Raw genomic sequence first — 42,580 nt, 5'->3', positions numbered from 1 at the left:
ATTATGATTTAGCCACAGCCTACCAGTCTGTGCACGTCAACTATTGAAAGCGCCGTATACCGAACGGTACGTACGGTGCTGCGAGAGGACGGCGGTTAGTCACCGCCTCCTACTCGATTGAAATATTATCCCCACACTTCTTCAGCGATCTCTTTGATTAGGGCTAATTTTTTCCACTGATCTTCATCTGTCAGGATGTTTCCTTCTTCGGTAGAAGAAAATCCGCATTGTGGGCTTAAGCAAAGCTGATCCAATGGAACATACTGGCTTGCTTCTTGGATACGAACTTTGATTTCTTCTTTATCTTCCAGCTGTGGATCTTTGGAAGTGACAAGACCTAAAACAACTTTCTGGTCTTTTATGAAACGTAATGGTTTGAAGTCTCCGGCACGGTCACTATCATATTCTAAGAAGAAACCATCAATCTTACATCCGCCAAATAATGTTTCAGCAACTGGTTCATAACCACCAGAAGAGAACCAGGTAGAACGGAAGTTTCCGCGACAGATGTGCATGGTAATTGTCATATCATCTGGTTTTGCTTCGAGAGCTTCATTGATCATCTTTACATAATTTTTTGCAATCTGATTGAGATCAAGTCCGCGGCTTGCGTAGTCATCGCGCTTGCTCTGATCACAAAATTCGCCCCATGATGTATCATCAAATTGTAAATAGCGACATCCACGAGCATAGAAAGCTTTGATCGCTTTTTGATAAGCAAGTGCGATTTCATGATAAAGATCATCTTCATTTTTGTAACGATCGATAGGCTGATAGCTTTCGCTTCCACGAACGCAGCAGATTAAGTGAAGCATCGTAGGAGAAGGAATCGTCATTTTACAATCAATGTCTCCTGCAACTTCTTTTAGATAAGAAAAATGATCGAGAAAAGCATCATTTTCGTCAAAATCAATTTTATCAATAATTTCAAGAGTGGCGGCTTTAGGTTGATGTCCTTTAAACGCAACAGACCAGTGATCTGCTTTGATTTCTTTTACACCAACAAGAGAGGCAAGAAAATCTAGATGCCAGTAGCGTCTTCTTAATTCACCATCGGTGACAGCTCTTAATCCAACCGCTTTTTCTTTCTCTACCAATTCTTTGATGGCTTTATTTTCTACTTCGCGTAATTGAGCATCATTTATTTTTCCTTCCAGATGTTGTGCTCTTGCCTCTTTTAAGTATTCTGGTCTTAAAAAACTTCCGACAATATCATATCGATAAGGTCTCATAAAAATTGTACCTCCTAATTTTTTGAAAAAATAACTACAAATTATAATAATTATAACAACTATCAAAAGGAAAGAGAAATATATATAAAGCAGTGTTTGATATAGAAAAAAACTATAGTAAATCTAAGAGGTGAGATCGAGATGTAAGAGCAACTTCTTTTGAAAGGAATAAAAATGGTAGGACCTATCAGAATAATGTCTTTCCTTTAACAAACATTGTATGCAAAGTACAGACAAGATTTATGTTAAGAAGATGTTAATTGTACAAAATTAAAAAAAATGCATGTTTTATGTATTTTTATTTAAGCATTGTAGAGAGAAATGAAAATTTTTGTTATAATACAGATAGATAAAAAAATAACAATATGAGGGTATTGTAGTTAAGTGTTTTTTAAAGGAAGGGTAAGCAAGTATGTACGATGTAACAAGTATCAACAGTTTAAAAAAGGATTTACTGTATCTGGTAGCAAGAGCAGCTTTTGATGGAACTTTGGAACAAGATAGAGATCTCATTCCAGAACAGATGATTCCTGGTCCAACTCCAACATTTCGTTGTTGTATTTACAAGGAAAGAGAAATCATTCGTCAGAGAATCCGTTTGGCAGAGGGAAAGGCTCCTGGAGCAGAAGATGATGGAAATATCGTTCAGGTGATCAAATCTGCGTGTGCAGACTGTCCAATTTCCAGCTATGTTGTAACAAATAACTGCCAGAATTGTCTTGGAAAAGATTGTATTAAAGCTTGTCGTTTTGGTGCAATTGAACCAGGTAATACAAGATCGAAAATTGATTCGGCTAAATGTAAAGAATGTGGAATGTGTGCGAAAGCCTGTCCATACAATGCAATCGCACATGTATCTAGACCATGTAAGGAAAGTTGTCCAGTGAACGCAATTTCTTATGATGAATATGGAATTTCTGTAATCGATGAGGAAAAATGTATCCGTTGTGGACAGTGTGCAGCAAAATGTCCATTTGGGGCAATTGGAACAAAGACATGGGTTGTTGATACAGTGAATGCATTAAAATCAGATAAGAAAGTATATGTAATTCTTGCACCAGCTACAGAAGGTCAGTTTGGAAAAGACATTACTATGGAAAGCTGGAGAGAAGCGGTAAAGAAAGCCGGTTTTGAAGATCTTGTAGAAGCAGGTCTTGGTGGAGATATGACAACTTGCAGTGAAGCAGAAGAGTGGATTGAAGCTTATAAAAATGGAGAAAAGAAAACAACTTCTTGCTGTCCTGGATTTGTAAATATGATTCGTAAACATTATCCAGATCTTGCAGATATGATTTCCACAACAGTATCTCCAATGTGTGCAGTATCAAGAATGATCAAGGCAAAAGATCCAGATGCAGTTACAGTATTCGTTGGACCATGTGTTGCAAAGAAATCAGAAGTTGCCGATCAGAAGATCGAAGGAAATGCAGATTATGCATTAAACTACAATGAAATTCTTGCTATTTTACGTGCAAGAGGCGTTGAATTACAGCCTGCAGAAAATACATATCAGGATTCTACAATCTTTGGTAAATTCTATGGAAACTCTGGTGGAGTTACAAATTCTGTCCTGGAATATATGAAAGAAACAGATCAGGATCTGGACATTAAGGTATGTAAGGCAAATGGAGCTGCTGAATGTAAGAAAGCATTGATGTTCTTACAGAGAGGAAGACTACCGGAAGACTTTATTGAAGGTATGGCATGTGAAGGCGGATGTGTCGGAGGACCAAGCCGTAATGAAGAAGTTATGAAGGCAAGAAAAGTTAGAGAAAATCTGATTAAATCTGCAGATGATCGTAAGATCACAGATAATTTAAAACGTTATGATATGGATAGTTTTTCTATGCATCGTTAGAAAGCAGGCGTGTGGGATTTTTCCTACACGCTTTTCTTTGTTTATAAAAAGAGAAAGATATGATACAAGCTTATTAAAAATAGGTAGGATTGTATTAAAAACAGTAATGATTCCTACTAGCATTTTCTCAAAAAGTATGTTATAGTATTGTCAAACAAAAGAAGTAAACAAGTCTGATTTGGAGGTTATATTTAATGAAAGATATTACAATTACAGATTCTATCAAATATATTGGAGCAAATGACCATGACATCGATTTATTTGAAAGTCAGTACGTTGTACCAAACGGAGTTTCTTATAATTCCTATGTCATTTTAGATGAAAAAGTAGCCGTTATGGATACAATTGATAAGAGAAGAACAGATGAATGGTTGGACAACCTTGCAGAAGAATTAAATGGAAAAGATGTTGATTACATTGTTGTATCCCATCTGGAACCAGATCATGCTGCAAGTCTTCAAGTATTAGCAGAGAAATATCCAGAAGCAAAAATTGTTGCCAATGCAAAAACATTTAATATGATTCCACAGTTCTTTACATTTGATTTGACAGATCGTAAAGTGGAAGTAAAAGAAGGAGATACACTTTCTCTTGGAAAACATGTTCTTCAGTTCTTTATGGCACCAATGGTTCATTGGCCAGAAGTTATGGTAGAATATGAACAGACAGAAAAAGTTTTATTCTCAGCAGATGGATTTGGAAAATTTGGAGCGCTTGATGTAGAAGAAAGCTGGGCATGTGAAGCAAGACGTTATTATTTTAATATTTGTGGAAAATATGGAGCACAGGTACAGGCTCTGTTAAAGAAAGCTGCAACTTTGGATATTCAGATGATTTGTCCATTACATGGTCCAATCTTAAAAGAAAATCTTGGATATTATATTGGACTTTATGATACATGGAGCAAATATGAACCAGAAGACGAAGGAATTGTTGTTGCATATGGTTCTATTCATGGAAATACAGCAGAAGCTGCAAAGAAATTTGCTTCCATCTTGGAAGAAAAAGGTGCAAAGAAAGTAGTTGTCGCTGATTTGTCCAGAGATGATATGGCAGAAGTAATTGAAGATGCTTTCCGTTATGATAAACTGGTTCTTGCAGCAGCAACTTATGATGGTGGAATTTTCCCATGTATGGAAGATTTCTTACATCATTTAAGTGCAAAGAATTACCAGAAACGTACCGTTGCATTTATTGAAAATGGTTCCTGGGCGCCAATGGCTGCAAAGAAAATGAAAGCAATTGTTGACACATATAAGAATATGAATGTTGTAGAACCTGTTGTAACAATTCGTTCTACGATGAAAGAAGATACAGTAAAGGCAATGGAAGAACTTGCTGATCATCTGTTAAACGCATAAGAAGAAAAAATAAAAAAAGAAAGGCATGTCTTTAAAAGAAGAGACATGCCTTTCTTTTTTCTGTTATAATGAGAAAAAACAAAGGAAAGGATAAGAAAATGGGAGAATTTCAATATGTCTTTGGTCCAATTCCATCAAGAAGACTAGGAAGGTCTCTTGGGATTAGTCCATTGCCTAAAAAAACATGCAACTATTCTTGTATCTACTGTCAGCTTGGCAGAACAGACAAAATGACCAATACAAGACAGGAGTTTTATAAGACAGAGGATATTTTAGAAGAATTTAAAGCTTATTTAAAAGATTCTGATAAATTTGATATTGTAACGGTGGTAGGAGAAGGAGAACCGACGTTATGTAGTAATCTTGGAGAATTGATTTGTGGATTGCAGGAACTTACCGATAAGCCAGTAGCAGTTATTACAAATGGAGCTTTGCTTTCAGATCCTCAGGTAAGAGAGGAACTTTGTCATGCAGACATGGTCCTTCCTTCTTTAGATGCTTATAATCAGGAAATTGCGAAAAAAATTGATCGTCCATATGGAAAAATTAAATTTGAAGAAGAATTTGAAGGACTCGTTACCTTTACAAAGATGTATCAAGGAGAATTGTGGCTTGAAATCATGCTGATTGATGGAATCAATGATGATAAAGAGTCTATCAACGCATTCAAAGAATTGCTTTTGAAACTTCGTTACGACCGTTTGTATTTAAATACTCCAGTACGCCCGCCGGCAGAAGAGGGAGTGAACGTTGTATCAGAAGAACATATGAAATATGCGGTTGAAACGCTCGGTGGAATTTCTATTGAAATGGTAAGCTCTGGAAGCTTTTTTAGTGAGATTGAGGATGACTATGAGGCAGTCAAGTCAATCATTGGGCGCCATCCGATGAATCAATTTGAAGTTTCTGGCTTTCTTGAAAGCAGACAGGTAGAAAATAAAGAAGAAATTATGGAGCAAATGAAGCGGGATCCAGAAATTGCAGTGATTGACTACAAAGGAATTCTTACTTTTCGGCTTTGTTAATTTGGAGGAGAAAATGAAACATAGTGTAAAAAAAGTAGCAGCAATTCATGATTTGTCCGGATTTGGAAGGGCATCTTTAACGGCCATTATACCGATCTTATCATCAATGGGAGTACAGGTATGTCCGCTTCCAACCGCTATTTTATCAAATCATACCGGAGGATTTGAAAATTTCAGTTTTGTGGATTTCACGGATCATATGCAGGAATATATTGATCAGTGGAAAGCATTAAATTTAGATTTTGATTGTATTTATTCTGGATTTTTAGGTTCTGAACGTCAAATTCAAATTGTTTCTGATTTTATTGATGATTTTAGTACACCGGATAATATGGTTGTTGTAGATCCAGTGCTTGGGGATAATGGAGCATTATATTCAACAATGACAGATGAACTTGTATCTGGAATGAGAAAACTAGTTGCAAAAGCGGATATTATTACGCCAAATTTCACTGAAGTTGGTCTTTTGCTTGGGGAGCTATATGAAGAAAAGACAACGGATGAAAAAATGAAAAAGTGGTTGAAGAGACTTTCAGATATGGGACCTGAAATTGTTGTGGCAACAAGTGTTCCCGATCAGGGAGAAGGAAAAGATACAAATGTTGTTGCCTATGATAGAAGTTGTGATACATACTGGAAAATCCAATGTCGTTATATTCCGGCTTCTTATCCGGGAACGGGTGATGCTTACACTTCTGTCATGATTGGAAGTCTTCTGGATGGCGATAGCCTGCCAATTGCATTGGATAAAGGAGTGCAGTTTATTACGCAGGCAATTAAAGCAAGCTATGGATTTGATTATCCAAATAGAGAAGGGGTACTTCTTGAAAAAGTCCTGGAAATTTTAAAGATGCCAGTCGTATTAGGTGGTTATGAGATGTTAAAATAAAAAGAAAGAAGGATGTTTATGTTTCAGTTAATTGATCAGGAGCATTGGGAGCGGAAAAAGCACTTTGAATATTATATGGAAATGATTCCATGTGGCTATACTGTGACGGTACGCTTGGATGTGGAAAATCTGTATCAACAAGTAAAAAAACAGGGATTAAAATTTTATCCGGCATTTATTTATTGTGCAGGAAAAGTTATTAATGAAAAGAAAGAGTTTAAAATGGGTCTTGATGCGCAGGGAAATCCAGGTTACTGGGATGTAATGCATCCTAATTTTACGATTTTTCATAAAGATGATCATACATTTTCTGATATTTGGTCCGAATATAACGATGATTTTAAAACTTGTTATGAGAATATTGTAAATGATATGGAAACTTATAAAGATGTCAAAGGACCAAAAGGAAAAGAAAATCAGCCGCCGAATTTTTTCTGTATTTCCTGTGTTCCATGGATGGATTTTACGGGGTACAGTACTTGGGTTCCGGGAGGAACGCCTAATTTATTTCCAATTGTTACTTTTGGAAAATATGTACTAGAGGATGGAAGGCGAAAATTATCTACGGCCCTGACGATTGCGCATGCATCGGCGGATGGTTATCATACAAGCATGTTTTTTAAACGGCTCCAGGAAGTATTATCAGAAATTACGCTTTAGAAAACCATTAAATGTGATTTTAGAAAATTCCTCAACTAAATGATAAATTTCTTCTTCAGGCTGTTTGAAATCTTCATGTACCCAATTTTGGATGAGACCGATGCAACCGTTTGCAATATAGGTATGCAATGCTGCAAAAAGATCTTTAGAAATAGAAGGATATTGAGCATTCCAGCTTGCAATCGTTTTAGCCTGTGAAATCTTTGTAATCTTATTTAAAAAACCAGGATCTCCATTGTTGGAAAATACAAGGCGGACAAGATCTTTATGTTCACTGACATAAACAACAACAGCTCCTGGTAACAAAGCGATGGATCCTTCTAGTTTTTGTTCCAATGTCTCGATGATTTCATCTTCGATTGAGTGGAGAAGATCTTGTGGATTGGAATAATAAGTATAAAAAGTACTTCGATTAATACTCGATAATTCACAAATTTTTGATACAGTAATTTTTTGAATGGATTGTGTTTTCAGCAAGGTGAGAAAACTTTCTCGTAATGCCTGTTTTGTCCGTAAAATTCTCCGATCTGTTTTTTTGTGGTTCATAAAAAGTCCTTTCTAAAATGCTGAAATTTATGGAAAAATGTTGGATAAACAGCATATTTTTATTGTTTGATGGTTGTTCCATATTCATATATTGATTATAATATACATATGAATGAAAAACAACACTTGTAGGATAAGGGGGCATTGAAATGAATCGACAGGACTTTTACGATGGGAAAATATTTGATGCATATAAATATATGGGTGCGCATAAAGAAGGAGATGGAATCCGTTTTATCACCTATGCTCCAAGAGCAGAAAAAATTTCGATTATTGGGGAGTTTAATCAATGGCAAGAAGAGTTCCTCACAAAAGAAGATCAGAGTGGTTTCTTTTCCTTTTATTCGAATCAGGCACAGGTTGGACAAATGTATAAATATTGTATTTATGGTCCTGGAGGACATATGCAGCAACATTGTGATCCATATGGGTTTGAGATGGAGTTAAGACCGGGAGATTGCTCAATTATTTGTGATCTTTCGGAATATGAATTTCATGACCAGGAATGGATGGAAGGTCGTAATGATGGCATGGAAGAGGCTGTTAATATTTATGAGATGCATATGGGATCATGGAAAATGAATCCAGAAGATAAAAATGGATGGTACTCTTATGATGAAATTGCAAAAATGCTAGTTCCTTATTTGAAAAGTAATCATTATACGCATGTGGAGCTGATGCCGCTTTCAGAGCATCCGTTTGACGGTTCATGGGGATATCAGAATACTGGATTTTTTGCTCCAACAAAAAGATATGGAAAGCCAGCGCAGCTAATGAAATTTGTTGATCTTTTGCATCAGGCAGGAATTGGTGTAATCATGGATTTTGTTCCGGTGCATTTTGCGGTTGATACTTATGGACTGAGATTATACGATGGAACTCCATTTTATGAGTATGACAATCGAGATACTGGAGAAAGTGAATGGGGAAGCTGTAATTTTATTCATTCTAGAAGAGAAGTTCAATGTTTTTTGCAGTCTGCTGCAAATTATTGGTTGTCAGAGTATCATTTTGATGGAATTCGTATGGATGCAGTGAGTCGATTGATTTATTGGCAGGGAGATGAGAGACGAGGAATTAATGATACAGCGATCAAATTTTTAAAAGATTTCAATCTTGGATTGAAACAGCGCCATCCAACAGCGATGCTTATTGCGGAAGATTCTACTTCCTATCAGGGAGTAACAACTCCAGTATGGAAAGGCGGACTTGGTTTTGATTACAAATGGGATCTAGGTTGGATGCATGATACGCTGGAATATTTCCAAACAGGTCCACAGTATCGAACAAGGGATTATCATAAACTGACATTTTCTATGATGTATTATTGGAATGAACATTATATGTTGGAATTTTGTCACGATGAAGTTGTTCATGGAAAAGCAACGATTCTGCAGAAGATGTATGGAGATTATGATGATAAATTTCCACAGGCGCGGGCGATGTATTTATACATGATGATGCATCCTGGGAAAAAACTGAACTTTATGGGAAATGAGTTTGGTCAGTTAAGAGAGTGGGATGAAAAACAAGAACAGGACTGGTGTATATTAGAATACCCAATTCATAAGGCATTTCATCGTTATATGATTGAATTAAATAAAATTTACCAGAAGGAGGATGCATTGCATAAAGATTATCATCCATATAATTTTCAATGGCTTGACTGCCATCAGGAAGAGCGATGCATCTATTCGATTGGAAGAATGAAAGAGGATACGATGTTAGTTGCTGTTTTAAATTTTTCAGATCAGGAGCAAGAGGATTATAAGTTTCAGATTTCAGGAAGGTGGAGAAAGAAGATTTTACTTCATACGGATTGGGAAATTTATGGTGGAACGATAAAGAAACGGAAGGAAAATTGTCACCTAAAGGGAAAAGAACAAGAGAGTGAACTTACGATAACATTGCCACGATATAGTGGAATTCTTTTGGAGTTAAAAAAGAAGCCAATTTCATAAGAAAATAACATCTGCCGCTATTGATTTTTCAATAACGGCAGATGTTATTTATTCTTTTTTATATACATAATAGGAATAGACATAAGGAACTAAAACCATAACACTAAGAATGGTAACAAAGAGAATGGTCTGTATTGAATTTGGAAGAAAAATGGACAATGCCATCAAGATGCCTCCGATAAACCATATTTTTCCTGCAATGCGATGTGTTTTAAACCAGACAGTTTCGTTAGCAATAGACCATGGGGTTTTAATTCCCATAAAATAGTTCGGTTTTAATTTTGGAAGCAAATTTCCAATAAAGGAAAGAAGAATTCCAACGATAAATATAACAAGTTTTCCAACGGGAAGTTGTATACCAAAGGCTGGACCAAGAGAAAAAATTTGTATGGCCAGGATAAAAAGAGCGATGGCAGTCATAAATAAATCGTATTCTCTATGAAAAATATGATAGGAATTTTTCTTTGGATCAATTTTTCGAACAAAATCCATGAAAAACCTAAAAATCAGGATTAGCGCAGGCTCTAGGAAAATCCAGTATCGACTCCCATATCCATCAATTTTTCCATCAAAGCCCCAATGAATAGGAATCTGTTCTTTCAGAGACGGAAAAGCAATGATTGAAATTAGCAAAGATATCATAAAAATAAATAAAATAGTTTTATTTCTTATTTTCAATTGTTCTTATCCTCCTTAAAACTTTGAAACCAATAAATAATTTCCTCAAAGACCGATAAATTTAATTCATAGTAGATAAATTTTCCATGTCTTGTCACCGTCACTAGGTTTGCTTCTTTTAAAAGGTTGAAATGATGAGATAAAGTAGCTCCCGTCATTTCAAAATGTTCTCCGATTTCTCCTGCAGAAAGAGCTCCATCTTTTAAAAGGTTTAAAATTTCTCTTCTAGTAGGGTCGGATAGTGCTTTAAATGTTTGCTGAAACCCCAAGAAATCATCTCCTTTATATAATTAGAAGTTTATCTAAATGTAGCATGAAAATACACAGATGTCAATTGATATTTAGAAAGTTATCTAAATATTATTTGAGAAAACTTTTTCTCATAATATGTGGACAAACTGGTATAATATAGAAGAAAAAGTACAAAATATCTATAAAGGAGAAAGAAAAATGAAAGTTTACGATCTTGTGATCATTGGATCTGGACCGGCAGGAATGTCAGCAGCAATTTATGCAAAAAGAGCTATGTTGAACTGTATTGTTCTTGAAAAAGAATATCTTCCTGGTGGACAGGTGGTTCAGACTTATGAAGTTGATAACTATCCAGGAATGCCAAAAACCAATGGAATGGATCTTGGAGATAAATTTGCAGAACATGCAAAAGAACTTGGTGTTGAAATAAAGACAGCAGAGGTAACGGATATCTGTGTGGATGATCTGATCAGGGAAATTTATTTAAAAAGTGGAGAAGTTTTAAAGGCAAAGACGATCATTCTTGCAACAGGTGCACAGCATCGGCTTCTTGGTGTTGAAGGAGAAGAACGTCTTGGCGGTATGGGAGTTTCCTATTGTGCAACATGTGATGGAGCATTTTTCCGTAATAAGACAGCAGCTGTTGTCGGTGGTGGAGATGTTGCCCTGGAAGATGCTATTTTCTTGAGTAGAATTTGCAAAAAAGTGTATTTGATTCATCGAAGAGATGCGTTCCGCGGGGCAAAAATTCTGCAAGATCAGGTAGAAAAAAATGAAATAATTGAAGTGTTATGGAATACGATTGTGACAAAAATCGACGGTGAAAATCAGGTGGAAAGCATAACGATTGAAAATGTGGATAACCATGTGGATAAGTCACTTTTGGTTGATGGAATCTTTATTGCTGTCGGTACACAGCCTGCTGCGAATTTCCTTGCTGGAAAGCTTCAAACAGATGAGCAGGGATACATTGTTGCAGGAGAAGATGGAGTGACAAATTTACCTGGAATTTTTGTCGCTGGAGATGGAAGAACGAAAAATTTAAGACAGGTGGTAACCGCCGCAGCTGACGGGGCAAATTGCGTTTTATCAGTAGAGCGTTATTTGCAGATGACACAATTTTCTGAAAACTTAATTAAATAATTTTTGGTGACTAAAAAATGATTTTGCAAGTACTTTTTTACGATTTGTGAGACATGTATAATTGGATTAAAAAAGGAAAAAATAACCAGAAATGATTGCAAATTTTATACACAAAGTTATCCACATGTAAAATAACGGAAATTAGCCGAAAACTAGTTATACACAAAGTTATCCACATTATCCACAGGGTGTTTTCGACAAAAATTGATTGTTAAAAAAACAAAAAAGAAAACAAATGTTTTGTGTAGTATTTCTAAAAAGATTTTTGTTCCAATGACGGCCAATCTATGTTATAATGATTTTACATTAAAAGTAAAGGAGTTGGGAGTCATGAAGTTCATTATTAGTGGAAAGAACATCGAGGTTACAGAAGGAATGAAGGCAGCAGTTGAGGAAAAACTTGGCCGCCTCAATAAGTATCTGGTAGATGACACGATTGTCAACGTTACCCTCAGTGTTCAAAAAGGTAGACAGAAGATTGAAGTTACCATTCCTATGAAGGGACATATTATCCGTGCAGAAGAAGGAAGCGAGGATATGTATGTATCCATTGATTTAGTTGTAGATGTGATTGAACGTCAGATTCGCAGATATAAAACAAGACTGATGAATCAGAAGCATGAGGGAACCAGCTTCAAGCAGGAATTTATGGATATGGAAGATGAAGTGGAAGATGATGATATTCAGATTATCAGAACCAAGAAATTTGCCATCAAACCGATGGATGTAGAAGAAGCATGCATCCAGATGGAATTATTGGGACATGATTTCTTCGTATTCCGTAATTCTGATACGTTCGAAGTCAATGTCGTATATAAGAGAAAAGAAAATACATACGGATTGATCGAACCAGAATTTTAGAAAATTCTGTTGACAGGAGGCTCTTTTCAAAGGGTCTCCTTTTTCTTTATGGTTTTATATGATTGTAAATATGATGCAGAAGCTTACAAAATATAAAACTCTTTTCGCCTATAATTAAGAAAAAATTTCAAAAGATATGTTAAAATTAAATAAAATCAAGGTTTTTAAAGGCAGTTTGCTTGCGTCGGATATTTAGAAGTGTTACAATATAACAGTCTATATACTATGATAGACAGTATTAGTTAGGAGAACAAATTTATGAGTTTATTTGATAAGATGTTTGGTTCTCACAGTGAAAAAGAACTGAAGCGAATCAGCAAAACCGTGGATAAAATTGAGGCACTGGATGAATCCATGCAGAAGTTATCGGACGAAGAATTAAGAGCAAAAACAGAAGAATTTAAAGACCGTTTATCCAAAGGTGAAACATTGGATGATCTTCTTCCAGAAGCATTTGCTGTTGTACGTGAAGCCAGTAGCCGTACCATTGGACTGAAACATTATAGAGTACAGTTAATCGGTGGAATTATCCTGCATCAGGGAAGAATTGCAGAGATGAGAACAGGAGAAGGTAAAACCCTTGTTTCTACGTTACCTGCTTATTTAAATGCACTGGAAGGAAAGGGTGTTCATATCGTAACGGTCAATGATTATTTGGCTACTCGTGATGCAGAATGGATGGGACAGGTGCATAATGCACTTGGAGTCAGTGTCGGTGTTGTTACAAATGATATGGATAATGATCAACGTCGTGCTGCATATAATTGTGATATTACTTATATTACAAATAACGAACTTGGATTTGATTATTTAAGAGATAATATGGTCATTGACAAAGCAGATCTTGTACAGAGAGACCTTCATTATGCGATTGTCGATGAGGTTGACTCGGTTTTGATTGATGAAGCGAGAACACCATTGATTATTTCTGGAGAAAGTGGAAAATCAACAGAGCTTTACCGTGCATGTGATATTTTAGCACGTCAGATGGAACGTGGAAGTTCTGATGGTGAATTATCTAAGATGGATATCTTAATGAATGAAGATATCAAAGAAGATGGAGATTTCCTTGTAAATGAAAAAGACAAGAATATTCTTTTGACAGCAGAAGGTGTGCGTAAGGTTGAGGAATTTTTCCATATTGAAAACTTGGCAGATCCAGATAACCTGGCAATTCAGCATAATATTATTCTTGCTCTTCGAGCACATAATTTAATGTTTAAAGACAAAGATTATGTTGTAAAAGATAATGAAGTTCTTATTGTCGATGAATTTACTGGACGTATTATGCCAGGAAGACGTTATTCCGATGGCCTTCATCAGGCAATTGAAGCAAAAGAACATGTACAGGTAAAAAGAGAGTCTAAAACTCTGGCAACAATTACCTTCCAGAATTTCTTTAATAAATATGAAAAGAAAGCTGGTATGACAGGTACTGCTAAGACAGAGGAACAGGAATTCCGCGAGATTTATGGAATGGACGTTGTTGAAATTCCAACAAACAAACCGGTTATTCGTATTGATCATAATGATGCAATTTATAAAACAAAAAGAGAAAAAATGAATGCCGTTGTAGACGATATCATTGCTTCTCATGAAAAAGGACAGCCAGTTCTGGTAGGTACAATTACCATTGAAACTTCGGAAGAACTAAGTGCAATGTTAAAGAAGAAGCGTATCAAGCATAATGTCTTAAATGCGAAGTTCCATGAGAAAGAAGCAGAAATTATTTCTCATGCAGGTGAAATTGGTGCTGTTACTATTGCGACGAACATGGCAGGTCGTGGTACCGATATCGTCCTGGAAGATGGTGTTGCAGAACTTGGTGGATTAAAGATTATTGGTACAGAACGTCATGAATCTAGACGTATTGATAATCAGCTGCGTGGTCGTGCAGGTCGTCAGGGAGATCCGGGAGAATCTAAATTCTATCTGTCCCTTGAAGATGATTTAATGCGTCTGTTTGGATCTGAGCGTATGATTTCTATTTACAATGCTCTCGGTATTCCAGAAGGAGAAGAAATCCAGCATAAATCTATTAGTAAAACAATTGAAAGAGCACAAAAGAAGATCGAAAATAATAACTTTGGTATTCGTAAAAACTTGTTGGATTATGACCGTGTCAACAATGATCAGCGCGAAGTTATCTACAAAGAACGTCGTAGAGTTCTCGATGGGGATAATATGAGAAACTCTGTTTTGAATATGATGAAAGAAACAGTTGCAAATCATGTTAGCCAGGTTATCAGCGATGAACTTCCTCCAGAAGAATGGGATTTAGATTCTTTAAATGCAGAACTTCTTCCAATTGTGCCGTTAAATAAAATTGAACTTACTGATGCAGAGAAAAAGTCTGGTAAAGTGGAAACACTGATTGAACGTCTTCAGGAAGAAACGGTTGCATTATATGAAGAGAAAGAAAAAGAATTTGAAGACTTTGATCTTCGTGAAATTGAGCGTATCATTCTCTTGAAGGTCATTGACCGTAAATGGATGGATCATATCGATGATATGGATCAGTTAAGAGAAGGAATCGGAATGCAGGCTTATGGACAGAGAGATCCGGTTGTTGAATATCGTATGATCGGTTTTGATATGTTTAATGATATGACAAAAGCCATTCAGGAAGAAACAACAGGGGCTTTATTCCATGTTCAAATTGAACAGAAAATTGAAAGAGAAGAGGCTCCGATTATTACAGGAACAAACAAGGATGAAAGTGTAGAAAGAAAACCTTATGTAAGAAAAGGTGCAAAGGTTGGAAGAAATGATCCTTGTCCGTGCGGCAGTGGAAAGAAATATAAAAACTGCTGCGGAAAAAATAAATAAGGAGTTTATCAATGATTGAGTTAGAACAATTAAAATATACTTTAAACTCTTTCCGAGAACCACTGGAGGACCTCAGTGGTTCTCTTGCTTTAGAGGCAAAAAAAGAAAGAATTGACCAGCTGGAACTTTCCATGGAAGAACCTGGGTTTTGGGACCAGGTAGAAAAATCTCAGCAGGTAATGAAAGAAGTAAAGGGTTTAAAAGATGTAGTAGAAGAATATGAAGATTTAAAAACAAAATTTGATGATATCGAGACGCTAATTGAAATGGCATCTGAGGATGAAGATGAAGATTTGGCAGCAGAGGCTGTAGATACGATGAAGGATTTTGAAAAAGAATATGAACGACTTCGTATTTCTACTCTTTTGACTGGAGAATATGACAAAAATAATGCGATTCTTACGCTTCATGCTGGTGCTGGAGGAACAGAATCTTGTGATTGGGTTAGTATGTTGTACCGTATGTATACAAGATGGGCTACAAAAAAAGGATATAAAACAGAAGTACTTGATTATTTAGATGGAGATGAAGCTGGCATTAAATCAGTAACAGTTAAGATTATCGGAGAAAATGCATTTGGCTATTTGCGCTCGGAACGTGGTGTTCATCGTCTTGTAAGAATTTCACCATTTAATGCAGCTGGAAAGAGACAGACTTCTTTTGCTTCTTGTGATGTGATGCCAGAAATTAAGGAAGATTTAGAAGTAGAAATTGCAGATGAAGATATTAGAATTGATACGTATCGTGCCAGTGGTGCTGGTGGGCAGCATATTAATAAAACAGACTCTGCGATCAGAATTACACATATTCCAACAGGAATTGTCGTACAATGTCAGAATGAGCGTTCTCAGCACAAAAATAAAGACCAGGCAATGAAGATGTTAAAAACAAAGTTGTATTTATTAAAAGAACAACAGCATCTCGAAAAATTATCAGATATCCGTGGAGATGTCACAGATAATGGATGGGGAAGTCAGATTCGTTCTTATGTATTACAGCCATATACACTGGTAAAAGATCACAGAACAAACGAGGAAAGTGGGAATCCATCGGCAGTGTTAGATGGAGATTTGGATGCATTTATGAATGCATATCTTTCATGGGAAAATCAGAAAAAAACAAGGGGTGAAGAATGAAACAATTTCTGAAATATGCAGCAGCAATTGTGACATTTTTAGGAGGAACTGGCCTATTGTTTACAGTGTTCTGTAATCAGAGTCTTAAAAATGAAAGAAAAACTTATGATACTGATCAGATGGAAAACATCCCATCAGTAGATGCAGTAATTGTTCCTGGATGTCTTGTTCATGAAAATGGGAAGCCATCGTTTGCATTGGAAGATCGCTTAAATACGGCCTTAGATCTTTACCAGAGCAGAAAGACGAATCTTATTATTTTATCTGGAGCAGCAAGAGAAAATCGGGCAGGAAGAAAATTTCTGATCAATGCCAAAGTAGATTCTAAACATATTATAATGGATGATGGTGGTCTTGATACTTATTCCACTGTTTATCGGTGTCGGGAAGCATTTCCTAAGAAGCAGTTTTTGGTTTGTACGCAAAAAAAATATTTTAAACGAACCGGTTATCTTATGCAGCAACTTGGAATGAATGGTTTTTGCGTAAGAGCGGATCGGCATTCGTATAAAAAAGAACTTTATGAAAAGTTTCGTGATTTTTTTGCAGCTGATAAGGCGTGGATAGAATGCACAATTACAAAACCGAAACCAAAATATAGTCTGAAAGAACTTCCAATTACCTATTGATTATTGCATACAAATGTGATAGTATTCTGTAGAAAGACATGTGTACACCGCACAAATACAAAGGAAGCAATTCATTATGGAAGAGACAAATTACTATGTGATTAAAAAAAAGGCGGTTCCAGAAGTGCTTTTAAAGGTTTTGGAAGTGCAAAAACTTTTAGATTCCAAGCAGGCAGTCTCGGTTCTTGAGGCAACAGAAACCGTCGGGATTAGCCGTAGTTCTTATTACAAATATAAAGATGACATCTTTCCTTTTTATGCCAAACAAAAAGGAAGAAATATTACATTTGTCATTGAAGTCAATGACCAGCCAGGTGTGATGGCTTCAATTTTGCAGATTTTTGCAGAGTACAATGCTAATATCCTGACGATCCATCAAAGCATTCCGATTAATGGAAAAGGACTTCTGACGGTCAGCGTGGATATTGTATCGGAGCAGACCAATATATCAGTTATGATCCAAAAGGTAGAGAAGATTGAATCTGTATCTTATGTAAAGATCATTGCGATGGAATAATTTAAATTACAAAATAAAGAGAAGAGTTTAGGAGGCACAAATAAAATGTTAGTAGTGAAAAAATTTGGAGGAACTTCTGTAGGAAATAAGGAACGAATCCTGAATGTAGCAAAGAGATGCATTGAAGATTATCAGAAGGGAAACGATGTTGTTGTTGTTTTATCAGCCATGGGAAAAATGACGGATGAACTGATTGCAAAAGCAAAAGAAATTAATCCAAATCCTTCAAGAAGAGAGATGGATATGTTGCTGACAACAGGAGAACAGACTTCTGTATCTTTAATGGCAATGGCAATGGATTCTCTTGGAGTTCCTGCAATTTCTCTGAATGCATTTCAGGTAGCAATGCATACAACATCTGTATATAGCAATGCAAGAATTAAAAGAATTGATACAGAGCGTATCTTTAATGAATTAGAACAGCGTAAGATTGTCATTGTTACTGGATTCCAGGGAGTTGATCGTTTTGATAATTATACAACTCTTGGACGAGGCGGATCTGATACAACAGCAGTAGCTTTAGCGGCTGCACTTCATGCAGATGCATGTGAAATTTATACAGACGTTGATGGTGTTTATACTGCAGATCCTAGAAAAGTGCCTGAAGCAAAGAAACTTTTGGAAATTACTTACGATGAAATGCTGGAAATGGCAACTCTTGGAGCTGGTGTTCTTCATAATCGTTCTGTTGAGCTTGCAAAGAAACACGGTGTTCAGTTAGTTGTAAGATCTAGTCTGACAACAGAAGAAGGAACTGTTGTAAAAGAAAATGCAAAACAAGAGAGTTCTGAGATTAGTGGTGTAGCCGGAGATGATGATGCTGCAAGAATCGCAGTGCTTGGTTTGGAAGATACACCAGGAATTGCATTTAAAATTTTTAACGTTATGGCAAAGAAAAATGTAAATGTTGATATGATCCTTCAGTCTGTCGGAAGAAATGATAAAAAAGATATCTCATTTACTGTAAAAGAAGAAGATATGGATCTTGCAGTAGATTCTCTGAAAGATTATCTTCCAGAAGGAAGCTATGAAGAAATCAATGTGAAAAATGATATTGCGAAAGTATCTATTATTGGAGCAGGACTTCGTAATAATTACGGAATGGCAGCTCGTATGTTTGAGGCACTTTATGAAGCAAATGTCAATATACGTATGATTTCCACTTCTGAAATTCGAGTGACAGTACTGGTAAACAGAGCAGATATGGAAAAGGCAATGGTTGCAGCTCACAGCGCATTTAAGATGTAAATAGACCAAGAAGAAAACCGCCTGTTTTTTCAGGCGGTTTTTTCTATCTAGAAAGAAAGGAATGGGAAGGATGAAAAGACAAGATTATATTTCATGGGATCAGTATTTTATGGGAATTGCTCTGCTTTCGGCACAAAGAAGTAAAGATGATCATACGCAGGTTGGTGCATGCCTTGTAAGTCCACAAAATAAGATTTTATCGGTGGGATATAATGGAATGCCGACGGGATGTAATGATGATGATATGCCATGGGAGAGAGAGGGTGATGCCCTTCATACAAAGTATTATTTTGTATGCCATGCAGAATTAAATGCCATACTAAATTATGGAGGAGGATCTCTAGAAGGAGCTAGAGTTTATGTTACGTTATTTCCATGTAATGAATGTGCAAAGGCAATCATACAAAGTGGAATGAAAGAAGTAATTTATATGCAGGATAAGTATGCGGATACAGACGAGACAATCGCATCGAAGAAAATGTTTGATATGGCAGGCGTGTCTTACCGGCAATTTCAGCCGAAAGGGCAAACGATTGAAATAGAAGTATAGGAATGATGACATGGATATTATAAAGATTTTACAGGAAGAACTTGGAATTCGAAAACAGCAGGTAGAAACAACCATTCAGTTAATTGATGAAGGAAATACGATTCCGTTTATTGCCCGTTATCGAAAAGAAATGACAGGATCTCTTGATGATGAGACCCTTAGAAATTTTCATGAAAGATTATTGTATTTAAGAAATTTGCAGGAACGAAAAGAGGCTGTAAAAAAGAGTATTGAAGAACAGGGAAAGCTGACACCAAAGTTAATCAATGAAATTGAGGATGCAAAAACACTTGTAGCGGTAGAGGATTTGTATCGTCCATATAAACAAAAAAAACGAACAAGGGCGATGATCGCGAAACAAAGAGGCTTGGAACCTTTGGCGCAGATTCTTTTGCTTCAAAAAATAGATCATTCTTTTGAAAAAGAAGCATTGGCGTTTGTTGACAGCGAAAAAGGTGTTGAGACAGTAGAAGATGCTATAAAAGGTGCAATGGATATTATTGCAGAGCAAATTTCAGATGATGCACGTTATCGTTCTTATATTCGCAAATGCACATGGAATTATGGAAAGATTGTATCATCTGCAAAGAAGCCGGAGGAGTCTTCTGTGTTTGATATGTATTATGAATTTGAAGAACCAATAAAGAAGATTGCAGGATATCGAATTCTTGCAATCAATCGTGGGGAAAAAGAGGGTATTCTTCAAGTGAAAATTGAACCGGATCAGACAAAGATTGCATCTTATTTGGCAAAAAAAATCATCCGTGAAAACAATCCATATACAACAAAAGTTCTTCTAGCAACTATAGAAGACAGTTATAAACGCTTGATTGCACCATCGATTGAGAGAGATATTCGAAATGAGTTGACAGAACATGCTGCTACAGAAGCAATCAAAGTATTCGGAAAAAATCTAACGCAGCTTCTGATGCAGCCTCCGATTGCAGGGCAGGTTGTCCTTGGATGGGATCCGGCATTTCGTACCGGATGTAAACTTGCTGTCGTTGATGCAACAGGAAAAGTATTGGATACGGTTGTGATTTATCCAACAGCTCCACAAAATAAGGTAGAAGAGTCTAAAAAGATTGTAAAGGAGCTTATTAAAAAATATGGAATTACGCTAATTTCTATTGGAAACGGAACGGCATCCAGAGAATCAGAGCAAATTGTCGTTGAGATGTTGAAAGAAATCAAGGAACCGGTTCAGTATGTGATAACGAATGAAGCAGGGGCATCCGTTTACTCAGCAAGTAAACTCGCAACAGAAGAATTTCCAAATTTTGATGTAGGACAAAGAAGTGCAGCATCGATTGCAAGAAGGGTACAGGATCCTTTAGCAGAGCTTGTAAAGATTGAACCAAAAGCAATTGGTGTTGGTCAATATCAGCATGATATGAATCAAAAACAGCTTTCAGAGGCTCTTGGAGGTGTTGTGGAGGCAACCGTAAATAAAGTCGGTGTAGATTTAAACACAGCATCAGCTTCCCTGCTTGAATATGTCTCTGGTGTTTCGAAAACAGTTGCCAGAAACATTGTTGCATACCGTGAAGAAAATGGATCGTTTCGCAATCGGAAAGAGTTATTAAAAGTTGCAAAACTTGGTCCAAAGGCATTTGAACAATGTGCCGGATTTTTAAGAGTATCTGGGGGAGATCAACCTCTAGATGCAACGGCTGTTCATCCAGAAACATATAAAGAAACTTCCATGCTGTTAAAGCAGCTTGGGTATTTAGAAAAAGAACTATCCGGGGAAGGTTTGCGCGGAATTAGCAGTAAGATTTCAGATTATAAAAAACTGTCTGAAAAGCTCGGTATTGGAGAAATTACTTTAAAAGATATCGTGAAAGAATTGGAAAAACCAGGAAGGGATCCAAGAGAAGATCTTCCGAAACCAATTTTAAGAACGGATGTTTTGGAAATCAGTGATCTTAAACCTGGAATGAAATTAAAAGGAACTGTTCGAAATGTAATTGATTTTGGGGCGTTTGTAGATATCGGTGTTCATCAGGACGGTCTGGTGCATATTTCAAAAATGGCGGATCGTTTTATTAAACATCCGTTAGAAGTAGTAAGTGTCGGCGATGTTGTTGAGGTAACCGTCCTGAGTGTTGATGTAGACAAAAAGCGAATACAGCTTAGTATGAAAAATTAATACCATCCTCCGGAAAAAGTAATGATTTGTCCGGTCATATATTTTGGAGCCGTTGCAGTATGATAAACCATCTGCGCGGCTTCCTTTGGATCTGCAATATAATCAGCTGGAATTTCATCTTTGATTAAGGCGAGGTCCTCTTCATCGAATTCACGATTCATATCGGTATCAATCATACCAAAAGCAATTGCATTGACTTGAATATTACTTGCGGCAACTTCCTTGGCAAGTGCTTTTGTAAAAGCATTAACGCCCCCTTTGGTTGTAGAATATAAAACTTCACAGGAAGCCCCAACATTTCCCCAAATAGAAGAAATATTAATAATTTTTCCACTATGGCGATGAATCATATGCGGAAGGATGTTATGACAAGTAGAAAAAACGGAAGTCAGATTTGTATTTAAAATCTGATACCAGTCTTTCGTTGTTGCATCTGTAAAAAGTCCGACTTGGGAAATACCGGCATTATTGATCAAACAGTCGATGGTATGGAAATGTTCGAGAGCTTTCGTAATCATATCTTTTACAAAATCGGGTTGACTGATATCGCCGATAAAGGATAAACAGGAAACACCAGATGATAGGATTTCCTGCTCTAGAGAATTCAGATGTTCTGGATGATGGAAGCCATGAATAACAACGTTCCATCCTTGTCTTGCAAAGTAAAGGGCAGTTTCACGTCCGATACCACGGGAACTGCCGGTAATTAATACTGTTTTCATTTTTCTATACCTCGTTTGTTTATTTTTAAAAATTTAATAAAAGCCGCTTATCATTATAACATGGGCGGTTGTTGAAATAAATTAAATAATTTGTTATACTGAACAAAGTTGTATACGGAAGGGAGTAGATCGATGGCAAAGAAACAGAAGAAAAAAATCGGTGCCGGAGCAGTTTTTGCAAGAATTGTAACTGTAATTCTTGTAATGATTCTTGGTGGCGTTGTAAGTTTTATGGGAAGTAAGACTTATTTTGCAAATAGATTAAAAAAAGACAAGAAAGCTGAAATTGCAAAACAGCTGAAAGAAGAAAGTAAAGAAAGAGTAGATGTAGGACTGATACAGGCTGGGAAATCCATGACACTTAGAATTTATCACAATAAGAACCAGCAGATCATTTTTGTTCCGCTGCGTTCGGATATGATGCTTGATCTAAACAAAAAAGGAAAAGATGCCGTAGAAACAGCGTTTGGAAGAACAAAAAGTTCGGTAACAGTTTCAGAACTTATTAAGGCAACAAAAGATGGTGTGCTGATGAAACAGCAAGTGGAAAAAACTTTGGGAATCAGTATTGATACTTATGAAACAATGACAGAAAAACAGCTGGTGAAGTTAATGAATATGGCAGGAGAGATTAATGTAGATCTTGATAAAGCAGTAACATATGAGGATCAGACCTCAAAAACAGTTACTTTAAATAAGAGAAGTAATACATTAAATGGAAATGCAGTTCTTGCATTAATGACGGATCAGACATTGTTTGAGAATGAAGAAGTTCATGTAACTTTACAAGGGGATATTCTTGTTGCAATTACAAAGGCATTAAAAGAAAAATCATTATCTGAATATAAAGAATATGTAAGTAACTATTATGATACAGTAAAATCTAATACGAGTTTTAATGAAGTTGAAAAATATTTAAGTAGGATCCGCGGTGTAAAAGGAACAGATATTAATTACAAAATCCTTGATGGAACGGAACAGAATGGAACGTTTATTGTAGATGCAAGTGAAGCTAAAAATGTATTTGATCAGATTCTTTCAGAAAGTGGAGATTTGGATGCAGCACTTGCAACAACTACAACCGCTAAAAAGAAGAGCACAAAATCATCATCGAAAAACGTTAATATTGAAATTCAGAATTCCACAGGAATTACAGGACTTGCAAGCCGCTGGAAAGATAAATTGTCAGAAGACGGATATACGATAGGGCTGGTACAGACAAATCGTTCTGGTGCGTTGACACATACAAAGATTATTGTTGCCAAAAAAGGTCTTGGAAAAGATCTGAAAAAATATTTTAAAAATCCTCAGTATCAGGTAGGAACTGTGTCCAGTGGTTTGAAAATTTGTATTATCATTGGTACAGAAGATCAGATTTAAACGAAATGAAAAAGAATAAGGAAAAGAAGGTGCAAACCTTCTGATATGATAACCGGAGGATTTCAAAGAAATGAAATCTTTCGGTTTTTTCATACCTTTGTTTTTATAGATATCATAGGTAAAAATTATTGTAATTATTTCTGACGATAAGAAAACAATTCGAAAGCTCTTTGTTAAAAATACACAATAAGTTAAAAAAATACCTAAATTTTTCTTTTTTTTTTGGTGAAAATGCTGTATAGTAAAAGAAAAGGTCGAAGGAATAGGAAAGGTTGATGAAGGGATGATTTCAAATCAAGTTTTACAGGAAACAATTAACGGAATCAAAGAAGTAACAGATATTGATTTATGTATCATGGATACGTCTGGGCATCTGGTTGTGAAGACGATGGAAACGATGGATGATGTAGAAGAGGAAGTGGTATCATTTGCGGAGTCGATGGCAGAAAGCCAAGTGATTGACAAATTTCAGTACTTTAAGATTTTTGATGAAAAACGTCTGGAGTATATTCTTTTAGTACAGGGAGCTAGCGAGAGTATTTATACGGTAGGAAAACTTACTGTGCTTCAAATTCAGAATCTTTTGGTAGCATATAAAGAACGATTTGATAAAGAGAATTTTGTAAAAAATCTACTTCTTGACAATTTATTGCTCGTTGATATTTATAATCGTGCCAAAAAATTACATATTGATGTTGAAAGTCGCAGAGTTGCGTTTTTAGTTCAGAGTTCTTATGGAAAAGATCACAACCTGATTGAGGCAATGAAACAGCTTGAGTGTGTAAAGGAAGATGATTTTGTTACAGCAGTTGATGAAAAAAGTGTTGTTTATGTGACGGAAATTAGACCACAGGATACGCAGGTACAATTTCTCTCATGGGCAAATGAGATGATAAAACAGCTGCATGACAATGGAATTTTGGATGCTAAGATTGCAATTGGAAATGTTGCAGATAGTATTAAAAATGTATCACGTTCTTATAAAGAGGCACAAATTGCGCTGGAAGTTAGTAAGATTTTTTATGAAGATGCAGTCGTTATTGCATACAATCAACTTGGTATTGGACGACTGATTTATCAGCTTCCACTACCTCTTTGCAAGATGTTTATTCGAGAAGTTTTTGGTGATTATTCACCGGATTCTATTGATGAGGAAACATTGATTACAATTGATAAATTCTTTGAAAATAATTTGAATGTATCAGAAACATCCAGACAGTTATTTATTCATAGAAATACACTTGTATATCGTTTGGATAAGATTCAAAAAAATACAAATTTGGATCTTCGTAATTTTGAAGATGCCATTGCGTTTAAAATTGCACTGATGGTTGTGAAATATATGAAACATATGGATACGATGGATTAATAAAAATATCCAGCAGTTTGCACAAAAAATCTGTGAATTATTTGTGAAAAAAGTTAGATACTAAGAAAAGGACCAGAGAATCTGCTATAATGAAAAACAGCCAAAAGATGGGAAGGAGACGCATATGAGCAAGAAAGTATCAAAAATACTGATCGGTGTTCTGGTTGTTCTTTGTGTAGTGGAAGGCTTTTTTCTTTATCGTGCATATAGTGGGACAATGGCAACCGTTCAGAAAGTGCGAAAGATTGAAAGGACAATCGACAAATATTACAAAGGAAAAATAGACCAGACACAACTTCAAGATTACACTTATAAAGGACTAATCGCCGGGCTGGGTGATCCATATTCTGATTATTATTCCAAGAAAGATTTTAAAGAACTTCAGCAGAGTACTAATGGTGTATACTCTGGTGTCGGAATTTATATGACACAAAATAATACGACGGGATTGATCACGGTTGTAAAGACCATCAAAGGAAGTCCGGCCGATGGAAGCGGGCTGAAAAAAGGAGATATTCTGACAAAAGTTAATCAAACGAGTGTATCAAAAAATGACAGTCTGAATGATATTGTTCAGAAAATCAAAGGTGAAGAAGGAACGAAAGTCAAATTGACATTTTTGCGTAAAACAGATTCTAAAACCTATACATTTACGAGAAAGGCGATTGAAAGCCCAACAGTTGAGACAAAAATGTTAAAGAATAAGATTGGGTACCTGTCTATTTCAGAATTTGATGAAGTGACCGTAAAGCAGTTTGAATCTGGACTTGCAAAACTAAAGAAGCAGGGAGCTACTTCTTTAATTATCGATCTAAGAGATAATCCGGGTGGCTTGTTACAGGCAGTAGTAAAAATTGCAGACGATATCCTTCCAAAAGGACGGATTGTTTATACACAGGATAAATATGGAAATCAGAAGATTTATAACTCTACTAATAAAAAACAACTAGATATGCCACTTTGTCTTCTTGTTAATGGAAATAGTGCCAGTGCATCTGAAATTTTATCTGGAGCTATTAAGGATCGAAAAGCTGGAACATTGGTTGGAGAAAAGACATTTGGAAAAGGAATTGTACAGGGATTTTTCTCACTTGGAGATGGTTCTTACGCAAAATTAACTTATGCAACGTATTACACACCGGCAGGACATAATATTCACAAAAAAGGAATTCAGCCAAATGTGAAGATAAAAGATAATGAGAAAACAAAGGCTGATGAACAATTGAATAAAGCAATCGAAATTTTAAGTAAAAAATAATAAAAAAGTGGATCAAATAAGCACTTAGCTTTGTTTGGTCCATTTTTGTTTATGGAGATGTTTCCTGAAAATGTAGTGAAATATTTTGTCTCCTAGAAAAATAGGTGATATTTTGTGGTGAGTGAGTGGTTGAACATCTAGATGTTGTGAAAGTGGTAGTGGTGAGAGTATAGGTAAAAAGCGGGTGGATGAGGAGGTTTTATGACTTTTCATTGCCTGCTTTTTTGATAATAATTGAATGATTCCTGCTGTTACATTATGAAAAGTCATATGAAGAGGATATTGAGCCAAATGCTGAACAGATTATCAAGAATGAAAAAGATGGACATTAGACGTTTATCTATAAGTTGTTACTTGCCAGAACGGGAATCAATCCAAAGAAGAATTCTGCAATTGGAGAGCTGGCGGAGAATATAGAGATTGCTATTGAGCAGGAAAAGAAAATCAATGAGAATATTTATCAGTGCAAGGGGCAGATTACGTGTAATATAGGTCGGATTATTGATACAATTCGGAAAGATGATGAGAAATAGATAGAAGAGAAGAAGAATATTTCGCCGCAGCATGATGCAAAATAAAATAGTAATGAAAAAGGTACAAATAGCAATCGAACATTTGTACCCTTTTCTTGCCTCCATCTATATACTTTCAAAATGGTCTTTGATATAATAAGGACTGTTACAGATAAAATGAAGAAAATAGATAGAATTGGAAAAAGATACGATGAAATGTGATTTTTGTTAAAGAAAAAGTCACAAATGGAGGGATTTACTATGAATGAATTCAAGTTAATAGCCCCATATAAGCCGACTGGAGACCAGCCCCAGGCAATTGCAGAGCTTGTGAAAGGATTTAAGGAAGGAAATCAATTTGAAACTTTACTGGGGGTTACGGGTTCTGGAAAGACTTTTACGATGGCAAATGTGATTCAGCAGTTACAAAAACCGACACTGGTCATCGCTCATAATAAAACACTCGCAGCACAGCTCTACGGAGAGTTCAAGGAGATGTTCCCTGAGAATGCAGTGGAATATTTTGTGTCCTATTATGATTATTATCAGCCGGAGGCATATGTACCATCAACGGATACATACATCGAAAAGGATTCTTCGGTAAATGATGAGATTGATAAATTAAGGCATAGTGCAACGGCTGCGCTGATTGAGCGAAAAGATGTAATTGTGGTATCCAGTGTTTCCTGCATTTATGGAATCGGTAGCAGGGAAAGCTATGAGAAGATGTTAATTTCTCTTCGCCCAGGAATGATAAAAGACAGAGATCAGGTCATTGATGACCTCATTAATATTCAGTATGTAAGAAATGAACTGGATTTTAAAAGAGGAACGTTTCGTGTAAAAGGGGATGTTTTGGAGATTCTGCCAGTTTCTACATTTGAAGATGCCATTCGTGTGGAATTTTTCGGAGATGAAATTGATCGGATCGTAGAGTTTGATGTGTTGACAGGGGAAGTAAAACGTAGTCTTAATTTTGTAGCCATTTTTCCAGCTTCTCATTACGTTGTCCCACAGGAGCAGATTGAGCGTGCGATCAAGGGGATTAAAGAAGAGTTGGCGCAGCAAGTGGCTTATTTTAAGGAAAATGATCAGTTAATCGAGGCACAAAGAATTGCTGAGAGAACAAATTTTGATATTGAAATGTTAAGAGAGACAGGCTTTTGTTCTGGAATTGAAAATTATTCCAGGCATTTGGCTGGAACAAAGCCAGGAGAGCCTCCAAGTACTCTGATTGATTTCTTTGGAGATGATTTTCTAATGATTATTGATGAATCTCATATTACCGTTCCACAAATTGGTGGTATGTATGCAGGGGACCAGTCAAGAAAATCAACGCTAGTAGATTTTGGATTTCGCCTGCCATCGGCAAAAGATAATCGCCCATTGGAGTTTTGTGAGTTTGAACAAAAGATTGATCAGATGTTGTTTGTATCTGCGACTCCTGGGAAGTATGAAGCGGAACATGAAATGTTGCGTGCGGAACAAATTATTCGTCCAACGGGTCTTTTAGATCCATCCATTGATGTACGTCCAGTTTCTGGACAAATTGATGATCTGCTTGGAGAAATTCATAAAGAAACACAAAAAGGTCATAAGGTTTTGGTGACAACATTGACGAAGAGGATGGCAGAGGAATTAACAGATTATATGAGAGAAGTTGGTATTCGTGTTAAGTATCTTCATTCGGATATAGATACTTTGGAAAGAATTGAGATTGTGCGTGATCTTAGGATGAATGTATTTGATGTTCTTGTTGGAATCAATCTGTTAAGAGAAGGACTTGATATTCCGGAAATTACATTGGTAGCAATTCTGGATGCAGATAAGGAAGGATTTCTTCGCTCAGAAACGTCACTAGTACAGACGATTGGACGTGCGGCGAGAAACAGCGAGGGTCATGTCATTATGTACGCAGATACGATGACAGATTCTATGCAGGCAGCCATTTCGGAGACAAATAGAAGAAGAGAAATCCAAGATCAATATAATAAAGAACATGGCATTACGCCAAAAACGATTCAAAAAGATATCCGCGATTTGATTCGTATTTCTGATGACAAAACGGAAGAAGACGATGGATATGGCAAAGATGTAGAATCTATGACAAAAAAAGAAATCAAAGAAATGATTGAGCGGTTAACAAAGAAAATGAATCAGGCAGCAGCAGAGCTTAATTTTGAAGAGGCGGCAAAGCTGAGAGATGAATTAAAAGAATTTAAAATTGCCTACCGAGACTATGATGATTAGGAGCAGTAAAATCATGAAAAAAGAAATGATACGAATCAAAGGAGCGAGAGAGAATAATTTAAAAAATATTAATTTAGAGGTTCCAAGGAATCAGTTTGTTGTATTTACCGGGTTAAGTGGGTCTGGAAAATCTTCCTTGGCATTTGATACGATCTATGCGGAAGGACAGAGGAGATATATGGAATCTTTATCTTCTTATGCAAGACAATTCTTAGGACAAATGGAAAAGCCTGATGTTGATAGTATTGAAGGCTTATCTCCGGCAATCTCAATTGATCAGAAATCAACCAATCGAAATCCAAGATCAACGGTTGGTACAGTTACAGAAATTTATGATTATTTTCGTTTACTATATGCAAGAATTGGGATTCCGCATTGTCCGAAATGTGGAAAAGTAATCAGTAAGCAAACGGTTGATCAGATGGTAGATCGCTTGATGCAGCTTCCAGAGCGAACAAGGATTCAATTGTTGGCTCCGATTGTTCGGGGAAGAAAAGGAGAACATGCGAAGGTATTTCAAAGTGCGAAAAAAAGTGGTTATGTTCGTGTTCGCGTGGACGGCAATATTTACGATCTTTCAGAAGAGATTCCAATGGAAAAAAATAAGAAACATAACATCGAGATTGTTGTGGATCGTTTGGTTATAAAACAAGGAATTGAGAAACGATTAACGGATTCGATTGAGACAACGCTTAGTCTGACGGATGGCTTAATGACGGTCGATGTAATCGATGGACAACCATTAAATTTTAGTCAAAGTTTTTCTTGCCCAGATTGTGGAATTAGCATTGATGAGATTGAACCGAGAAGTTTTTCTTTTAATAATCCATTTGGAGCATGCCCGGTTTGTCATGGACTTGGATATAAGATGGAATTTGACCCGGATTTAATGATTCCAGATCAGAAATTAAGTATTGCAGAAGGTGCAATTCAAGTTTTTGGGTGGCAGTCTTGTACAGATAAGAAAAGCTATACGAGAGCAATTTTAAATGCATTAGCACAAGAATATGGATTTGATCTTGAAACACCATTTAAAGAATATCCAGAAAAAATTAAGAATATTCTTCTTTATGGAACCAACGGGCGGGAAGTGAAAGTTCATTATAAAGGACAACGAGGAGAAGGCGTTTATGACGTGGCTTTTGAAGGGATCATTCGAAATGTCGGAAGACGTTATCGAGAAGCTTCCCAAAATATGAAGGCAGAATATGAGACGTTTATGACAATCACACCATGTGAAGAATGTCATGGACAGCGTCTGAAGGCAGAATCTCTTGCCGTAACCGTCGCAGGAAAAAATATTGCACAAATGTGCGAAATGTCAGTTGGAGATATGGTACAATTTCTTGATCAGATGGAACTTTCTGAACGTCAAAAACTAATAGGGGAACAGGTTTTAAAAGAAATCAAAGCACGTGTTGGTTTTTTAAATGATGTTGGTCTTGATTATCTGACTTTGTCGCGTGCTACGGGGACGCTTTCTGGAGGAGAGGCACAAAGAATTCGTTTGGCAACTCAGATTGGTTCTGGTCTTGTTGGAGTTGCGTATATTCTTGATGAGCCGAGCATTGGACTGCATCAGAGGGACAATGATAAACTCATTCGTACCTTAAAAAATCTAAGAGATCTCGGAAATACATTGATTGTTGTAGAACATGATGAAGATACAATGCTAGCGGCAGATTATATTGTAGATATCGGTCCAAAGGCTGGAGAATATGGCGGAGAAGTGGTTGCCACAGGAACAGCAAAACAGATTATGAAAAATAAGAAATCCATTACAGGAGCTTATTTAAGCGGAAGGATTAAAATACCGGTTCCAGAAACAAGAAGAAAGCCTTCGGGATTTTTAAAGGTGATCGGAGCCCAGGAGAATAATTTAAAAAATATCGATGTAGAAATTCCTCTTGGCGTTTTTACTTGCATTACAGGGGTATCAGGATCTGGAAAAAGTTCTCTGGTAAATCAGATTTTGTATAAACGTTTGGCAAAGGAATTAAATCGGGCAAAGACCAAACCTGGAAAACATAAAGAGATCGAAGGATTTGATCAGCTAGATAAAATCATTGCGATTGATCAATCACCGATTGGAAGGACACCGCGTTCCAATCCTGCAACGTATACTGGAGTTTTTGATCAGATTCGAGAGCTATTTGCTATGACAAAGGATGCAAAATCTAGAGGATATAACAAAGGACGCTTTAGTTTTAATAAGAAAGGCGGACGATGTGAAGCCTGTAGTGGTGATGGAATTATTAAAATTGAGATGCATTTCTTACCCGACGTTTATGTGCCATGTGAAGTTTGTCATGGGAAACGATATAATAGAGAGACACTGGAAGTCAAATATAAAGGAAAAAGTATTTACGATGTGTTAAATATGACGGTAGAAGAGGCATGTGAATTCTTTTCTAATCTGCCATCAATTAGCAGAAAAATGGAGACGTTAAGAGATGTTGGACTTGGGTATATTCGCCTTGGACAGCCATCGACTGAATTATCTGGAGGTGAAGCACAGAGGATTAAACTTGCATCAGAACTTAGCAAGAGAAGTACAGGAAAAACAATTTATATTTTAGATGAACCAACAACAGGTCTTCATTTTGCGGATGTGCATAAGCTGGTAGATATTCTTGGAAAACTGACGGAAGGTGGGAATACAGTTATTGTGATTGAGCACAATCTAGAAGTGATTAAGACAGCAGATTATATTATTGATATGGGACCTGAAGGAGGCGCTGGTGGCGGAACAGTTGTGGCACAAGGAACACCAGAGGAAATCTGTGAGGTCGAGAAGTCTTATACAGGGCAATATTTGAAAAAATATTTAGAATGATTGACCGTATGAGAAAAATATGATATAAAACAAAAGAACAAAGTAAAAAACAGGGTGTGCCCTGAATAATTCAGGAAGACTGCCGAAAAGAAGATATGAAAATATCTTTTTTTCTGGTGGTCTTTTTCTTTTATAAGGGAGAAAAAAATATGTATTTGATGATTGATAATTATGATTCTTTTGTTTATAATCTGGTCAGCTATTTACAGGAACTTGGACAGGAAATTATGCTTGTGAGGAATGATCAGGTTTCAGAAAAATGGCTATCAAAGCAGATAGACAAAGGAATTCTTCGTGGGATTATTATATCTCCAGGACCAAAAAGTCCAGATGATTGTGGTGCTTGTCTTGACGTAGTGAAACAATTTGCAGGAAAAGTACCAATACTTGGTGTTTGCTTGGGATATCAGATTATTTTAAAAGCGTTTGATGGAGTGATTGAAAAAGGAAAGCGACCGATGCATGGAAAATTGTCTATGATTCGGACGAATCAGAAAGGATTATTTGAACATCTTCCTTCTGAGTATCAAGTGACGAGATATCATTCTTTAAAAGCAAAAGAAGAGGCATTTCCAAAGGTATTACGGATAGATGCGCGTTCTGAAGATGGTGTGATTATGGCTTTGCATCATAAAGAATTTCCTATTTATGGGATTCAGTTTCATCCGGAGGCAGTTTTGACGCAATATGGACACGAACTTTTAAGAAACTTTATAACAATGAGTGAAAGGTGGTGGAACAATCATGGCAGCGATTGTAAAAGAGTTGACACAGTATCAGGATGCTGAAAAGATCTTTTCTTTCATAAAGGATGAGACCTATGCGGTATTTCTTGATTCTTCTATGGAAAATAAACTTGGTCAGTATAGTATCATAGGATTTGATCCATATCTTATTTTAAAAGAAGAAGAAGGCATATTTTATCATAATGGGAAAAAACAAAAAGGAAGTTTAGAAAATTATCTGAAAAAATATTTAAAAGAACACTACGAAGATAATGAAACGAATCTTCCGTTAACAGCCGGAGCGATTGGCTATTTTTCTTATGACTATGGAAGAAAATTTGAAAATATTTCTACAAGACATAAAAAAGAAATAAATATGCCGGAGGCATTGGTTGTTTTTTATGATTTGTTTTTGATCGAGGATAAAAAGAAAAAGAAGCTTTATTTGTCAGCGCTTGGGAAAACGCAAGATCCGCAGAAAAAAATCTGTACAATGGAACGGATTATAAACAATCTTAAAGTAGAAGAAAAAAAACAAATGGAACATAAAATGCCAGCAGCATATACTTCTGATTTTTCCAAAGAAGACTATCAGGCGGCAATTGAGGCAATGAAACATTATATGCGGGAAGGTGATATTTATGTTGCTAACATGACTCGTCGAATGAAAGTGGAAAGTAAAAAAGATCCATATGAAGTATTTCAATATATAAGAAAATTTAATCCATCTCCTTTTGGTGGATTCCTCCAATATGGAGATTTTCAGATTGTTAGTGCATCTATGGAACGTTTTCTTCAAATAAAAAATGGATGGGCTGTTACGAGACCGATTAAGGGAACAAGAAAACGCGGACGGACAAAAGAAGAAGATGAATTTTTGGAACAAGAACTTCAGGAATCAACAAAAGACCGGAGTGAACTTCTTATGATTGTGGATCTTGAAAGAAATGATTTCCATCGGATTTGTGAGCCAGGAACGGTAGAGGTGACCAAACATTTTGAAGTAGAAACTTATGCAACGGTTTTTCATTTAATATCAGAAATTCGGGGAAAGCTAAAAGAAGGGTATGGAGCTGTAGATCTTCTTAGCTGTGCATTTCCTGGAGGATCAATTACCGGTGCACCAAAAATCCGTGCTATGGAAATTATTGACGAGTTAGAACGAAGTCAGAGAGGCCTATATACGGGATCGATTGGCTATTTTTCTTTAAATGGAGATTGTGATTTGAATATTGTGATCCGTACTTTGGTTGTACAGAATGGAATTTACCATCTTGGTGTTGGGGGCGGTATTACCTATGAATCTGACACAGCATTTGAATATGAAGAAACAATACAAAAAGCAAAGGCACTATTGTTGGCACTTGGAAATGGAGAAGAAGAATGAAACTGATACCAGATGAAGGTTATTATTTTGGACTTGGAGTATTTGAAACAATTGCAGTAGAAGACGGAAAACCAATACTTTTTGATTTGCATATGCAAAGACTAAAAGAGGGAATAGAATTCTTTGATCTTTCCATTTCTATGAAGGATTTGAAAGAAAAAGTAAAAGAATTTTTAAAAAATCCGGAAATAAAAAATGGGCATAAAGTATTAAAAATTGCAGTATCCATGGAAAATCAGATTTTGACTTGTAGAGATAATCTTTATAGAGAAGAACAATACGAGAAAGGTTTTATTACTGGGTTAAGTAAGGTTAGAAGAAATGAGACATCGCCATTGACTTATCATAAGACGTTAAATTATGGGGATAATCTAATGGAGAAACGTAAGGCAAAAAAATATGGAGTGGATGAACCTTTGTTTTTAAATACCAAAGGGTATTTGAGTGAAGGGGCAACAACGAATCTATTTGCAGTAAAAAATGGAGAAATTTATACACCGAAAAAGGAAGATGGAATTTTAGATGGAGTTATCAGACAGTATCTATGCAGCCGTTATAAAATTAAAGAAGTACACATTTTGCCAGAAGAAATAGAATCGTTTGATGAAATGTTCCTTACAAATTCGCTTCTTGGAATTATGCCGGTAACATCTTTTGGAACGATGGAATGGAAAGAACGGACGGTGAGTGATCGATTAAGAAGAGATTATAAACAAATGATGAAAGAAAGCATGGAGGGCTGACAGAGGTCTGTACAGCCCTATTCTGCAAAATAAGATCAGTCTTCCATTTGTTTTCCGAGAAAAGAAGCACTGATATTTGTAATGAGAAGATCAGTCTCACTTAAAGATTCCTTGTCGCATAAGATGCAAACAAGACCGATAGCATCACCACCAGAAATAATGGTTGAAAATGCTATTTGTGAGATGCTCTTTGAGAGGTCATCCACCGGAGAGAAAAAAGAAGGATCTGATTTTTTAAGAAGAAAATGCCTGCGTTCTTGTAAAGACAGTTGAGCTTTTTCTGTTAATGATTTTCCAATTAACTTTTTTGCATCAGGTCCAGCTGCGGCAATTACATCGTCTTGATCACAGATACAAACAGTATGGGGAAGAGAAGATGCGATAGAATCTGCATATTGTTGGGCGGCAATTCCCATTTCTCCGATTGGTGAATATTTTTTTAAAATGATATTTCCATTTTTTTCTGTAAATATTTCCAAAGGATCGCTTTCTCTAATGTGCATCGTCTTCCGGATTTCTTTTGGAATAACGATTCTTCCGAGATCATCGATTCTTCGAACAATACCTGTAGCTCTCATTTATCTTTTCCTCCTATAGGCTTGATTTTCCATATTTTATACTATATGGATAGTATGTTGTAATGTAGGAGGAATTATGCATGAATGGTAAAATTCCTGATTTCTGCTTTTGAAATATTATTTATGGCTTTCTATTCACAAATGATCAAAAAAATAAGGAGTTTCAATGAATGTTTTAATGTCTGATGGATCTTCAAAGTGCGTCAGTGCCCACATAAGTTTCATTACAAGAGCTTCGGTTGTTAGGTTTCCAGAAAGAATAACCTTTTGTTTTGCAAGGGTATGACCAACTTTATAAACATTAAGATCAATTCCGTCCCAAAGACATTGTGTCGTAATGACAACACAAAGATTGCTTTCAATTAGCTCATGAATTTTGGAATGAAGATCAGGATCTTTTTCTGGGATTCCTCCAAGACCAAAGCTTTCAATAATGACCCCTTTGTAGGTGGTTTTGATAAAGTCAAAAATATCTGGCTTCATACCAGGAAAAATTTTCAAAACAAAAAGATCATTGCATAAGGCAGTATCTGCAAAAAACGTTTTTTTATGAGTTGTAGCTGTTTGAAAGATTTCTTTGCAAACAGAAAATGGAAGCGATGGTTCATATCGGATGTCACAGGAATCAATTTCGGCAATCGGCGGTAAATTTAAGCTTTGAAAAGCATCAAAATTTCTGCTTTTTGTTTTCATTGCATGAGTGCCAAGAATGGCAATACCATGAAATACAAGGTAGACTCCACGAATCTTTTCGCAGGCGAAAGCGATTGCATCCGTTAGATTTTTTTTTGCATCGGTCTTTGCATTTTCTATTGGAAGCTGTGAACCAGTAAAAACAACAGGTTTTGTAAGATTTTTTAACATATAAGAAAGAGCGGCAGCACTATATGCCATAGTATCAGTGCCGTGTGAAATGACGAAACCATCAAAAGCATCATAATAAGATTCAATAGTCTTGGCGATTTTTTCCATATGAGAAGGATTTATATTGGAACTGTCAATTTCCATAATGGAGATCCCTTCTAGATGGCAAAAAGATCTGACGCTTGGAATATAGGATAAGAGCTTTTCTACATCAACAGAAGGTTCCAATCCATTATCAGATGGAGTAGAAGCGATCGTTCCGCCGGTTGCAATGAGTAAAATACGTTTCATAAAAATCCTCCTTTTTGTTTTGAATTATGGCTGGTTATGTTGCAAAAAATATATCATGGAACAAAAAATGCGTCAATAAGAGAAACAAGGAATGGTAATAGTCATAAAAAAGAAACTGTGGTATAATAACGGACGAAGAGAAAAAGGAGATTATTTATGAAGTTTAAAACACAGCTGACGGCAAAAGATATTTTTAAATTTTCGCTGGCATTTACTTATCTTGGATCATCTGGTATTTTTTCTGCGTTTATGGTTCTCGTTGGGATTGTCATGTGTGTGAGAGGAGCAGCCTTTCATGAAGGTACTAAATATGTTTTTATGGGAATCGTTATCCTTGTATTATTAGTGATCGTAAATCCATTGCTTTTATATATTAAAGCAAAAAAACAGGCACTGACCAATCCAGTATATCAGAAACCATCTTATTATACGTTGACAGAAGAAGGAATTCATATTGAAATTGAAGAAGAATCAGCGGATATTACATGGGCACAGATCTGGAAATTAAAGCATGTTTTTGGAGAATACATTTTGTATACTGGAAAACAGCAGGCGTTTGTATTTCCTGAGGAAGCATTTGGAGCGCAAAAAGAAGAAATTTCTTCTTTTATTGAAAATTGTGTCAAGACATCCAGGGGAAATGGAACATCAAAAGCAGGAAAGGATGGAGCTGGAGCAAAATCCTCAAAGTCTTCTATTGCAAAGTATGCAAAGGGAAATGGACAAGATACACAAAAGGAAGAAAATTCTGAAGAATAATAGATGAAAAAGAAGAGTCTCACTGGGGTTCTTCTTTTTTTAAGGCCCTGATTGAAAAAACCTTTGGCGATTGATATAATAAAACGAAGAAAGTTTCCACAAAAAAAGGGGATTTATTTTTATGATAATAGAAAGTTACAGTGCTCAGGATACGTATGATCTGGGTAAAAAATTAGGAAAAGAAGTAAAAGAAGGGCAAGTTTTTTGCCTTGATGGGGATCTTGGTGTCGGGAAAACCGTATTTACCAAGGGACTTGCACAGGGACTTGGAATTGAAGAGCCAATTCAGAGTCCAACGTTTACGATTGTAAGAGAATACGAGGAAGGACGTTTGCCATTTTATCATTTTGATGTATATCGCATTGGTGATGTAGAAGAAATGGATGAAATTGGTTATGAAGATTATGTATATGGTGGCGGGGTTTGTCTAATTGAATGGGCAAATCTAATTGAGGAAATTCTTCCAGATCATTATACAAAAATTGAAATTTTAAAAAATCTTGAAAAGGGATTTGATTATAGAGAAATTCGAATAGAGGAGATATAAATGAAGTTATTAGTATTGGATAGTTCCGGCCTGGTTGCTTCGGTTGCGCTTATTGAGGATGACCGTTTGATTGCAGAATATACGACCGGAAATAAACTAACACATTCACAAACTTTGCTTCCGATGTTGGATGAGGCAATTAAGCGGACAGAGTTTGTTATGGAGGATATTGACGCGATTGCAGTTGCTATGGGGCCAGGTTCTTTTACAGGGCTTAGAATTGGAGCTGCAACAGCAAAAGGGCTTGGGCTTGCCCTTAATAAACCAATAATTCCAGTGCCGACAGTAGATGGTCTTGCATATCAGTTATTTGGAGTAGAAAAAATTATCTGCCCAATGATGGATGCAAGAAGGAAACAAGTTTATACGGGATTTTACCGATTTCATAAAGGAGAAATGCAGGTAATAAAAAAACAATGTGCACAGAGTGTAGAAGATACTTTGAATCAGTTAAAAGAATATGGAGAAGATGTGATTTTCCTTGGAGACGGAGTGCCGGTATATAAAGAAGAGATTGAAGAGAGTATGAAAGATCATGCAATTTTTGCGCCGGTATGTGCAAATCGCCAAAGAGCAGCAGCAGTTGGAGCATTGGCCAAAGTTTATTATGAAAATGGAATTTCAGTAAGTGCTGATGAGTTTGTACCAGAATATTTAAGAAAATCACAGGCTGAAAGAGAAAGAGAAGAACGGCTTAATGGAAAGAGATAAACAAAATGCCAGAGAGTGGCATGTGCATAAGGCACAGCCACAGGATCTGCCAATGATTGCTGAAATTGAAAAATTGTCTTTTCACAAACCATGGAGTGAGGAAGGAATTGAGTCTTTCTATTATAAAAAGACGAGTGATATTTATGTATGGCGTGATCGAAACCGGATTAGCGGCTATATTATGGCAGAACATATTTTGGAACAGGGAGAACTTCAAAGAATTGCGATTGTTCCGTTTATACGATCTATGGGAATCGGAACGCTTTTTTTACAGGAATTTCGGGAAAGATACCGTAAGATGGGCGTCGAAACAATTTATTTGGAAGTTCGGGAATCAAATAACATTGCAAGAAACTTTTACAAAAAAAATGGATTTGAGGAGCATGGGAGAAGACCAAAATACTACACAAATCCAATGGAAGATGCCATTTTGATGTTTTGGGATGATCCAAATCCGCTCCAGACATTACCAGTAGAAACAACGCATGAGACTTCTTATAATGAGTCTTGTAAGGAGGACAAGTCGATGTTATGTAATGTATGTGGAAATCCATTAAAAGAAAAAAGTGATTTTATTGAAGTAAAAAAAGAGTGGGGATATTTTTCAGACAAAGATACACAGATTCATGAATTTAAGATCTGTGAGAGATGTTATGATCGTATGATCAAGCAGTTTGAAATTCCACCAAGGGTAACAGAAAAAAAAGAAATTTTATCTTGAAAGTAGTAAAGCTTTCACCTTAATAGGTGGTAAGTAATAGTAAAAAGGTGATATATGTTAGATGTATGTTTATTAGGAACAGGTGGGATGATGCCTCTTCCATATCGAAAGTTAACAGCTTGTATGACCCGATTTCAGGGACATAGTCTGTTGATTGATTGTGGCGAGGGGACACAGGTAGGAATTAAAGAGCGTGGCTGGAGTGTAAAGCCGCTGGATGCAATTTGTTTTACTCATTTTCATGCAGATCACATCAGCGGCCTTCCAGGTCTTTTGTTAACGCTTGGAAATGCAGAGAGAACCGAACCGCTATTGATCATTGGACCAAGAGGAGTGGAAAAAATTGTAAATTCCTTAAGGGTAATTGCACCGGAACTTCCGTTTCCAATTAAATTTTATGAATTAAGAGAAAAAGAACATACCATTGAGATGGATGGGTATTCGATTGAGGCATTTCAGGTAAAACATAATGTAATTTGTTATGGGTATAATGTGGTAATTCCACGTGCTGGAAAATTTGATCCACAGAAAGCAAGGGATAACCAGATTCCAATGAAATATTGGAATCGTCTGCAGAAGGGAGAATCTGTGGAAGATGAAAATGGAAGGATTCTTACGAGTGATATGATTCTTGGGGCTCCGAGAAAAGGAATTAAACTGACATACTGTACGGATACAAGACCCGTGCCGGCTATTGCGGAACATGCGGCCGGGGCAGATCTTTTTATTTGTGAAGGAATGTACGGAGAAGAAGGAAAAGAAAAGAAAGCCAGAGAATATAAACATATGACGTTTTATGAAGCAGCGAATCTTGCAAAAACGGCAGATGTAAAAAAAATGTGGTTGACACATTATAGCCCGTCTCTTGTAAGACCGGAAGAGTTTATGGACAAGGTTCGTAAGATTTTTCCGCGCTCAGTGGCAGGAAAAGATGGAAAGACAGTAACTTTAGATTTTTGTGAGGAGTAAGATTTTATGAACGATACGATAAAAATACTTGCAATCGAATCTTCTTGCGATGAAACAGCAGCAGCAGTTGTTGAAAATGGAAGATTTGTAAAATCCAACGTGATTTCATCACAGATTGAATTGCATAAGTTATATGGAGGGGTAGTCCCTGAGATTGCCTCAAGAAAACATATTGAAAAAATTAATTTTGTTATAGAAGAAGCACTAAAAGAAGCTGGAGAAACCTTAGATACAATCGATGCAGTTGCAGTTACTTATGGGCCAGGTCTTGTTGGAGCTCTTTTAGTTGGGGTTGCAGAAGCAAAGGCTATTGCATTTGCAAAAAATAAACCATTGGTTGGTGTCCATCATATTGAAGGACATATTTGTGCCAATTATATTGAACATTTAGATTTAGAGCCACCATTTTTGTGTCTTGTTGTGTCCGGGGGACATACCCATCTTGTAGATGTTAAAGATTATGGAAAGTATGAAATTATTGGATGTACAAGAGATGATGCAGCGGGAGAAGCATTTGATAAAGTGGCCCGCGCAATTGGACTTGGATATCCTGGTGGACCTAAAATTGAAAAACTTGCAAAAGAAGGGAATAAGGATGCAATCGCATTTCCAAGAGCAAAAGTTCATGGATCTAAAATGGACTTTAGTTTTAGTGGATTAAAATCATCCGTATTAAATTATCTTAATAAATGTGAGATGAAGGGAGAAACGGTAAATCGAGCTGATGTTGCGGCATCTTTCCAAGAAGCAGTTGTTGATGTATTAAGTTCACATGGGGTAGAAGCTGCAAAAGAGCTTGGATATAAAAAACTTGCGATTGCAGGCGGAGTTGCGTCAAATCATGCATTCCGTGAAAAAATGCAGGAGAGATGTAAAGCGGCTGGAATAGAATTTTATCATCCATCTCCGATTTTCTGCACAGATAATGCAGCTATGATCGGAGTCTGTGGATATTATGAATATATCAATGGCACAAGAAGTGGATGGGATTTAAATGCAGTTCCGGGATTAAAAATTGGAACCAGATAGGGGAAGTGTGTATGCATAAGAAAGTAGTTGCAATCGTTCTTGCAGCAGGAGAAGGAAAACGAATGGGAAGCGGGATTCCGAAACAGTATATGCTGATTAAATCAAGACCGCTTGTTTATTATGCATTGAAAGCGTTTGAAAACAGTCCGGTAAATGAGGTGATTCTTGTAACCGGAAAAGATGAAATTGATTATTGCAAAGAGCATATTGTGAAAAAATACGGTTTTCGTAAGGTTTCAAAAATTATTGCAGGGGGCTGTGAACGATATGCATCTGTCTATGAGGGACTAAAAGCAATCCATCAGGCAGATTATGTTTTAATTCATGATGGAGCTCGTCCAATGATTCATAAGGATATGATTAAACGTTGTATTTTAAGCGTCATGGAGTTTCGGGCATGTGTGGTTGGTATGCCGGTAAAAGATACAATTAAAGTGGTTGATGAAAGAAATTATGCGATTCATACACCAGATAGAAAGACGTTGTGGCAGGTACAGACGCCACAGTGTTTTGAGTATGATCTTGTAAAGAAAGCTTATGAGACACTGATGGAAAGTGGCGATACAAGCGCGACAGATGATGCTATGGTTGTGGAAACCTATGCAAAAGTTCCAGTCAAACTTATTGAAGGTGGTTATGATAATATTAAGATTACAACGCCAGAGGATGTAAAAATTGCAGGAAGTTTAATGAAGGCAAGAAAAGTTTTCCGGATTCTTCATCAAATTCATGATAAGCTAATAAGCGCGCAAATGCGTGCTTTTAAGCAGCATCAGAAAAGAAAAATCAAAAAAAAATAAAAAAATTTTGAAAAAGTGTTGACAAGTGTATCCTGGTTTGGTATTATAAACAAGTCGTCGCGTGAGTGACACAAAAACAAAACAGAATACACACCTGGAGAGGTATCGAAGTGGTCATAACGAGGCGGTCTTGAAAACCGTTTGTCCGCAAGGGCACGTGGGTTCGAATCCCACCCTCTCCGTTAATCATGAAAAAGTCATGATTCAACCCTTGGAGAAGTACCCAAGTGGCTGAAGGGGCTCGCCTGGAAAGTGAGTAGGTCGTTAATAGCGGCGCGAGGGTTCAAATCCCTCCTTCTCCGTTGGATATGTATTCCAAGGATAAATTATTGAAAAAGTTCTTGACAAATTGGAAAGAATGTAGTATGATGTAAAAGTTGCTGCGGTCCTGATAAGACAGAAAGCAACAAAATAAATCAAAAAAGTTCTTGACAAACAAAGAACAGAGTGATATAATAGAAAAGCTTCTTACACACAGAAGCAAATCACAGAACATTGACAACTGAACAATAAGACAACCTTGAAAATTCAATTGAATTTTTCAGACGATTTTAGTAAAAATCGACGAACGTTCTTTAAGAACAGTAATAACAAGGATAAAG

Annotated in this window: 38 protein-coding genes and 2 tRNA genes; 33 read left to right on the top strand and 7 right to left on the bottom strand. The window is 36.4% G+C overall.

The window, feature by feature from the left end; all coding sequences use genetic code 11:
- Window positions 1-125 precede the first annotated feature (125 nt).
- Window positions 126-1,232: a 5-methyltetrahydropteroyltriglutamate--homocysteine S-methyltransferase gene (locus tag KQI71_RS11315; RefSeq protein WP_216436239.1), complete on the bottom strand. Its 1,107-nt coding sequence runs from the start codon at window positions 1,230-1,232 to the stop codon at window positions 126-128.
- Between the two features lie 412 nt (window positions 1,233-1,644).
- Between KQI71_RS11315 and KQI71_RS11310 the strand changes: the two genes are divergently transcribed.
- The 5 genes from KQI71_RS11310 to KQI71_RS11290 all read left to right on the top strand — a co-directional run bounded on the left by KQI71_RS11310 (window position 1,645) and on the right by KQI71_RS11290 (window position 7,025).
- Window positions 1,645-3,090, top strand: coding sequence for a 4Fe-4S dicluster domain-containing protein (locus KQI71_RS11310; protein WP_216436238.1), 1,446 nt, complete (start codon window positions 1,645-1,647; stop codon window positions 3,088-3,090).
- Between the two features lie 194 nt (window positions 3,091-3,284).
- Complete coding sequence (locus tag KQI71_RS11305; protein WP_216436237.1) at window positions 3,285-4,451, top strand: FprA family A-type flavoprotein; 1,167 nt, start codon at window positions 3,285-3,287, stop codon at window positions 4,449-4,451.
- Between the two features lie 98 nt (window positions 4,452-4,549).
- Window positions 4,550-5,476 (top strand): radical SAM protein, encoded by a 927-nt coding sequence (locus tag KQI71_RS11300; RefSeq protein ID WP_216436236.1) that lies wholly within the window; start codon window positions 4,550-4,552, stop codon window positions 5,474-5,476.
- A gap of 13 nt (window positions 5,477-5,489) precedes the next feature.
- Complete coding sequence (locus tag KQI71_RS11295; protein WP_216436235.1) at window positions 5,490-6,365, top strand: pyridoxamine kinase; 876 nt, start codon at window positions 5,490-5,492, stop codon at window positions 6,363-6,365.
- An 18-nt stretch (window positions 6,366-6,383) separates the two neighbouring features.
- Complete coding sequence (locus tag KQI71_RS11290) at window positions 6,384-7,025, top strand: chloramphenicol acetyltransferase (protein ID WP_216436234.1); 642 nt, start codon at window positions 6,384-6,386, stop codon at window positions 7,023-7,025.
- Here KQI71_RS11290 and KQI71_RS11285 read toward each other — a convergent pair.
- Window positions 7,008-7,571, bottom strand: a complete 564-nt coding sequence (locus tag KQI71_RS11285) for a TetR/AcrR family transcriptional regulator (RefSeq protein WP_216436233.1) — start codon at window positions 7,569-7,571, stop codon at window positions 7,008-7,010. The two genes, KQI71_RS11290 and KQI71_RS11285, sit on opposite strands and share 18 nt — an antisense overlap.
- 149 nt (window positions 7,572-7,720) lie before the next feature.
- Here KQI71_RS11285 and glgB point away from each other — a divergent pair, with 149 nt between their 5' ends.
- A complete protein-coding gene (glgB, locus tag KQI71_RS11280; RefSeq protein WP_216436232.1) occupies window positions 7,721-9,532 on the top strand; it encodes a 1,4-alpha-glucan branching protein GlgB in 1,812 nt (603 codons plus the stop codon).
- A gap of 48 nt (window positions 9,533-9,580) precedes the next feature.
- Here glgB and KQI71_RS11275 read toward each other — a convergent pair whose 3' ends face one another.
- Window positions 9,581-10,210 (bottom strand): SdpI family protein, encoded by a 630-nt coding sequence (locus KQI71_RS11275; RefSeq protein WP_216436231.1) that lies wholly within the window; start codon window positions 10,208-10,210, stop codon window positions 9,581-9,583.
- Window positions 10,207-10,479, bottom strand: coding sequence for an autorepressor SdpR family transcription factor (locus tag KQI71_RS11270; protein WP_216436230.1), 273 nt, complete (start codon window positions 10,477-10,479; stop codon window positions 10,207-10,209). The genes KQI71_RS11275 and KQI71_RS11270 overlap by 4 nt, the downstream gene beginning before the upstream one ends.
- Before the next feature lie 181 nt (window positions 10,480-10,660).
- On the opposite strand from KQI71_RS11270, the gene trxB reads away from it, so the two are divergent.
- The 9 genes from trxB (at window position 10,661) to KQI71_RS11225 (ending at window position 21,527) form a co-directional block, all read left to right on the top strand.
- On the top strand, window positions 10,661-11,605 hold the full coding sequence (trxB, locus tag KQI71_RS11265) for a thioredoxin-disulfide reductase (RefSeq protein ID WP_216436229.1): 945 nt from the start codon (window positions 10,661-10,663) through the stop codon (window positions 11,603-11,605).
- Window positions 11,606-11,935: 330 nt separating this feature from the next.
- Window positions 11,936-12,466 (top strand): ribosome hibernation-promoting factor, HPF/YfiA family, encoded by a 531-nt coding sequence (hpf, locus tag KQI71_RS11260; RefSeq protein WP_216436228.1) that lies wholly within the window; start codon window positions 11,936-11,938, stop codon window positions 12,464-12,466.
- Between the two features lie 258 nt (window positions 12,467-12,724).
- Window positions 12,725-15,295: a preprotein translocase subunit SecA gene (secA, locus tag KQI71_RS11255; RefSeq protein WP_216436227.1), complete on the top strand. Its 2,571-nt coding sequence runs from the start codon at window positions 12,725-12,727 to the stop codon at window positions 15,293-15,295.
- Window positions 15,296-15,306: 11 nt separating this feature from the next.
- On the top strand, window positions 15,307-16,431 hold the full coding sequence (gene prfB, locus KQI71_RS11250; protein WP_216436226.1) for a peptide chain release factor 2: 1,125 nt from the start codon (window positions 15,307-15,309) through the stop codon (window positions 16,429-16,431).
- Window positions 16,428-17,060: a SanA/YdcF family protein gene (locus KQI71_RS11245; RefSeq protein ID WP_216436225.1), complete on the top strand. Its 633-nt coding sequence runs from the start codon at window positions 16,428-16,430 to the stop codon at window positions 17,058-17,060. Before prfB ends, KQI71_RS11245 begins: the two co-directional genes overlap by 4 nt.
- Before the next feature lie 76 nt (window positions 17,061-17,136).
- Window positions 17,137-17,577 (top strand): ACT domain-containing protein, encoded by a 441-nt coding sequence (locus KQI71_RS11240; protein ID WP_216436224.1) that lies wholly within the window; start codon window positions 17,137-17,139, stop codon window positions 17,575-17,577.
- 45 nt (window positions 17,578-17,622) lie between these two features.
- Entirely contained in the window at window positions 17,623-18,825 is a 1,203-nt protein-coding gene (locus KQI71_RS11235; RefSeq protein ID WP_216436223.1) for an aspartate kinase, read from the top strand.
- A 70-nt stretch (window positions 18,826-18,895) separates the two neighbouring features.
- Window positions 18,896-19,375 carry a deoxycytidylate deaminase gene (locus KQI71_RS11230; RefSeq protein WP_216436222.1) on the top strand — a complete coding sequence of 160 codons (480 nt, stop codon included), beginning with the start codon at window positions 18,896-18,898 and terminating at the stop codon, window positions 19,373-19,375.
- Between the two features lie 10 nt (window positions 19,376-19,385).
- Window positions 19,386-21,527 carry a Tex family protein gene (locus KQI71_RS11225; protein ID WP_216436221.1) on the top strand — a complete coding sequence of 714 codons (2,142 nt, stop codon included), beginning with the start codon at window positions 19,386-19,388 and terminating at the stop codon, window positions 21,525-21,527.
- Here KQI71_RS11225 and ymfI read toward each other — a convergent pair.
- Window positions 21,524-22,249, bottom strand: coding sequence for an elongation factor P 5-aminopentanone reductase (ymfI, locus tag KQI71_RS11220; RefSeq protein WP_216436220.1), 726 nt, complete (start codon window positions 22,247-22,249; stop codon window positions 21,524-21,526). The two genes, KQI71_RS11225 and ymfI, sit on opposite strands and share 4 nt — an antisense overlap.
- A gap of 132 nt (window positions 22,250-22,381) precedes the next feature.
- Here ymfI and KQI71_RS11215 point away from each other — a divergent pair, with 132 nt between their 5' ends.
- From KQI71_RS11215 to KQI71_RS11175, 9 genes are all read left to right on the top strand, one after another.
- Window positions 22,382-23,629, top strand: coding sequence for an LCP family protein (locus KQI71_RS11215; protein ID WP_216436219.1), 1,248 nt, complete (start codon window positions 22,382-22,384; stop codon window positions 23,627-23,629).
- A gap of 283 nt (window positions 23,630-23,912) precedes the next feature.
- Window positions 23,913-24,998, top strand: coding sequence for a PucR family transcriptional regulator (locus KQI71_RS11210; protein WP_216436218.1), 1,086 nt, complete (start codon window positions 23,913-23,915; stop codon window positions 24,996-24,998).
- A 124-nt stretch (window positions 24,999-25,122) separates the two neighbouring features.
- Window positions 25,123-26,256 (top strand): S41 family peptidase, encoded by a 1,134-nt coding sequence (locus tag KQI71_RS11205; RefSeq protein ID WP_216436217.1) that lies wholly within the window; start codon window positions 25,123-25,125, stop codon window positions 26,254-26,256.
- A 347-nt stretch (window positions 26,257-26,603) separates the two neighbouring features.
- Window positions 26,604-26,789: a hypothetical protein gene (locus KQI71_RS12630; protein WP_253288066.1), complete on the top strand. Its 186-nt coding sequence runs from the start codon at window positions 26,604-26,606 to the stop codon at window positions 26,787-26,789.
- Window positions 26,790-27,029: 240 nt separating this feature from the next.
- The gene (uvrB, locus tag KQI71_RS11195) at window positions 27,030-29,018 is read left to right on the top strand and encodes an excinuclease ABC subunit UvrB (RefSeq protein ID WP_216436216.1); all 1,989 of its coding nucleotides are present in this window, start codon (window positions 27,030-27,032) and stop codon (window positions 29,016-29,018) included.
- 13 nt (window positions 29,019-29,031) lie between these two features.
- Window positions 29,032-31,854 carry an excinuclease ABC subunit UvrA gene (gene uvrA, locus KQI71_RS11190; protein ID WP_216436215.1) on the top strand — a complete coding sequence of 941 codons (2,823 nt, stop codon included), beginning with the start codon at window positions 29,032-29,034 and terminating at the stop codon, window positions 31,852-31,854.
- Between the two features lie 149 nt (window positions 31,855-32,003).
- Window positions 32,004-32,642: an anthranilate synthase component II gene (locus tag KQI71_RS11185; RefSeq protein WP_216436214.1), complete on the top strand. Its 639-nt coding sequence runs from the start codon at window positions 32,004-32,006 to the stop codon at window positions 32,640-32,642.
- Complete coding sequence (gene pabB, locus KQI71_RS11180; RefSeq protein ID WP_216436213.1) at window positions 32,599-33,966, top strand: aminodeoxychorismate synthase component I; 1,368 nt, start codon at window positions 32,599-32,601, stop codon at window positions 33,964-33,966. The genes KQI71_RS11185 and pabB overlap by 44 nt, the downstream gene beginning before the upstream one ends.
- On the top strand, window positions 33,963-34,709 hold the full coding sequence (locus KQI71_RS11175; RefSeq protein ID WP_216436212.1) for an aminotransferase class IV: 747 nt from the start codon (window positions 33,963-33,965) through the stop codon (window positions 34,707-34,709). Before pabB ends, KQI71_RS11175 begins: the two co-directional genes overlap by 4 nt.
- A gap of 35 nt (window positions 34,710-34,744) precedes the next feature.
- Here the strand turns inward: KQI71_RS11175 and KQI71_RS11170 are convergent, their stop codons facing one another.
- Window positions 34,745-35,287: a stage V sporulation T C-terminal domain-containing protein gene (locus KQI71_RS11170; RefSeq protein WP_216436211.1), complete on the bottom strand. Its 543-nt coding sequence runs from the start codon at window positions 35,285-35,287 to the stop codon at window positions 34,745-34,747.
- A 135-nt stretch (window positions 35,288-35,422) separates the two neighbouring features.
- Window positions 35,423-36,442 carry an asparaginase gene (locus KQI71_RS11165; protein ID WP_216436210.1) on the bottom strand — a complete coding sequence of 340 codons (1,020 nt, stop codon included), beginning with the start codon at window positions 36,440-36,442 and terminating at the stop codon, window positions 35,423-35,425.
- A 156-nt stretch (window positions 36,443-36,598) separates the two neighbouring features.
- Between KQI71_RS11165 and KQI71_RS11160 the strand changes: the two genes are divergently transcribed.
- From KQI71_RS11160 to KQI71_RS11120, 9 genes are all read left to right on the top strand, one after another.
- Entirely contained in the window at window positions 36,599-37,201 is a 603-nt protein-coding gene (locus tag KQI71_RS11160) for a YcxB family protein (protein ID WP_216436209.1), read from the top strand.
- 121 nt (window positions 37,202-37,322) lie between these two features.
- Complete coding sequence (tsaE, locus tag KQI71_RS11155) at window positions 37,323-37,748, top strand: tRNA (adenosine(37)-N6)-threonylcarbamoyltransferase complex ATPase subunit type 1 TsaE (protein ID WP_216436208.1); 426 nt, start codon at window positions 37,323-37,325, stop codon at window positions 37,746-37,748.
- Window positions 37,749-38,459 (top strand): tRNA (adenosine(37)-N6)-threonylcarbamoyltransferase complex dimerization subunit type 1 TsaB, encoded by a 711-nt coding sequence (gene tsaB, locus KQI71_RS11150; protein ID WP_216436207.1) that lies wholly within the window; start codon window positions 37,749-37,751, stop codon window positions 38,457-38,459.
- Window positions 38,446-39,180 (top strand): ribosomal protein S18-alanine N-acetyltransferase, encoded by a 735-nt coding sequence (gene rimI / locus KQI71_RS11145; RefSeq protein WP_253288064.1) that lies wholly within the window; start codon window positions 38,446-38,448, stop codon window positions 39,178-39,180. Before tsaB ends, rimI begins: the two co-directional genes overlap by 14 nt.
- 54 nt (window positions 39,181-39,234) lie before the next feature.
- Window positions 39,235-40,149 carry a ribonuclease Z gene (locus KQI71_RS11140; protein ID WP_216436206.1) on the top strand — a complete coding sequence of 305 codons (915 nt, stop codon included), beginning with the start codon at window positions 39,235-39,237 and terminating at the stop codon, window positions 40,147-40,149.
- A 6-nt stretch (window positions 40,150-40,155) separates the two neighbouring features.
- Entirely contained in the window at window positions 40,156-41,178 is a 1,023-nt protein-coding gene (gene tsaD, locus KQI71_RS11135; protein WP_216436205.1) for a tRNA (adenosine(37)-N6)-threonylcarbamoyltransferase complex transferase subunit TsaD, read from the top strand.
- 11 nt (window positions 41,179-41,189) lie between these two features.
- On the top strand, window positions 41,190-41,978 hold the full coding sequence (ispD, locus tag KQI71_RS11130; RefSeq protein ID WP_216436204.1) for a 2-C-methyl-D-erythritol 4-phosphate cytidylyltransferase: 789 nt from the start codon (window positions 41,190-41,192) through the stop codon (window positions 41,976-41,978).
- A 96-nt stretch (window positions 41,979-42,074) separates the two neighbouring features.
- A tRNA-Ser gene (locus KQI71_RS11125) sits at window positions 42,075-42,160 on the top strand.
- Between the two features lie 31 nt (window positions 42,161-42,191).
- Window positions 42,192-42,280, top strand: a tRNA-Ser gene (locus tag KQI71_RS11120).
- Window positions 42,281-42,580 lie beyond the last annotated feature (300 nt).

It is taken from the genome of Anaerostipes sp. MSJ-23, from assembly GCF_018918155.1.
Lineage (GTDB): Bacteria > Bacillota > Clostridia > Lachnospirales > Lachnospiraceae > Anaerostipes.
Note: the sequence above shows the minus strand (reverse complement) of the source record. Positions and strands in the feature narration are given on the sequence as shown.

Excerpts from the sequence above, each read along its gene's own strand:
- KQI71_RS11315 (WP_216436239.1), bottom strand. The coding sequence starts at position 1,232 with ATGAGACCTTATCGATATGATATTGTCGGAAGTTTTTTAAGACCAGAA.
- KQI71_RS11230 (WP_216436222.1), top strand. The coding sequence starts at position 18,896 with ATGAAAAGACAAGATTATATTTCATGGGATCAGTATTTTATGGGAATT.
- KQI71_RS11185 (WP_216436214.1), top strand. The coding sequence starts at position 32,004 with ATGTATTTGATGATTGATAATTATGATTCTTTTGTTTATAATCTGGTC.
- KQI71_RS11140 (WP_216436206.1), top strand. The coding sequence starts at position 39,235 with ATGTTAGATGTATGTTTATTAGGAACAGGTGGGATGATGCCTCTTCCA.
- tsaD (WP_216436205.1), top strand. The coding sequence starts at position 40,156 with ATGAACGATACGATAAAAATACTTGCAATCGAATCTTCTTGCGATGAA.
- tsaE (WP_216436208.1), top strand. The coding sequence starts at position 37,323 with ATGATAATAGAAAGTTACAGTGCTCAGGATACGTATGATCTGGGTAAA.
- KQI71_RS11235 (WP_216436223.1), top strand. The coding sequence starts at position 17,623 with ATGTTAGTAGTGAAAAAATTTGGAGGAACTTCTGTAGGAAATAAGGAA.
- KQI71_RS11175 (WP_216436212.1), top strand. The coding sequence starts at position 33,963 with ATGAAACTGATACCAGATGAAGGTTATTATTTTGGACTTGGAGTATTT.
- KQI71_RS11205 (WP_216436217.1), top strand. The coding sequence starts at position 25,123 with ATGAGCAAGAAAGTATCAAAAATACTGATCGGTGTTCTGGTTGTTCTT.
- tsaB (WP_216436207.1), top strand. The coding sequence starts at position 37,749 with ATGAAGTTATTAGTATTGGATAGTTCCGGCCTGGTTGCTTCGGTTGCG.
- KQI71_RS11305 (WP_216436237.1), top strand. The coding sequence starts at position 3,285 with ATGAAAGATATTACAATTACAGATTCTATCAAATATATTGGAGCAAAT.
- KQI71_RS11295 (WP_216436235.1), top strand. The coding sequence starts at position 5,490 with ATGAAACATAGTGTAAAAAAAGTAGCAGCAATTCATGATTTGTCCGGA.
- ispD (WP_216436204.1), top strand. The coding sequence starts at position 41,190 with ATGCATAAGAAAGTAGTTGCAATCGTTCTTGCAGCAGGAGAAGGAAAA.
- uvrA (WP_216436215.1), top strand. The coding sequence starts at position 29,032 with ATGAAAAAAGAAATGATACGAATCAAAGGAGCGAGAGAGAATAATTTA.
- secA (WP_216436227.1), top strand. The coding sequence starts at position 12,725 with ATGAGTTTATTTGATAAGATGTTTGGTTCTCACAGTGAAAAAGAACTG.
- KQI71_RS11170 (WP_216436211.1), bottom strand. The coding sequence starts at position 35,287 with ATGAGAGCTACAGGTATTGTTCGAAGAATCGATGATCTCGGAAGAATC.
- KQI71_RS11300 (WP_216436236.1), top strand. The coding sequence starts at position 4,550 with ATGGGAGAATTTCAATATGTCTTTGGTCCAATTCCATCAAGAAGACTA.
- rimI (WP_253288064.1), top strand. The coding sequence starts at position 38,446 with ATGGAAAGAGATAAACAAAATGCCAGAGAGTGGCATGTGCATAAGGCA.
- glgB (WP_216436232.1), top strand. The coding sequence starts at position 7,721 with ATGAATCGACAGGACTTTTACGATGGGAAAATATTTGATGCATATAAA.
- hpf (WP_216436228.1), top strand. The coding sequence starts at position 11,936 with ATGAAGTTCATTATTAGTGGAAAGAACATCGAGGTTACAGAAGGAATG.
- pabB (WP_216436213.1), top strand. The coding sequence starts at position 32,599 with ATGGCAGCGATTGTAAAAGAGTTGACACAGTATCAGGATGCTGAAAAG.
- KQI71_RS11310 (WP_216436238.1), top strand. The coding sequence starts at position 1,645 with ATGTACGATGTAACAAGTATCAACAGTTTAAAAAAGGATTTACTGTAT.
- KQI71_RS11165 (WP_216436210.1), bottom strand. The coding sequence starts at position 36,442 with ATGAAACGTATTTTACTCATTGCAACCGGCGGAACGATCGCTTCTACT.
- KQI71_RS11285 (WP_216436233.1), bottom strand. The coding sequence starts at position 7,571 with ATGAACCACAAAAAAACAGATCGGAGAATTTTACGGACAAAACAGGCA.
- KQI71_RS11290 (WP_216436234.1), top strand. The coding sequence starts at position 6,384 with ATGTTTCAGTTAATTGATCAGGAGCATTGGGAGCGGAAAAAGCACTTT.
- KQI71_RS11215 (WP_216436219.1), top strand. The coding sequence starts at position 22,382 with ATGGCAAAGAAACAGAAGAAAAAAATCGGTGCCGGAGCAGTTTTTGCA.
- trxB (WP_216436229.1), top strand. The coding sequence starts at position 10,661 with ATGAAAGTTTACGATCTTGTGATCATTGGATCTGGACCGGCAGGAATG.
- KQI71_RS11240 (WP_216436224.1), top strand. The coding sequence starts at position 17,137 with ATGGAAGAGACAAATTACTATGTGATTAAAAAAAAGGCGGTTCCAGAA.
- KQI71_RS11160 (WP_216436209.1), top strand. The coding sequence starts at position 36,599 with ATGAAGTTTAAAACACAGCTGACGGCAAAAGATATTTTTAAATTTTCG.
- uvrB (WP_216436216.1), top strand. The coding sequence starts at position 27,030 with ATGAATGAATTCAAGTTAATAGCCCCATATAAGCCGACTGGAGACCAG.
- KQI71_RS11245 (WP_216436225.1), top strand. The coding sequence starts at position 16,428 with ATGAAACAATTTCTGAAATATGCAGCAGCAATTGTGACATTTTTAGGA.
- ymfI (WP_216436220.1), bottom strand. The coding sequence starts at position 22,249 with ATGAAAACAGTATTAATTACCGGCAGTTCCCGTGGTATCGGACGTGAA.
- KQI71_RS11225 (WP_216436221.1), top strand. The coding sequence starts at position 19,386 with ATGGATATTATAAAGATTTTACAGGAAGAACTTGGAATTCGAAAACAG.
- KQI71_RS11210 (WP_216436218.1), top strand. The coding sequence starts at position 23,913 with ATGATTTCAAATCAAGTTTTACAGGAAACAATTAACGGAATCAAAGAA.
- prfB (WP_216436226.1), top strand. The coding sequence starts at position 15,307 with ATGATTGAGTTAGAACAATTAAAATATACTTTAAACTCTTTCCGAGAA.